Annotated in this window: 50 protein-coding genes (1 of these 50 cut by a window edge); 32 read left to right on the plus strand and 18 right to left on the minus strand. The window is 72.8% G+C overall.

What is annotated here, in order from left to right; all coding sequences use genetic code 11:
* The coding region (locus tag ACWC24_RS04545; RefSeq protein WP_450661337.1) for a hypothetical protein at positions 1-1855 on the plus strand (1855 nt) is incomplete at its 5' end.
* A 97-nt stretch (positions 1856-1952) separates the two neighbouring features.
* Here the strand turns inward: ACWC24_RS04545 and erpA are convergent.
* Entirely contained in the window at positions 1953-2309 is a 357-nt protein-coding gene (gene erpA / locus ACWC24_RS04550; RefSeq protein WP_152886524.1) for an iron-sulfur cluster insertion protein ErpA, read from the minus strand.
* 306 nt (positions 2310-2615) lie between these two features.
* Between erpA and nadA the strand changes: the two genes are divergently transcribed.
* Positions 2616-3800 carry a quinolinate synthase NadA gene (gene nadA / locus ACWC24_RS04555; RefSeq protein WP_450661338.1) on the plus strand — a complete coding sequence of 395 codons (1185 nt, stop codon included), beginning with the start codon at positions 2616-2618 and terminating at the stop codon, positions 3798-3800.
* Positions 3801-3821: 21 nt separating this feature from the next.
* Here nadA and ACWC24_RS04560 read toward each other — a convergent pair whose 3' ends face one another.
* The 6 genes from ACWC24_RS04560 to ACWC24_RS04585 form a co-directional block, all read right to left on the minus strand.
* Positions 3822-6092, minus strand: a complete 2271-nt coding sequence (locus tag ACWC24_RS04560; RefSeq protein ID WP_450661339.1) for a protein kinase domain-containing protein — start codon at positions 6090-6092, stop codon at positions 3822-3824.
* Positions 6093-6179: 87 nt separating this feature from the next.
* Positions 6180-9284 (minus strand): efflux RND transporter permease subunit, encoded by a 3105-nt coding sequence (locus ACWC24_RS04565; RefSeq protein ID WP_450661340.1) that lies wholly within the window; start codon positions 9282-9284, stop codon positions 6180-6182.
* Between the two features lie 165 nt (positions 9285-9449).
* A complete protein-coding gene (locus tag ACWC24_RS04570; RefSeq protein ID WP_450661341.1) occupies positions 9450-10133 on the minus strand; it encodes a response regulator transcription factor in 684 nt (227 codons plus the stop codon).
* Positions 10130-11362, minus strand: coding sequence for a sensor histidine kinase (locus ACWC24_RS04575; RefSeq protein WP_450661342.1), 1233 nt, complete (start codon positions 11360-11362; stop codon positions 10130-10132). Before ACWC24_RS04575 ends, ACWC24_RS04570 begins: the two co-directional genes overlap by 4 nt.
* A gap of 404 nt (positions 11363-11766) precedes the next feature.
* Complete coding sequence (gene pspAA / locus ACWC24_RS04580; RefSeq protein WP_450661427.1) at positions 11767-12045, minus strand: PspA-associated protein PspAA; 279 nt, start codon at positions 12043-12045, stop codon at positions 11767-11769.
* Positions 12046-12085: 40 nt separating this feature from the next.
* Positions 12086-12868 carry a PspA/IM30 family protein gene (locus tag ACWC24_RS04585; RefSeq protein WP_450661343.1) on the minus strand — a complete coding sequence of 261 codons (783 nt, stop codon included), beginning with the start codon at positions 12866-12868 and terminating at the stop codon, positions 12086-12088.
* A 291-nt stretch (positions 12869-13159) separates the two neighbouring features.
* Here ACWC24_RS04585 and ACWC24_RS04590 point away from each other — a divergent pair, with 291 nt between their 5' ends.
* On the plus strand, positions 13160-13786 hold the full coding sequence (locus tag ACWC24_RS04590; protein ID WP_450661344.1) for a DUF3043 domain-containing protein: 627 nt from the start codon (positions 13160-13162) through the stop codon (positions 13784-13786).
* Between the two features lie 83 nt (positions 13787-13869).
* A complete protein-coding gene (locus tag ACWC24_RS04595) occupies positions 13870-14571 on the plus strand; it encodes a class I SAM-dependent methyltransferase (RefSeq protein WP_450661345.1) in 702 nt (233 codons plus the stop codon).
* Between the two features lie 69 nt (positions 14572-14640).
* Here the strand turns inward: ACWC24_RS04595 and ACWC24_RS04600 are convergent, their stop codons facing one another.
* Positions 14641-14853: a hypothetical protein gene (locus ACWC24_RS04600; RefSeq protein ID WP_152886531.1), complete on the minus strand. Its 213-nt coding sequence runs from the start codon at positions 14851-14853 to the stop codon at positions 14641-14643.
* A 245-nt stretch (positions 14854-15098) separates the two neighbouring features.
* On the opposite strand from ACWC24_RS04600, the gene ACWC24_RS04605 reads away from it, so the two are divergent.
* Positions 15099-16316 (plus strand): bifunctional adenosylcobinamide kinase/adenosylcobinamide-phosphate guanylyltransferase, encoded by a 1218-nt coding sequence (locus ACWC24_RS04605; protein WP_450661346.1) that lies wholly within the window; start codon positions 15099-15101, stop codon positions 16314-16316.
* Positions 16317-17030: 714 nt separating this feature from the next.
* On the opposite strand, the gene ACWC24_RS04610 is transcribed toward ACWC24_RS04605, so the two are convergent.
* Positions 17031-18131, minus strand: coding sequence for a class I SAM-dependent methyltransferase (locus ACWC24_RS04610; RefSeq protein ID WP_450661347.1), 1101 nt, complete (start codon positions 18129-18131; stop codon positions 17031-17033).
* 169 nt (positions 18132-18300) lie between these two features.
* On the opposite strand from ACWC24_RS04610, the gene cobT reads away from it, so the two are divergent.
* From cobT to ACWC24_RS04625, 3 genes are all read left to right on the plus strand, one after another.
* Entirely contained in the window at positions 18301-19458 is a 1158-nt protein-coding gene (gene cobT, locus ACWC24_RS04615) for a nicotinate-nucleotide--dimethylbenzimidazole phosphoribosyltransferase (RefSeq protein WP_450661348.1), read from the plus strand.
* Positions 19459-19782: 324 nt separating this feature from the next.
* On the plus strand, positions 19783-21549 hold the full coding sequence (locus ACWC24_RS04620) for a phosphatidylglycerol lysyltransferase domain-containing protein (protein WP_450661349.1): 1767 nt from the start codon (positions 19783-19785) through the stop codon (positions 21547-21549).
* 24 nt (positions 21550-21573) lie between these two features.
* Entirely contained in the window at positions 21574-22284 is a 711-nt protein-coding gene (locus ACWC24_RS04625) for a hypothetical protein (RefSeq protein ID WP_450661350.1), read from the plus strand.
* Between the two features lie 171 nt (positions 22285-22455).
* Here the strand turns inward: ACWC24_RS04625 and ACWC24_RS04630 are convergent, their stop codons facing one another.
* Entirely contained in the window at positions 22456-23226 is a 771-nt protein-coding gene (locus tag ACWC24_RS04630; protein WP_450661351.1) for a hypothetical protein, read from the minus strand.
* A gap of 60 nt (positions 23227-23286) precedes the next feature.
* Between ACWC24_RS04630 and ACWC24_RS04635 the strand changes: the two genes are divergently transcribed.
* The 9 genes from ACWC24_RS04635 (at position 23287) to ACWC24_RS04675 (ending at position 35947) form a co-directional block, all read left to right on the plus strand.
* A complete protein-coding gene (locus ACWC24_RS04635; protein WP_450661352.1) occupies positions 23287-24075 on the plus strand; it encodes an adenosylcobinamide-GDP ribazoletransferase in 789 nt (262 codons plus the stop codon).
* Between the two features lie 102 nt (positions 24076-24177).
* Positions 24178-24798 carry an RDD family protein gene (locus tag ACWC24_RS04640; RefSeq protein ID WP_450661353.1) on the plus strand — a complete coding sequence of 207 codons (621 nt, stop codon included), beginning with the start codon at positions 24178-24180 and terminating at the stop codon, positions 24796-24798.
* Positions 24799-25177: 379 nt separating this feature from the next.
* Positions 25178-26704: a leucyl aminopeptidase gene (locus ACWC24_RS04645; RefSeq protein ID WP_450661354.1), complete on the plus strand. Its 1527-nt coding sequence runs from the start codon at positions 25178-25180 to the stop codon at positions 26702-26704.
* Positions 26705-27043: 339 nt separating this feature from the next.
* Positions 27044-28432, plus strand: a complete 1389-nt coding sequence (lpdA, locus tag ACWC24_RS04650; protein WP_450661355.1) for a dihydrolipoyl dehydrogenase — start codon at positions 27044-27046, stop codon at positions 28430-28432.
* Positions 28433-28490: 58 nt separating this feature from the next.
* Complete coding sequence (gene sucB, locus ACWC24_RS04655) at positions 28491-30317, plus strand: 2-oxoglutarate dehydrogenase, E2 component, dihydrolipoamide succinyltransferase (protein WP_450661356.1); 1827 nt, start codon at positions 28491-28493, stop codon at positions 30315-30317.
* Between the two features lie 239 nt (positions 30318-30556).
* On the plus strand, positions 30557-31180 hold the full coding sequence (locus tag ACWC24_RS04660; RefSeq protein WP_450661357.1) for a GntR family transcriptional regulator: 624 nt from the start codon (positions 30557-30559) through the stop codon (positions 31178-31180).
* A 302-nt stretch (positions 31181-31482) separates the two neighbouring features.
* Positions 31483-34188, plus strand: coding sequence for a pyruvate dehydrogenase (acetyl-transferring), homodimeric type (gene aceE / locus ACWC24_RS04665; protein ID WP_450661358.1), 2706 nt, complete (start codon positions 31483-31485; stop codon positions 34186-34188).
* Between the two features lie 107 nt (positions 34189-34295).
* Positions 34296-35372: a helix-turn-helix transcriptional regulator gene (locus ACWC24_RS04670; RefSeq protein WP_450661359.1), complete on the plus strand. Its 1077-nt coding sequence runs from the start codon at positions 34296-34298 to the stop codon at positions 35370-35372.
* A gap of 56 nt (positions 35373-35428) precedes the next feature.
* Positions 35429-35947 (plus strand): DUF4240 domain-containing protein, encoded by a 519-nt coding sequence (locus tag ACWC24_RS04675; RefSeq protein ID WP_450661428.1) that lies wholly within the window; start codon positions 35429-35431, stop codon positions 35945-35947.
* A gap of 109 nt (positions 35948-36056) precedes the next feature.
* Here the strand turns inward: ACWC24_RS04675 and ACWC24_RS04680 are convergent, their stop codons facing one another.
* Positions 36057-36299: a hypothetical protein gene (locus tag ACWC24_RS04680; RefSeq protein ID WP_450661360.1), complete on the minus strand. Its 243-nt coding sequence runs from the start codon at positions 36297-36299 to the stop codon at positions 36057-36059.
* 50 nt (positions 36300-36349) lie between these two features.
* The gene (locus tag ACWC24_RS04685) at positions 36350-37186 is read right to left on the minus strand and encodes a peptidoglycan recognition protein family protein (protein ID WP_450661361.1); all 837 of its coding nucleotides are present in this window, start codon (positions 37184-37186) and stop codon (positions 36350-36352) included.
* A gap of 238 nt (positions 37187-37424) precedes the next feature.
* Between ACWC24_RS04685 and ACWC24_RS04690 the strand changes: the two genes are divergently transcribed.
* Positions 37425-38609, plus strand: coding sequence for a MarP family serine protease (locus ACWC24_RS04690; RefSeq protein ID WP_450661362.1), 1185 nt, complete (start codon positions 37425-37427; stop codon positions 38607-38609).
* Between the two features lie 94 nt (positions 38610-38703).
* Here ACWC24_RS04690 and ACWC24_RS04695 read toward each other — a convergent pair whose 3' ends face one another.
* Positions 38704-39213 carry an N-acetyltransferase family protein gene (locus tag ACWC24_RS04695; RefSeq protein ID WP_450661363.1) on the minus strand — a complete coding sequence of 170 codons (510 nt, stop codon included), beginning with the start codon at positions 39211-39213 and terminating at the stop codon, positions 38704-38706.
* Positions 39214-39333: 120 nt separating this feature from the next.
* Here ACWC24_RS04695 and ACWC24_RS04700 point away from each other — a divergent pair, with 120 nt between their 5' ends.
* Positions 39334-40227, plus strand: a complete 894-nt coding sequence (locus ACWC24_RS04700; RefSeq protein WP_450661364.1) for a TIGR01777 family oxidoreductase — start codon at positions 39334-39336, stop codon at positions 40225-40227.
* Between the two features lie 161 nt (positions 40228-40388).
* On the plus strand, positions 40389-41789 hold the full coding sequence (locus ACWC24_RS04705) for an NAD(P)/FAD-dependent oxidoreductase (protein WP_450661365.1): 1401 nt from the start codon (positions 40389-40391) through the stop codon (positions 41787-41789).
* 76 nt (positions 41790-41865) lie between these two features.
* Here the strand turns inward: ACWC24_RS04705 and ACWC24_RS04710 are convergent, their stop codons facing one another.
* A complete protein-coding gene (locus tag ACWC24_RS04710) occupies positions 41866-43392 on the minus strand; it encodes a regulator (protein ID WP_450661366.1) in 1527 nt (508 codons plus the stop codon).
* Positions 43393-43635: 243 nt separating this feature from the next.
* Here ACWC24_RS04710 and lipB point away from each other — a divergent pair, with 243 nt between their 5' ends.
* The 4 genes from lipB (at position 43636) to ACWC24_RS04730 (ending at position 46812) form a co-directional block, all read left to right on the plus strand.
* Positions 43636-44433 (plus strand): lipoyl(octanoyl) transferase LipB, encoded by a 798-nt coding sequence (gene lipB / locus ACWC24_RS04715; RefSeq protein WP_450661367.1) that lies wholly within the window; start codon positions 43636-43638, stop codon positions 44431-44433.
* Between the two features lie 125 nt (positions 44434-44558).
* Positions 44559-45524, plus strand: coding sequence for a lipoyl synthase (gene lipA, locus ACWC24_RS04720; RefSeq protein WP_162468769.1), 966 nt, complete (start codon positions 44559-44561; stop codon positions 45522-45524).
* A 300-nt stretch (positions 45525-45824) separates the two neighbouring features.
* Positions 45825-46031: an SCO2195 family GlnR-regulated protein gene (locus tag ACWC24_RS04725; RefSeq protein ID WP_450661368.1), complete on the plus strand. Its 207-nt coding sequence runs from the start codon at positions 45825-45827 to the stop codon at positions 46029-46031.
* Positions 46032-46110: 79 nt separating this feature from the next.
* Entirely contained in the window at positions 46111-46812 is a 702-nt protein-coding gene (locus tag ACWC24_RS04730; protein ID WP_450661369.1) for a DUF4191 domain-containing protein, read from the plus strand.
* A 162-nt stretch (positions 46813-46974) separates the two neighbouring features.
* On the opposite strand, the gene ACWC24_RS04735 is transcribed toward ACWC24_RS04730, so the two are convergent.
* On the minus strand, positions 46975-47445 hold the full coding sequence (locus ACWC24_RS04735) for an RDD family protein (protein WP_392617042.1): 471 nt from the start codon (positions 47443-47445) through the stop codon (positions 46975-46977).
* 209 nt (positions 47446-47654) lie between these two features.
* On the opposite strand from ACWC24_RS04735, the gene glnA reads away from it, so the two are divergent.
* The 4 genes from glnA to pspAB all read left to right on the plus strand — a co-directional run bounded on the left by glnA (position 47655) and on the right by pspAB (position 51142).
* Positions 47655-49064, plus strand: a complete 1410-nt coding sequence (glnA, locus tag ACWC24_RS04740; protein WP_152889348.1) for a type I glutamate--ammonia ligase — start codon at positions 47655-47657, stop codon at positions 49062-49064.
* A 196-nt stretch (positions 49065-49260) separates the two neighbouring features.
* Entirely contained in the window at positions 49261-49518 is a 258-nt protein-coding gene (locus tag ACWC24_RS04745; protein WP_450661370.1) for an SCO2583/SCO2584 N-terminal domain-containing protein, read from the plus strand.
* 107 nt (positions 49519-49625) lie between these two features.
* Positions 49626-50549, plus strand: a complete 924-nt coding sequence (htpX, locus tag ACWC24_RS04750; RefSeq protein ID WP_450661371.1) for a zinc metalloprotease HtpX — start codon at positions 49626-49628, stop codon at positions 50547-50549.
* Positions 50550-50551: 2 nt separating this feature from the next.
* Entirely contained in the window at positions 50552-51142 is a 591-nt protein-coding gene (gene pspAB, locus ACWC24_RS04755) for a PspA-associated protein PspAB (RefSeq protein ID WP_450661372.1), read from the plus strand.
* A gap of 62 nt (positions 51143-51204) precedes the next feature.
* Here the strand turns inward: pspAB and ACWC24_RS04760 are convergent, their stop codons facing one another.
* Positions 51205-51483 (minus strand): hypothetical protein, encoded by a 279-nt coding sequence (locus ACWC24_RS04760; protein WP_450661373.1) that lies wholly within the window; start codon positions 51481-51483, stop codon positions 51205-51207.
* 297 nt (positions 51484-51780) lie between these two features.
* A complete protein-coding gene (locus tag ACWC24_RS04765; protein WP_450661374.1) occupies positions 51781-53115 on the minus strand; it encodes a DUF2252 domain-containing protein in 1335 nt (444 codons plus the stop codon).
* A 255-nt stretch (positions 53116-53370) separates the two neighbouring features.
* Between ACWC24_RS04765 and ACWC24_RS04770 the strand changes: the two genes are divergently transcribed.
* Positions 53371-54558 (plus strand): winged helix DNA-binding domain-containing protein, encoded by a 1188-nt coding sequence (locus ACWC24_RS04770; protein ID WP_450661375.1) that lies wholly within the window; start codon positions 53371-53373, stop codon positions 54556-54558.
* A gap of 116 nt (positions 54559-54674) precedes the next feature.
* On the opposite strand, the gene ACWC24_RS04775 is transcribed toward ACWC24_RS04770, so the two are convergent.
* Complete coding sequence (locus ACWC24_RS04775; RefSeq protein ID WP_450661376.1) at positions 54675-54989, minus strand: hypothetical protein; 315 nt, start codon at positions 54987-54989, stop codon at positions 54675-54677.
* A gap of 174 nt (positions 54990-55163) precedes the next feature.
* Here ACWC24_RS04775 and ACWC24_RS04780 point away from each other — a divergent pair, with 174 nt between their 5' ends.
* From ACWC24_RS04780 to glnII, 3 genes are all read left to right on the plus strand, one after another.
* Positions 55164-55535, plus strand: a complete 372-nt coding sequence (locus tag ACWC24_RS04780; RefSeq protein ID WP_450661377.1) for an ArsC/Spx/MgsR family protein — start codon at positions 55164-55166, stop codon at positions 55533-55535.
* A gap of 134 nt (positions 55536-55669) precedes the next feature.
* On the plus strand, positions 55670-56377 hold the full coding sequence (locus tag ACWC24_RS04785; RefSeq protein ID WP_450661378.1) for a hypothetical protein: 708 nt from the start codon (positions 55670-55672) through the stop codon (positions 56375-56377).
* Positions 56378-57003: 626 nt separating this feature from the next.
* A protein-coding gene (glnII, locus tag ACWC24_RS04790) for a glutamine synthetase (protein WP_450661379.1) crosses the window boundary here: on the plus strand, positions 57004-57671 show its 5' portion. 361 nt of this gene lie beyond the right edge of the window; only the first 668 of its 1029 coding nucleotides appear in the window; its start codon is at positions 57004-57006; its stop codon lies off the right edge, out of view.

Genomic DNA, 57671 nt, shown 5'->3' on the forward strand with positions numbered 1-57671 from the left:
CGCTTCCATCAAGCCCCCCTCCGCCGAGGACACCCCGGTCGAGGCAGCCTCCACCGAGGACACCCCGGTCAAGGCCGCCTCCACCGAGGACACCCCGGTCGAGCCCGCCTCCACCCACGACGCTTCCATCAAGCCCCCCTCCGCCGAGGACACCCCGGTCGAGGCAGCCTCCACCGAGGACAGCCCGGTCAAGGCCGCCCCCGCCGAGGACAGCCCGGTCGAGGCCGCCTCCACCGACGACGCTTCCATCAAGCCCCCCTCCGCCGAGGCCGCCTCCGTCGAGCCCGCCTCCACCGAGGACACCCCCGTCGAGCCCGCCTCCGCCGAAGACGCTTCCGTCGAGGGCGCGGCTTCCCGGGTGGGCGCCGGGCGCGTCCCCGAGCGGGTGTCCGAGGTGGTCCCCGTCTCCGAGGTTCGCTCAGGGACCGAGGACGACGTCGGGGGCCACGAGGACCGCCCGGCCTCCCGGCGGCGCTCGCCCGCGATCGTCGCCTCGGTCGCGGCCGCCGTGCTGCTCGTCGGAGGCGGTGGCGCGTACCTCGCCGCGAGCGCGTCCGGCGGCCGTTCGGGTGCCGGAGCCCCCGCGCCGCTGGCCCTCGACGGCTACTCCACCGCCGGTACGTCCGGCACCGGTGGTGCCGCGAACGGCATCGCGCCGGGTGAGCCGAATCCGTACGGCGTGACGTACCGGGCCGCCGGAGCACTGCCCGACGGCCCCGGCTCGGCGCCGGTGTACTGGGCCACGGGCGAGGTCACCCGGGACGAGGTGGCCCGCCTGGCCGAGGCGTTCGGGATCGACGGGACGCCCGTGGCCCAGGGCACGGTCTGGAAGGTCGGCACGGACAAGGACGGCGCGGGCCCGGTCCTCCGGGTGGACAAGGCGGCGCCGGGCACCTGGACCTTCAGCCGTTACGCGCCCGGCACCGACGACTGCAAGAACCGGACCCTGTGCATACGGGACCCCGCCGGCCCGATCGCCGACCCGGTGAGCGAGGCGGCGGCGAAGAAGGCGGCCGCGCCGGTGCTGAAGGCACTGGGCCAGGACGACGCCAAGGTGGACGCGGGCCAGGTCATGGGCGCCCAGCGGACGGTGAACGCCGATCCGGTGGTCGGCGGGTTGCCCACCTACGGCCTGACCACCGGACTGACCGTCGGTGCGCAGGGCGAGCTGGTCGGCGGCAACGGACAGCTGACGACGCCGCTGAAGGGGGACGTGTACCCCGCGCTGAGCGCGCGGGAGGCACTGGACCTGCTGAACAAGGCACCCGGCACGGATCACCGGATGGGCATCGGCGGCTGCGCGAGCCCCGTACCGCTGAAGGACCGGCTGGAGGAGCCGTGCGGGTCCTCGACCGCCCCGGACGCCGGCGGGCGCACCACGGTCACGGTCGAGGACGCGGTGTTCGGGCTGGCGGTGCACCGGTCGGACGAGCGGCTGGCGCTGGTTCCGTCCTGGCTGTTCGCGACCCGTGGGCAGGGCGCGCAGAACGCCTTCACGGTGACCTATCCGGCGGTGGAGCCGGACTATCTGACCCCGTCCGTGTCGGCCGACCCGAGCGCGACGCCGGAGTCGCACGACGTGCGGGTCGAGGGCTACGGCGCCGACGGCACGGAGCTCACCGTGCGCTACACCGGCGGGGTGTGCGCCGACTACAAGGCGAAGGCGGTCGAGAGCGCGGACCGGGTGACGGTGACGGTGACCGAGAAGCCGTGGCCGAACAAGATCTGCATCAAGATCGCCAAGATCTTCGAGCAGAGCGTCCGGCTGGACCGGCCGCTGGACGACCGGAAGGTCTACGGCTCGGACGGCCGCGAGGTCCCGGCGGTGACGGCCGGGACGAAGCTCCAGCGGTAGGGGAGCGCGCGGACGGACGACGAAAGGCGGCGGCCCCGTCGTAGGGGGCCGCCGCCTTTCGTGTCGTCCGGGTCCGCCCGAGGGCGTCCCGGGCGGCTCAGCTGAAGGAGTCGCCGCAGGCGCAGGAGCCGGTCGCGTTCGGGTTGTCGATCGTGAAGCCCTGCTTCTCGATCGTGTCCACGAAGTCGATCGAGGCGCCGCCCAGGTACGGGGCGCTCATGCGGTCGGTGACGACCTTCACGCCGTCGAAGTCCTTGACGACGTCACCGTCGAGCGAACGCTCGTCGAAGAAGAGCTGGTAGCGCAGGCCGGAGCAGCCGCCGGGCTGAACGGCGACACGCAGGGCGAGGTCCTCGCGGCCTTCCTGGTCGAGCAGGGCCTTGACCTTGGACGCGGCGGCGTCGGTCAGGATGATGCCGTCGGTGACGGTGCTGGTCTCGTCCGATACGGACATCTACATCTCTCCCGGGTTGTACGGAGACTGCTTGCCGACGGTTGCAACCGACGGGGCCGCGGATTCATTCCGGGCCGGGCGCGTGTCTTTTCGGATCCGCCGGCTCGTTCGCCCCTCGGATCCTTCTTCATGCTCGCACATGACAGGGGGAGCGGAAAACGGTCCATCGGGATTCATGTCACACCGACACTATGGCCGTCGTCAAAGTGACGTGAAGCAGTTATGATAGATAGCGTCATTTAGACGAAAACTAGCGTCGGCCCGATGCACGGACCGACGAGCCGCAGAACAGAAAGGGTGCGTGTCGTGACCACCGCCCAGACCCCGGAGCTCGACGTACAGCCGACGCCCCTCGCCCTCCTGCTGCTCGGCCGCGAGGCCGACCCGAAGAGCGAGCGTGGCGTCGAGTGCCCGGGCGACCTCCCCTCGCCGTCCGACCCGGACCTGGTCGAGCGCGCCCGCGCGGCCAAGGAGAAGCTCGGCGACAAGGTCTTCGTGCTCGGCCACCACTACCAGCGCGACGAGGTCATCCAGTTCGCGGACGTCACGGGTGACTCCTTCAAGCTGGCCCGGGACGCGGCCGCCCGCCCGGAGGCCGAGTACATCGTGTTCTGCGGTGTGCACTTCATGGCGGAGTCCGCGGACATCCTGACCGGCGACGACCAGAAGGTCGTCCTCCCGGACCTCGCCGCCGGCTGCTCGATGGCCGACATGGCCACCGCCGAGCAGGTCGCGGAGTGCTGGGACGTGCTGACCGAGGCCGGCATAGCCGAGCAGGTCGTGCCCGTCTCGTACATGAACTCGTCCGCCGACATCAAGGCGTTCACGGGCAAGCACGGGGGCACCATCTGCACCTCGTCCAACGCGAAGAAGGCGCTGGACTGGGCGTTCGAGCAGGGCGAGAAGGTCCTCTTCCTGCCCGACCAGCACCTCGGCCGCAACACCGCGGTGCGGGACATGGGCATGTCCCTCGACGACTGCGTGGTCTACAACCCGCACAAGCCGGGCGGCGGCCTGACCGCCGAGCAGCTCCGCGGCGCGAAGATGATCCTGTGGCGCGGCCACTGCTCGGTCCACGGCCGTTTCTCGCTGGACTCGGTGAACGACGTGCGCGAGCGCATCCCGGGCGTGAACGTCCTGGTGCACCCCGAGTGCAGGCACGAGGTCGTGGCCGCGGCGGACTACGTCGGCTCGACGGAGTACATCATCAAGGCCCTGGAGGCCGCCCCGGCCGGCTCCAAGTGGGCCATCGGCACGGAGCTGAACCTGGTCCGCCGGCTGGCGAATCGCTTCGCGCCCGAGGGCAAGGAGATCGTCTTCCTCGACAAGACGGTCTGCTTCTGCTCGACCATGAACCGCATCGACCTCCCCCACCTGGTGTGGACCCTGGAGTCGCTGGCCGAGGGCAACCTCGTCAACCGCATCGAGGTCGACAAGGAGACCGAGGCGTTCGCGAAGCTGGCGCTGGAGCGGATGCTGGCGCTGCCGTAGCCGGCCCGCCGTGGACCCGGATCACCCCGCCTGCGGCTCCTGGGCGGGGTGCTCCGGGTCCAGCGCGAAGACGGTCCCGTCGGGACTGAGCACCACCAGGGAGCCGCCGTCGGGATAGACCTGCGTCGGGTGGAAGCTCGTCCGGATGACCTGCCCGGCGCGGGCCGGGGACTCCCACAGCAGGTGGCCCGTGGTCGTGTCGAGCGCGGCCACCCGGCCGGTGGCGCCGGCCGTGTAGAGGGTGCGGCCCCGCTTGTCGGAGAAGGGCGGACCGGGCTGCTGGAGGGTGGTCGTGGTCTCCCACAGCTTCTTGCCCGTCGCGGGGTCGTGCGCGGTGACCCGGCCGTTGGAGGAGGCGAAGCAGAGCACGCCGCCCACCAGCGCGGCCTCGCCGTGCGGGCTGCCCGGCAGGCTCTTCCTGCGTACGGTCCCGGTCTTCGGGTCGATCAGCAGGACCTCGGTGTACGCCGAGTCCTCGGTGTACACCAGGTCCTCGACCGATTCGGCCTGGCCGGCGGAGTACAGGAAGGCCAGATCGCCGTCGACGTCGCCGACGTACGTGAGGTTGCCGTCCGGCACGCTCACCTTCCGGGTCGTGCCGTCGGCCGGGGCCAGGGCGTAGAACACGGTGTGCGCCGAGGAGGCCAGGTCGGAGCAGTCGGCGTACGGAAGGCCGCCGATCTCGACGAAGTTGCAGTAGTAGGCCGGGTCGGCGGGCAGGACCGTGGTCCAGCGGGCGGTGCCCTTGCGCGGGTCGCGGGCCGTCACGCGCTTGCCGTCCGGCACCAGCAGCAGATCGCCGACGAGGGCGGGCTGGACGGTGGCGTCGTCCATGGTGCGCGACCAGAGCAGTTCACCGGTGCCGGAGTCGAGGGCCAGGACCTTGGCCGCCCGGGGGCCGCCCGTGCTGCTCACGACCGACTGGCGGACCAGCAGCACGCCGTCGTACTCCCCGAGGACCGTGCTGTCGTAGTACGCCCGATCCACCCCCGAGGGCACGGAGTCCGCGCGCCAGGCGAGCCGGCCCGTCGACCCGTCGACCCGGACGGGGAAGAGACCGGAGCCCCCGCAGTACAGGGCGGCCTCGCCCATCGCGCAGGACAGGGTTTTGCCGGCGTAACCCTGCTCCTCGTTCATCGGCCGGGTCACACCGGAGAGCGCGGCCCCGAAGACCGAGGTCCGCCACGGCTTCCAGCCGGCGGGCAGCGGGGCCCAGCGGGAGGTCGTGGTGGCGGCACCGCGCGACGGGGTGCTCCCCGCCGACGCCGTGCTCCTGCTCCCGTCCGGCCGCTGGAACGGGTCGAACAGGACGTAGCCGGTGACCGCCACGGCCAGGACACCGGTGGCCGCCGCCAGGACGGGCCACCGGCGCAGCCGGGGACGGCGGTCCCGGGGAGGTGCGGTGACGGCCCGGGCGGGCTCGTCGGGTGCCGGGCCGGGGGGCGGCAGACGCAGGGTCACCGTCTCCCGGTCGCCGGCCGTCCGCTCGGGCAGTGCCTCGGCGAACTCCCGTCCCAGTTCCTCCAGTCCGGGCCGGTCGCCGGCCTCCTTGGCCAGGCAGCGGGTCAGCACCGAGCGCAGCGGCTCCGCGACCGCGTCCACCGAGGGCTCCTCGTGCATGACGCGGTACGCCGTCAGGTAGGGGCTGTCGGCGTCGAAGGGGCCGTGGCCGGTCGCGGCGAACACCAGCAGCGCGCCGAGGGAGAAGACGTCCGAGGCGGGCCCGGCCGAACGGGCGTCCGTGAGCTGCTCCGGCGACATGAACGGCGGGGTGCCGATGACATGACCGGTCTCGGTGAGGGTCTGGTTCTCGGCCGCGCGGGAGATGCCGAAGTCGATGACCCGCGGGCCGTCCTCGGCCATCAGGACGTTGGCGGGCTTCAGATCGCGGTGGACCACCCCGGCCCGGTGGATGTCCCGCAGCGCCTCCACCAACCCCAGTGCCAGCAGGCGCAGTTGCGCACCCTTCAGCGGGCCGGTGTCGCGGATCAGGTCGGAGAGCGCCGGGCCGGGCACGAACTGGGTGGCCATCCAGGGCCGGGAGTCCTCCGGGCCGGCGCCCACGACCGGGGCGGTGAAGGCGCCGCTCACCCTGCGGACGGCCTCGATCTCCTGACGGAAGCGGACCCGGAAGACGTCGTCCTGCGCGTACTGCGCGTGGACCACCTTGACCGCGACCTCACGCCCCGACCGGGACCGGCCCAGATAGACGACGCCCATGCCCCCGGACCCGAGGCGGTCGACGATCCGGTATCCGCCGAGCGTCCTCGGATCGTCCTTGTACAGCGGCAACGCCCCGATTCCCTTCCCCCGCAAAGCAGTTCGAGTTCACAGGATATGAAACCCGTGCGGGGGAAGGGACATCGGAGCGGCGAACGGTCAGACTCCGGCGGGCTCCAGGGTCTTCTCGGGCTCCGTGGCCTGCCGCTTCGCCGCGCGCTTGTCCGCGCGGCGCTCCTTGCGCAGCTCCAGCATCGCGTACAGCGTCGGGACCAGCAGCAGCGTCAGCAGCGTGGACGTGATCAGGCCGCCGATCACCACGACCGCCAGCGGCTGGGCGATGAAGCCGCCCTCACCGGTGACGCCCAGCGCCATCGGCAGCAGCGCGAAGATCGTCGCCAGGGCGGTCATCAGGATCGGCCGCAGTCGGTGCCGGCCGCCCTCGACGACCGCCTCGACCACGCCGTGGCCCTGGGCGCGGTACTGGTTGATCAGGTCGATCAGCACGATCGCGTTCGTCACCACGATGCCGATCAGCATCAGCATGCCGATCATCGCGGGAACACCCATCGGGGTGCCGGTGACCACCAGCAGACCGATCGCGCCGGTCGCCGCGAAGGGGATGGAGACCAGCAGGATCAGCGGCTGGGCCAGCGAGCGGAACGTCGCCACCAGCAGCATGAAGACGATCGCGATGGCCGCGAGCATCGCCAGGGCGAGGTTCTTGAACGCGTCGTCCTGGTTCTGCGAGACACCGCCGATCTCCGCCGTCGCGCCCGCCGGGAGCTTCAGGGAGTTCAGCTTCGCGGTGAGGTCGGCGCTCACGGCGCCGGTGTTGTCGCCGGTCGGCCGCGCGGTGACGGTCGCCGCGCGGCGGCCGTCGATGCGGGTCATCGACACCGGGCCGTCGGCCAGCTCCACCGTGGCGATGTCGCCCAGCTTCACCGCGCCCAGCCGCAGGTCACGCAGTTGCGCCAGCGTCTCGGCCGGCTCGGCCGACTTGATGACGACATCGCGCTCGGCGTCGTCGACGATCGCCTTCGCGGCCGTCGTACCGCGCACCGCCTGGGCGACCGCAAGACCCAGCGTCTGGTCGTCGAAGCCCGCGGCGGCGGCCTTGTCGTTCGCCTTGACGGAGATGCGCGGCACGCTCTGGGACAGGTCGCTGGTGACGTCCGTGACGTCGTCGAGGCCGGCGACCGCGTCGCGGACCTCGTCGGCCGCCTTGCGCAGCACGTCCGCGTCGGCCGCCTTGACGACCACGCTGAGGTCCTGGCTGCCGAAGCCGTCACCGGCGGCGACCGTGGTCGTACCGGCGCCCTTCAGCCCGGCCAGGCCCTTCTCGATGCGGCTCTGCACGTCGTCGGCCGACGCCGAGTCCTCCAGCATGACCTGGTACGACGCCTGGTTGGTGTCGGTGCCGCCGCCGAAGGCCGCCATGAAGCCGGAGGAGCCGATGGTGACCTGGTAGTCCTTGACGCCCTTCACCCCGGCGAGCAGCTTCTCGACCTTCTGCGCCTGCTCGTCGGTGGCCGCCAGGCTCGTGCCCGGCGCCAGCTCCTGCTTGACGGTGAGGACTTCCTGCTCGCCCTGGTCGAAGAAGTTGGTCTTCAGCAGCGGCGCCATCCCGAAGGTCCCGAGCAGGACCACCACGGCGATGGCGACGCTGGTCAGCCTGCGGCGGGTCGCGAAGCGCAGGACCGGCACGTAGAAGCGCTGGAGGCGGCTGGCCGCCTCCTTCTCCTCGGCCTCGCGGCGGGCCTGGGCCGCGTCGGCCGGGGTGCCCTTGGGGGCGCGCAGGAACCAGTACGACAGCACCGGGACGACCGTCAGGGAGACCAGCAGGGAGGCCAGCAGGGCCGCGGTCACCGTGATGCTGAACGAGCCGAACAGCGCGCCCACCATGCCGCCGACCAGGCCGATCGGCAGGAAGACGGCGACCGTGGTCAGCGTGGAGGAGGTGACCGCGCCGGCCACCTCGCGGACCGCGTCGAGGATCGCGGCCTGGCGCTCCTCGCCGTAGCCGAGGTGGCGCTTGATGTTCTCCAGGACGACGATCGAGTCGTCGACGACCCGGCCGATCGCGATGGTCAGCGCGCCCAGCGTCAGCATGTTCAGGGAGAGGTCGCGCGTCCACAGCACGATCAGCGCCAGGACCACGGACAGCGGGATGGAGACCGCCGTCACCAGCGTCGAGCGGACCGACGCGAGGAAGACCAGGATCACCAGGACCGCGAAGAGCAGGCCGAGGCCGCCCTCGGTGGTCAGGCCCTCGATGGCCTTCGACACGGCGGGGCCCTGGTCGCTGACGACCGTGATCGTCGTGCCGGAGCCGAGGTCCTTGCGCAGGGCCGGCAGCTTGTCCTCGACGGCCTTGGAGATCGCGACCGCGCTGCCGTCGTGGTCCATGGTGACCATCACGGCGAGGCTCGGCCTGCCGTTCGTGCGGGTGATGGAGTCGGCCGGGGCCTCCTGCTGGCGCACCTCGGCCACGTCACCGAGGCGCACCGGCTTGCCGCCGGGCTGCCCGGTCACCCTCAGGTCCTGGATCTGGGCCACCGAGGTGAAGCCGCCGCCGACCCGGACGGTGCGGTTCTTGCCGTCCTCGTCGAAGGAGCCGGCCGGCATGGTCGCGCCGCCCGCCTGGAGGGCCTGGGCCAGGGCGGCCGTGTTCAGGCCCGCCTTCTTCAGCTTCGCGTCGTCGGGGGTGACGGTGATCTGGAGGTCGCGTACGCCGTTGACCATGACCCGGCCGACGCCGTCGACGTTCTTCAGGGCCGGCACCACCGACCGGTCGATCCGGTCGGCCAGCGCCTGCTGGTCCATCCCCGAGGTGACGGCGAGGACGACGGTCGGCATGTCGTCCGTCGAACCGGCGATGACCTGCGGGTCCACGGAGTCGGGCAGCTGGGCGCGGGCCCGGTTGACGGCGAGCTGGACGTCGGCGACGAGCTGCTTGGTGTCGTTGCCGTAGTCGAAGGACGCCATGATCACGGCGTTGCCCTCGCTGGCCGTCGAGGTGACGCCGGTGATGCCGTCGACGCCGTCGAGGGAGTTCTCGATCGGCTCGACGACCTGCTTCTCGACGACGTCGGGCGACGCGCCCTGGTACGGCGCGAGCACCGACACCATGGGCAGTTCGATGGTCGGCAGGAGCTGCTGCTTGAGCTGCGGGATCGCGATCGCGCCGAACGCGATCGCGATGATGGACATCAGGCCTATCAGGGCCCTTTGCGCGAGGCTGAACCTGGACAGCCAGGACATGGATCGGGGTCTCTCTTCTGGGAGCGGCAGAAGTCACGGAGCGTACACACGGACAGGTGAGCGCCCACGACTACACCCTGGTCCACCACCGGACCGTGATCCGTAGGCCCCAGGTCCATTTCCTCGTCGGACGTATACTCCCGGCGCAGTACGGCCGGGGTGGGGTCACTCCACCCTCGGGCGTACCAGGCCCGACTCGTAGGCGATCACCACGAGCTGGGCCCGGTCGCGGGCGCCCAGCTTGGACATGGACCGGTTGACGTGGGTCTTCACCGTCAGCGGGCTGACCTCCAGCCGCTCGGCGATCTCGTCGTTGGAGTGGCCGCCCGCGACCTGGACGAGGACCTCGCGCTCACGCACGGTGAGGGTGGCGAGGCGCTCGGTGCGGGCCGGGTCCGCCGCGCCCTCGGAGGCGTCGCCCTGGGCGAGGAAGCGGGCGATCAGCCCCTTGGTGGCGGCCGGGGACAGCAGGGCCTCCCCCGCGGCGGCGATCCGGATGGCGGCGAGGAGTTCCTCCGGTTCGCTGCCCTTGCCGAGGAAGCCGGAAGCGCCCGCGCGCAGCGACTGGACGACGTAGTCGTCGACCTCGAAGGTGGTGAGAATGACCACGCGGACCCGGGCCAGGGCCGGGTCGGCGCTGATCAGCCGGGTGGCGGTGAGACCGTCGGTGCCGGGCATCCGGATGTCCATGAGGACCACGTCGGCGCGCTGCTCCCCGGCCAGCCGGACCGCCTCGGCGCCGTCGGCGGCCTCCCCCACCACCTCCATGTCGGGCTCGGAGTCGACGAGGACGCGGAAGGCGCTGCGCAGCAGCGCCTGGTCGTCGGCGAGCAGCACGCGGATGGTCATACGGGCTCCCCCCGCTCCCCCGCTGCGACGGTGCGGGTCTTGACCGGCAGGATCGCATGGACGCGGAAGCCGCCCCCGTAGCGGGGACCGGTGGTGAGGGTGCCGCGCAGCGCGGTGACGCGTTCGCGCATGCCGAGCAGCCCGTGGCCGCCGCCGGTCCCCGGGACGCCGTCCCGGGCCGGGCGGCCGTCGTCGAGCACGGTGACCTCGATGTGGGGTCCCACGCGCACGACGCTGACCTCGGCCTTCGCCGCGGAGCCCGCGTGCTTCTGCACGTTGGTGAGAGCCTCCTGGATGACGCGGTAGGCGGCGAGGTCGACGGCGGCGGGCAGGGCGGTGTCCTGGTCGGCGCGGGCCACCTCGACCTGGAGACCGGCGTTGCGGAAGGTCCCGGCGAGCTCGTCCAGGCGGTCGAGGCCGGGGGCCGGCTCGGTGGGGGCCTCGGGGTCGCCGGACTGGCGCAGCAGCCCGACGGTGGCCCGCAGTTCGTTGAGCGCCGAGCGGCTGGCCTCGCGGACGTGGGCGAGGGCTTCCTTGGCCTGGTCGGGGCGTTTGTCCATGACGTGGGCGGCGACTCCGGCCTGCACGTTGACCAGGGCGATGTGGTGGGCGACGACGTCGTGCAGGTCGCGGGCGATGCGCAGGCGTTCCTCGGCGACCCGGCGGCGGGCCTCCTCCTCGCGGGTGCGTTCGGCACGGTCGGCACGGTCGCGGATGGCCTGGACGACGGCGCGGCGGCTGCGCACGGCGTCCCCCGCGGTGGCGCCGATGCCGGTCCAGGCGAAGATCGCGAGGTTCTCCTGGGCGTACCAGGGCAGCGGGCCGGCGAGCATGGACGCGCCGGTCAGGACGGTCATGGTGAGCAGTCCCACCCGCCAGGTGGTGGGGCGGTCGGTGGTGGCGGCGACGGTGAAGAGGGCTATCACGGCGCACATCGCGACCGGGGCGCGCGGGTCGCCGGTGACGCTCTCGACCAGGGCGAGGCCGCCGGTGACCGCGAGGACGGCCATCGGGGCGCTGCGGCGGAAGACCAGGGCCAGGGCGCCGAGGACGATCAGCAGGAGGCTGAAGAGGTCCGGCGCGCGCAGGATCCAGCTGACGCCGCGTTCCCCGTGCGACTGCACGAAGGAACCGGCCACCATGCACACCAGCGCCCCCGCGGCGAGCGCCGCGTCCAGCGCCAGGGGATGGGCCTGGAGTCGGCATCGGGCGCGTTCGAGGGTGCTCACGGTCGGGACGGTTCCAGGGGGCTCACGGTGGAAACAGTACGGGCAGTCGCCGGTGCCGGAACAGGCCCGGTCATGGGCGCGTGGGGGACGCGGCACGGCGCACGGCGAGGCGGCACGGCGCACACCGCGGCCCCGCCGGGACCCGGCCGCGCGTCACGACGTACGGGCACGCGGCCCTGCGGAGGGCACGCGTCGGCCTGCGGACACACATCACGATGTACGGACTCGCGTCGGCGTACGGAGACACGGCCGGGCGCACGAAGACGCGCCACGGCGACGGGCACGCGGCCCTGCGCACGGACACGCGCCACGGCGTACGGACGCGCGTCACAGCATGCGCGGCGAGCGCCCCGGGCTGCGGCCGGCCCAGGGCTGCGGATGTCGGCCCGGGGCGGCCGGGTGGGTCAGCCCGGGATCAGGCCCTCGTCGCCGAGCAGGTCCCGGACCTCCTCCAGGGTCGCGTCCGCGGCGGGGAGGATGAGCTGGGACGGCTCCAGGGCGTCGTCCGGAAGCGGTTCGCCCAGCTCGTGGACCTTGTCGAGCAGCGCCTCGAGCGTGCGGCGGAAGCCGGGGCCGTCGCCCTTCTCCATCTCGGCGAGAAGTTCGTCGTCGAGCTTGTCGAGCTCGGTGAGGTGGCTGTCGGCCAGCCTCACCTGTCCCTCCCCCATGATCCGTACGATCATGTCGCCCTCCTCGGCGTGGGCCTCGGTCACGGTCCGGTGATCACTGCTTGTCGAAGCGCGGGGTGTCCTGCGGCTGCTGGGACTGCGACTGGCCGGTGCCGCCCTCGATGGCCTGCTGGCCCGAGGAGCTGCCCCCGGCCAGTTCCGCCTTCATGCGCTGGAGCTCCAGCTCCACGTCCGTACCGCCGGAGATCCGGTCCAGCTCGGCCTGGAGGTCGTCCTTGGCCATGCCGGTGGGGTCGTCCAGCGCGCCCGAGGCGAGGAGTTCGTCGAGGGCGCCGGCGCGGGCCTGGAGCTGGGCCGTCTTGTCCTCGGCCCGCTGGATGGCCAGGCCGACGTCGCCCATCTCCTCCGAGATGCCGGAGAAGGCCTCGCCGATCCGGGTCTGGGCCTGGGCCGCCGTGTAGGTCGCCTTGATCGTCTCCTTCTTGGTGCGGAAGGCGTCGACCTTGGCCTGGAGCCGCTGCGCGGCCAGCGTGAGCTTCTCCTCCTCGCCCTGGAGCGTCGCGTGCTGCGTCTCCAGGTCCGTCACCTGCTGCTGGAGCGCGGCACGACGGGAGAGCGCCTCGCGGGCCAGGTCCTCACGGCCCAGCGCGAGCGCCTTGCGGCCCTGGTCCTCCAGCTTGGAGGACTGCTGCTGGAGCTGGTTGAGCTGGAGCTCCAGGCGCTTGCGCGACGTCGCCACGTCGGCGACGCCCCGGCGCACCTTCTGGAGCAGCTCGAGCTGCTTCTGGTACGAGTAGTCGAGGGTCTCGCGCGGGTCCTCGGCCCGGTCAAGGGCCTTGTTCGCCTTCGCGCGGAAGATCATCCCCATACGCTTCATGACACCGCTCATGGGCTTCGCGCGCCCCCTTCTGACGGACTCCGGCTCCAGCCACTGCAACAGAACCCACAGTACGGGCCCTGCATCCATTACCGCACTGTTCGGGGACGGATGCGCTCATCCCCAAGGACGACTGCGGGCCCACCCGCTCCGGCGTGAGGAGTAGGTGTTCCCCGGGGATTGCCCGCGGTGGCCCTCCGGACGGTTCGCCCGGTGAACCGTCCGCGACGTCCTCCCTGCCCCGTACAGACGCCCGGTGTTGCCGGATCGTTCCCGGCCGGGCTGGGGTCCATGCCGCCGCACCCCGTACCCTTGGGTTTTGTGTTCCGTAGCCGTGCCAAGGAAGAGAAGGCCCCCGCCGACAAGGCGCAGGTGACCGACTCCAAGCAGATCCGCCACCCGCAGGCCCCGAAGGGCCGGCCCACGCCCAAGCGCAGTGAGGCCCAGTCCCAGCGCCGCAGCGTCGCCAACACGTCGCTGTCGCGCAAGGACGCCGCCAAGCGTCAGCGCGAGGAGCGGCGCCAGGCCATGGACCGGCAGCGCCAGGCGCTGGCCAGCGGGGACGAGCGGTACCTACCGGTCCGCGACAAGGGACCGGTCCGCAAATACGCCCGCGACTTCGTCGACTCGCGCTTCAACATCGCGGAGTTCTTCCTGCCGATGGCCGTGGTCATCCTCGTGCTGAGCGTGGTGCGGGTGCCGTCGGTGCAGAGCATCGCGCTGATGCTCTGGATGGTCGTGATCGTGCTGATCGTGCTGGACTCCGCCGTGTCCGGCTTCCGGCTGAGGAAGCAGCTCAACGAGCGCTTCCCCGACCAGCGACGCAAGGGCGCGGTCGCCTACGGGCTGATGCGCTCGCTCCAGATGCGCCGGCTCCGGCTGCCCAAGCCGCAGGTCAAGCGCGGAGAGCGGCCCTGAGTACGACGTCGTTCACCGGGGGCGCGGCTGATGCCTGGCTGAGCAAGCTGGGCGGGTTGCGGAATGTCGTACGACAGGAGCTGGTGGCTCGCCAGCTCGACGAGCAGATAGCCGGACGGTTCGCCGTCGGGCAGCGGCTGCGCGTGCTGGACGTCGGGATGGGCCAGGGCACGCAGGCGCTGCGGCTGGCCCGGGCCGGTCACCAGGTGACCGGGCTCGAACGGGACGCGACGATGGCCGCGACGGCGCGGGAGGCACTGGCGTCGGAGCCCGAGGGGATCCGCGACCGGATGCGGATCATCGAGGGCGACGGCCGGGACACCGGGGTGCACTTCCTGCCGGGCAGTTTCGACGTCGTGCTGTGTCACGGCGTCCTCATGTACGTCGAGGAGCCCGACCCGCTGGTTGCGGGGCTCGCGCGGATGCTCGCGCCGGGCGGTCTGCTCTCGCTGCTGGTGCGCAACGCGGACGCGCTGGCGATGCGACCGGGGCTGTCCGGGGACTGGTCCCGGGCGCTGGAGGCCTTCGACAGCACGGCCTACCGCAACCGGCTGGGCCTCGACGTGCGCGCGGACCGGCTCGCCACCCTGACCGCCACGCTGGCCGGTATCGGGGCCCCGCTGCACAGCTGGTACGGGGTGCGGGTCTTCACGGACACCGCGGTGGACGGCGCGCAGCCGCCCGACGACCTCGACACCCTGCTGGCGGCCGAGGAACGGGCCGGCCGGACGGACCCCTACCGGGCCACGGCGGCGCTGCTGCATCTGTGCGGCGTGCGCGGCTGACCTCGGTCACCTCGCCGTCGGGACGCCGGCCGCGGGGCGAGGGCCGGGGCGTCGGCCCTCGCCCGGGGCTCAGGACTCCTCGGCGTGCAGGCTCATCGGCCCGTAGATCTCGGTGGAGTCCTCGAACAGCCGCACCTGGTCGGCGCCTCCTGCGAGCAGGTCCTTCCAGACCTCTCCGATCCAGGACTCGGCGTCCCCCTGCGTCGTGAACTCCTCGGGCTGCACCGCGGGCTGGACTTCCGTCCCGTCGGCCTTCTCGAACCGCCACAGCCATGTCGCCATGTACGCCTCCCAGATGTGAGCACATGTGGAGCGGAAGCCGGATCACCGTCCGGCCCCTGCTCGCAGCCTATGCGCTCGGCCGGGTCGGCCGTGAGCAGGCTGCGGAGGAAGATCGGCCGACGCGGTCGTGCGAACCGGCCCCGCGTCCGCGGCGGGATCCGCCGGACGGCCCCGGGGAGCGGGACACGGGCCCCGCGGAGGTCTTGATCACGCGGGACCGGCCGGGACAGGCGAAAATCGTCGGTGTGGATCTGACTCTGCTCGGCACCGGTGCCCCCGAGGGCCTCCCCCGCCCCGACTGTCCCTGCGCGGCCTGCGCGTGTGCGCTGGCCGCGGACGCGCGGGCGGCCACGTCGCTGCTCGTGGACGGCACCCTGCTGCTGGACCTGACGCCCGGCGCCGCCTTCGCCGCGGCGCGCGCCGGGCGTTCGCTGACCGGCGTACGTCAGGTGCTGCTGTCGCATCCGCACGACGGGCCCGCGCTGGAGGTGCCGGCCGGGCTGCCGCAGCCCGGCCGGGTGCCGGACGGACGGGAGTTGGCGCTGCTGACGGGGCACCGGGTGCGGGCGGTGGCGATGGACGCGCCGGGCACGGGGTACGCGGTGACCGGACCGGACGGCCGGCGGCTGCTGTATCTGCCGCCGGGGTGCGCGCCGGCCGGGCTGGAGGAGGGCAACGGCGCGGCGGCGCCGTACGACATGGTGGTCGCCGATGTGGTGGGGCGGCCGGACGCGCTCGCGAAGCTGCGGGCGGTGGGGGCGGCGGGGCCGACGACGGACGTCGTCGCCGTCCACCTCGATCACGACGTGCCGCCGGGACCCGAACTGCGGCGGCGGCTCGCGGCGGCGGGGGCGCGGACGGTGCCGGACGGGACGACGCTGACGGTGGGGGTGTACGCCGACGTGCCCGACGTGCCCGACGTACCCCGGCGCACGCTGGTGCTCGGCGGTGCCCGCTCGGGCAAGTCGGTGGAGGCCGAACGCCGGCTGGAGTCGTTTCCCGACGTGCTCTACGTCGCCACGGGGGGTACGCGCCGCGGCGACCAGGAGTGGGCCGGGCGGGTCGCGGCCCACCGAGAACGGCGCCCGGGGTCGTGGCGGACGGTGGAGACGTGCGACCTGGTGCCGCTGCTGGCGGAGGACGGGCCGCCGCTGCTGATCGACTGTCTGTCGCTGTGGCTCACCGACGCGATGGACTCCGTCGGCGCGTGGGACGACGCGGTGTGGGCGGACGGGGGCGAGAAGGCGCTGTGCAAGCGGGTGCGGGAGCTGACCGCGGCGGTGCGCGCCGCCCGGCGGACCGTCGTCGCCGTGTCGAACGAGGTGGGGTCGGGGATCGTGCCGGCCACCGCCTCGGGCCGGCGCTACCGGGACGAACTCGGCCGTCTCAACGCCGCGTTCGCCGGGGAGTGCGAGCAGGTGCTGCTGGTGGTGGCGGGCCAGGTGCTGACGCTGCGCGGCTGACCCCGGGCCCGCCGGGCGAAACACCGGCCCGGCCCGGCGCGGCACCCGCCGCCCGCGCCCGCGCCCGCGTCCGCGGTTCGGACCCGCGGTTCGGGCCGGGTGTGGGAAGGGGGTTCCGGCGGGACACGGACGTCGGCACCGGCCGGGTCCGGGAAGGGGGTTCCGGCGGGGCGCGGGCGTCGGCACCGGCCGGGTCCGGGAAGGGGGTTCCGGCGGGGCGCGGGCGTCGGCACCGGCCGGGTCCGGGAAGGGGGTTCCGGCGGGGCGCGGAGATCTGCCCCGGTCGGCCACGGGCAGCGGATCCGGCCGGGCGGCACGCGCCTCGGTTCCGGCCCGACACAGAACTCGGCTCCGACCGGGCACGGAACTCGGTCCCGACCAGACACAGAACTCGGTCCCGACCAGACACAGAACTCGGTCCCGACCGAGCGCGGACATCGGCGCCGGCCGGGCCCCGGAAGCGATTGCGGCGAGGCGCGGAGTCGGCGCCGGCCAGGCCCGGGAAGCGGTACCGGCCGGGCGGCACGCGCCTCGGTTCCGGCCCGACACAGAACTCGGCTCCGACCGGGCACGGAACTCGGTCCCGACCGAGCGCGGACATCGGCGCCGGCCGGGCCCCGGAAGCGATTGCGGCGAGGCGCGGAGTCGGCGCCGGCCAGGCCCGGGAAGCGGTTCCGGCCGGGCGCGGGACCGGGTTCCGACGCGCCGGGGAGGTCAGTCGCGGCGGGCGATGACGCGGTAGGTGTTGGAGAAGCGGGTGCGGCGCAGCAGCGGGGCCAGGACGTGGTCCAGCGTCGCGGCCGCCGCGACGAACGGTGTGCTCGCGCCGAGCAGCGCGGTGCGCAGCCGCCGCGGCAGCGCGCCGGGCGGGGCCGCCCGCCAGGGGGCGTCCGGCGCGGGCAGGGCGCGGGTGACGGCCAGGGACAGGGCGCCGGCCAGGTCGTACGGGACATGGCCCGCCCGGCGGTCGACGGTGACGATCGTGCAGCCCCGGGACTCCAGTTCCGCGCACAGGTTGGGCAGCGGGATCAGCTGGAGGTGGCGGGGCTGGCCGTACGGGAGCCACCACTTGCCGAGCAGGGTCGCGAACGCGCTGCGCGGGTCGCGGAGTTCGAGCAGCAGATGGCCGCCGGGCCGGAGCACCGCGAGGGCGGCGTGGAGTTCCGCGCGGGGGTCGGTCGTGTGTTCCAGGTGTCGGAGCATGCTCACCACGTCGTAGCGGGCGCGCAGCCGGGCGGCGATCTCCGGGGTGGTCAGCAGGCCCACGTGGGCCTCCTCGACCCGCCCGGCCGCGCGGGCACGGGCCACCCGGGGGGTGGGGTCGAGGCCGTCGAAGGAGGTGTAGGCGAACACCTGCTTGGCGCTCTCCGGGAAGTGGGCGTGTCCCGTGCCCACGTCCAGCCAGCTCTCCGGCTCGGGGAACGGCAGCATCGCGCGAGCGGTGGCGTGCAGCCGTCCGCGGCGGGCGCGCGCGCCGAGGGCGCCCGTCGTACGGACGGCGAGCTCGTCGGGGTGCGTCTCGTGCAGGTCCCGCTGGTAGAAGGCGATGCCCTCGGCGGTCAGACGGGGGTTCTGGAAGGCGTGCGCGCAGTCCCGGCACTCGTCGACGACGAAGGTGCCCGGCTTGCCCTGGACCAGGTCGGGGGCGCGCAGCCGGGTGCGCAGCCGGACCGAGCCGCACCAGGGGCAGTCCGTGCGGCGCGGTTCGTGGAAGTGGGCGGTGCCCCGGGCGAGTTCGGCCGCGTAGCGGGCACGGCGCCGTTCGGCGTGGGGAGCGGCGAGGGCGGCGGGGGGCGGGACGGGCTTCGAGGACATGGGCGGCTCCCGGTGGGGCGAGAGGGCGACGGCAGGGCAGGGTCGAGGTCCGACCATTTCGCCGCAAAGTGGAACGTATGGGATCCCGATCTTGGGTGCAACGACGTCGTGCGCGCGGGGTGGCGATGTGGCGCCGACACGCTCGATCGGTGCCGGTACTGTTCGGCGAATGAGCTCGCTTAATCTCGACGACTTCACCGATCTGATCGAGCGTCCCGACGGCGGGGTGCGCCGCGACGCCGAGGCGCGCAGGGAGCGTCAGATCGTGCCGCCCGGATCGCTGGGGCGCCTCGACGACCTGGGTGAGTGGCTGGCCGCGGCACAGTCGGCGGTGCCGGTGCGGCCGGTCGAACGGCCCCGCGTGATCCTCTTCGCCGGGGATCACGGCATCGCCGCACGCGGCGTCTCGGCCCGGCCCGCGGGCAGCGCCGCGGAGCTGGTGCGGGCGGTACTGGAGGGCGGCCGGCCCGTCTCCGTGCTGGCCCGGCGGCTGGGCGTACCGGTGCGGGTCGTGGACATGGCGCTGGACTGCGAGCCGGACGAACTGCCCGCGGACGTCGTACGGCACCGGGTGCGACGCGGCAGCGGGTCCATCGACGTCGAGGACGCGCTGACGCTCGAGGAGGCGGAGGCCGCGTTCCTCGCCGGGGTCGCGGTGGCCGACGAGGAGGCCGACTCCGGTACGGATCTTGTGGTGCTCGGCGATGTGAGCGTGGGCGGGACCACGGCGGCGGGGGTACTGGTCGCCGCGCTGTGCGGGACCGACGCGTCCGTGGTGACCGGGCGCGGCGGGCTCGCGATCGACGACCTGGCGTGGATGCGCAAGTGCGCGGCGATCCGGGACGCGCTGCGCCGGGCCCGGCCGGTGCTCGGCGACCAGTTGCGGCTGCTGGCGGCGGTGGGCGGTGCCGACCTCGCCGCGATGACCGGTTTCCTGCTGCAGAGCGCGGTGCGCAAGCTGCCCGTGGTCCTGGACGGGGTCGTGACGGCGGCGTGCGCGCTGGTCGGCCAGCGGATCGCGTTCCGGGCGCCGGACTGGTGGCTGGCCGGGCATGGCAGCGGCGAGCCGGGGCAGGCCAAGGCGCTGGACCGGATGGCCCTGGAGCCGCTGCTGGAGCAGGGGATGACCGTCGGCGAGGGAGCGGGCGCGCTGCTGGCCCTGCCCCTGGTGCAGGCCGCCGCGGCCCTGGCGGCGGAGCTCCCGGAGCGACCGGAGGTCGAGAAGGCGGAGGAGCCGGACGCCGAGCAGGGCGAACAGGGCGAGCACGCGGACGAGCAGGAGAAGCCTGAGCAGCCCGAGACGCCGGAAGGGCCCGACGGGGTCTGAACGGCACCCGGCCGGGACCGGTCGGCGGGCCGGCGGGTGGCAGGTGGCGGATGACGGGGCGACCACCCGGCCACCCAGCCGTCCGGCCGTCCAGCCGTCCGACGTACCGACGTACCGGCGCACCGGCGCACTGGCGCACCGCCGCACCGGCGGACGCACGACCGCGAGCCGAGACGCACCGCCGTGCGACAGGCCGCGCGGCCATCGGGCACGACGCGTGGTCGTCGGGCACGACGCACAGCCGTCGGGCACGACGCGCGGCTGTCAGACAGGGCGGTGACGAAAGAGCGGTTCACGGTAGGCTCCCCCATATGATCACCCTTCATGGGAGATGTCCGTATCGCGCCTGTCCGGGATCGCCGTAGCACCGGAGCCTCGCGGCGGGCCGCGAGCCTCGCCGTCTGGTATCTGCGGGCGATCGCCTTCGTCAACTTCCTCAGTGCGGTGTGGGTCTCCCTGGGACAGGACGTGCGCCGGCACAACCAGGAGAACCTCTTCACGCCGTACCTGCTGACGGCCGGGTTCGCGTCGGGTGTGTTCACCGCGTTCCTGGCCGTCACCATGCGCCGTCGCAAGCGGGCCGCGTGGATCCTGAATCTCGGGCTGAGCGGCCCGTTCCTGGTGCTGTTCGCCCTCGCGATGGCGTTCCCGGAGGTCCGGCAGTACGCGCAGAACTGGATCTCGCTCGGTCTCACCGCGGTCTTCGTGGGCGCCCTGCTCGTCGGGCGGCGCGAGTTCTACGCCAAGGGCGACCGCGCCAACCCCCGGCTCGCCGCGGTGGTCGCGGCCGGTGGACTGCTGCTGTCCTCGCTGCTGGCCGCGCTGCTGGTGACGGTCACCAACCAGGCCGCGGACGCCGGTCTTTCGACGTTCTCCGAGCGCTGGCGGTACGGGACGCTGCGGCTGGTCTCGGTGGCGGCCGACGAGTCCCGCTACCCGGGCATCTCGACGCCGAACTGGGCCGACGTCGCGGTCAACGTCCTGAGCACGGCGCTGGTGCTGGCCGTGTTCTACGCCGCCTTCCGCTCCCGGCGCGCCGTCGACCCGCTCACCGAGGACGACGAGAAACGACTGCGCGTCCTGCTCGAACAGCAGGGCGAGCGGGACTCGTTGGGGTACTTCGCGCTGCGCAGGGAGAAGAGCGTCGTCTGGTCGCCGACGGGCAAGGCGGCGGTCGCCTACCGGGTCGTCGGCGGGGTGTCGCTGGCCTCCGGGGACCCGATCGGGGACCCGGAGGCCTGGCCGGGGGCGATCGAGCCGTGGCTCGCCGAGGCCCGTGCCCACGGCTGGATCCCGGCCGTGATGGGGGCGGGCGAGGAGGCGGGCACGGTGTACGCGCGGCACGGCCTGGACGCGCTCGAACTCGGCGACGAGGCGATCGTGGAGGTCGCCGAGTTCACCCTGGAGGGGAGGGCCATGCGGACCGTGCGGCAGGCCTGCAACCGGGTGCGCCGGGCGGGCTGCACGGTCCGCATCCGGCGGCACGAGGACATCTCCGCGCAGGAGATGGCGGATCTCGTCGCCCGGGCCGACGACTGGCGCGACGGGGCGACCGAGCGCGGGTTCAGCATGGCGCTGGGGCGGCTCGCCGACCCGGAGGACGGGCGCTGCGTGATGCTCGAATGCCTGGACGGGGAGGGGCGGTTGCGGGCACTGCTGTCCTTCGTGCCGTGGGGGCCGCACGGGCTGTCGCTCGATCTGATGCGGCGTGACCGCGGCTCCGACAACGGGTTGATGGAGTTCATGGTCATCGAACTGCTGCGGCGGGCCCACGAGATCGGGATCACTCAGGTGTCGCTCAACTTCGCGATGTTCCGTTCGGTCTTCGAACGTGGTGCGCGTCTCGGCGCCGGACCGGTGCTGCGGCTGTGGCGTTCGCTGCTCAGCTTCTTCTCGCGCTGGTGGCAGATCGAGTCGCTGTACCGGGCCAACGCCAAGTACCGGCCCATCTGGGAACCGCGGTTCCTGCTCTTCGAGAAGAGCGGGGACCTGCTGCGCATCGGTGTCGCGGCGGCACGGGCGGAGGGGTTCCTGGAGGCGCCGGGGCTGCCCAAGTGGCTGCACCGCAGGCACCTGGACACGCACAGATGAGACCACGGGGATGAGGGACGCCGGATGAACAGGATCGCCCGCTGGGCCCGCGCCGAATGGGGTCTGCTGTACGTCACGGTGCGCGAGCCGCTGCTGAAGCGGCGTCGGCGGGCGGTCCCGATGAGCCTGGGGGCGGTGTGCCTGACCGCGGTGATACAGGTCGTACAGAACCAGCCGTGGGGCTACGGGTTCGTGCAGGGCGTCGGCGCGGTGCGCGCCGAGGACCCGCTGTGGGCCGCCCTGCTGCGTACCCCCCTGTCGCTGTTCGTACCGGCGCTGGACCTGCCGGTGTGGGGCGCGCTCGCCCAGATCCTGTTCGTGTTCGGGATCGCGGAGATCTGTCTGGGCCGGTGGCGGACCCTGCTCGTGGCGTACACCGCCACGCTGGCCGGGACGCTCTACGCCCGGCTGGGCATCGCGCTCGGACCCGGCCGTCCGCTGGGGCTGCCCGCCTCGGACGCCCAGGTCGTGGACACCGGCCCTTCGGCGGCCGTGGTGGGGCTGGCGATCTGCCTCGGCTGGCGCTACGGCGCGTACGCGACCGCGGGCGCGGTGGCCCTGGCGATGGTCGTCGAGGTGCTGCTGAAGGAGAACCTGGCAGGCAAGGAGCATCTGGCGGCGCTCGCGGCGACGGTGGCGCTGTGCGGTGCCACGGCGCTGCGGCACCGGCTGCCGCACCGGGGACCGGCACGACGGTTCGGCACCCCGGTGGACCTGTCGTCCGACCCGCCCTGACGCCGCCCGGGTCCGTCCGCCCGTTCCCCCTCCTGACGCCGCCCGGCTCCGTCCGCCCGTTCCCCCTCCTGACGCCGCCCGGCTCCGCCTGCCCGGACCCGCCCGACCGTTCCCGACCGGCCCGGAGCGGCCCGGCCCGGAGCGGCCCGGCCCGGAGCGGCCCGGCAGGCCCTACCGGCCGTCGGGGCCCGGCAGTCGGGCCGGGGACGGGTCGGGTTTGCCGCCGATCCAGTCCTCCAGGGCGCGGCGGGGTCCGGCCCACCGGCGGTCGTGGCGGTAGGCCCGCAGCCGGGACCGGGCACGGGCGCGCGGGCGGTGGCGGTAGCAGCGTCTGGCCCAGAAGGATCCGGGGCGGGCCAGCCGGATCGCGCCGACCAGGGCGATCACGGGCACGATCACCCCGAAGACCGCGGTCCGCGCCTTGCCCTTGCTCAGCGCGACCAGGGAGAAGAGGAAGTTGACGGCGACGGTCGCGATGACGGTGCCGCGGTCCGCGATCTCGTCCTGGGAGAGGTCGTTGACACCGAACGGGGCGAAGCCGGACAGCAGCAGCCCGACCAGGGCGGCGGTGAGCACCACGGCCTCCACGCTCTTGCGTCCCTCCTCGCTCCAGTAGACGTCGTCGAGGTGCAGGATCAGCGCGAACTCGTCGAGGACCAGGCCCGCGCCGACCCCGAAGACGACCGCGGACAGGCCCGCGGCGAAGCCCTCCCGGCCGCTGGCGACCGCCCCGAAGCCGCCGGCGACGGTGAGCACGACACCCGGGACCACGTGGTGGATGTGCAGGCCGCCGGCCCTGACGTTGCCGAAGGGTCCCCGGCCCGCCCGGATCATGCGGGTGACGACCCGGGTGACCGCGAAGGTGACGACGAAGGACATGAGAGCGAGCAGCAGGGGCAGTTTGCCCGGCTCGACGATGTTCCGGTACAACCAATGTCCCATATGCGCACTTTATCCACGGGGGCCGCTGGAGCCGCCCCGCCCGCCGGGTAATCTGCGCCGATGCCCAAGACCCCCGCCTGGCCGGACGGCCTCCGCTTCGCCTTCGGCACCCTGACCGTGCTCCCGGTGCGGGTGACCCGGTGGGACCGGCAGGCCGCGCGCGCCGGAATGCTGTGCGCTCCGCTGGCCGGACTGACGGTCGGCGCCGGCGCCGCCGCGCTCGGCGTGCTCCTGCTGTTCCTGGGGGCCGGCCCGGCACTCGCCGCCGTCGCCACCGTCGCCGTACCGGCCGCGCTCACCCGCGGGCTGCACCTCGACGGGCTGGCCGACACCGCCGACGGGCTGGGCAGCAACAAGCCCGCCGAGGACGCGTTGCGGATCATGAAGCAGTCGGACATCGGCCCGTTCGGGGTGATCACGCTCGTCCTCGGGCTGCTCGCCCAGACGGCCGCGCTCGCCCAGTTGTACGGCGCCTCCTGGGCCCGCGGGGCGCTCGCCGCCGTCGTCTCGGCGACCGTCGCGCGGCTGGCGCTGACCCTGGCCGCCCGCGGCGGGGTGCCGGCCGCCCGGCCCGAGGGCCTCGGGGCCGCGGTCGCCGGGGTGGTCCCGGCGCGGGCGGCGGCGGGGGCGGCGGGCGTCACGGTGCTCGCCGCGGCCGGCGCCGGCGCGCTCCTCGGGACGTACGACCTCGTCCGCACGGCGTTGTCGGCGCTCGCCGCGCTCGCCGTCGCCGAACTCCTGCTGCGTCACTGCACGCGCCGCTTCGGCGGGGTCACCGGCGACGTGTTCGGCGCCCTGGCCGAGACGGCCGCGACGGCCGCGCTCGTACTGCTGTCCCTCGGTCGCTAGTTCACCGCCGGCCGAGGGACGGCCCCTCGGGCGAGCCGCGGCCGAGGGCGGGCTACTCTGTTGCGCCTCACACGGACGGATGATCACGATCGGGGGACGTTCGTGCCGAAACTGCGCCGCGCCATGGCCTGGTTCATCGATTTCGCGCTGGTGCTCGCGGGGGCGTCGGCGCTGGCGGTGCTCACCTTCCACCGGATCTCCGGGCTCGTCACCGACGTGCCCGGACTCGCCACCCGCGGCGGCCTCGACCTGCTGGCCTCGCGCGGCGACGTCCTCGGCGCCGGGGAGCACTTCGGGCTGTCCCTCTGGAACAAGGCGGTGCTGTACGTCGAGCAGGCCTTCGGCGTGCTGGTCGTCGCCACCTTCCTCTACCAGTGGACCTGTCTCGCCCTGGCCGGACGCACCCTCGGCAAGGGCCTGGTCGGCCTGAAGGTCGACCGCACCGCCCCGCGCCGGGCCGCGCTGCGGGCCGCGGTGACCACCGCCGCGGACGTCGCGGTGTACGCCGTCGCCTGCGTGCTGCTCGTCGAGGGCCGCTTCCTGCTGTCGCTGACGGTGTGGGTGGTGGCGGTCGCCGTCTTCTTCCTCAACGCCCTGCCGGTCCTGCTGCCCGGCCGCCGCTCCCTCGCCGACCGGGTGGCCGGCACGGCGGTGACCGGGTTCGGGCTCGGCCGCGGCGCCGCCGCGCCCGTGCCCGCTCCCGGGGCGACACCGGCTCCGTAGCGAACTCGGCGGCGCCGTAAGGGAGTCGACACGACGGCGGATCGCGGGCCGCGTCCCGGACGACGCCGTGGACGGCGGCGCCTGCGGCAGCCTGCCTGTGGTTCGGTCCAAGCGTTCGCGACCCGCCGGGTGTAGCCCGGGGCGGGGAGTGCGAGGATCGGCAAGTGACGACGACGCCACCGACGGGTGAACGCCCGCAGGAATGAGCGAAAGCCCTTACGCGCGTAGGCTCCTCCCAGACGTCCGCACCGGTCCGCCGCACCGGTGAGGGCACTGGTGGAGACCGCGCCCGCCGGCCGCGCCAGGTCGGCACACGGGCCAGGTCGACCCACACAGCTCGGCCACAGACACTTCTCACCGGAAGCGAGATTCCACCACCGTGACTGCTCTCACTCTCAGCACCGCCGCGGCGCCCGGTCTCCGGGCCGACGCCATCGTGATCGGTGTCGCCAAGGGCTCGAAGGGTCCGGTCGTCGCACCGGGCGCCGAGGCCGTGGACCAGGCTTACGACGGCAGGCTCGCCGGCGTCCTCGAGACCCTCGGTGCCTCCGGTGCCGAGGGCGAGGTGACGAAGCTGCCCGCACCGACGGGCTTCAAGGCCCCCCTCGTGGTGGCGGTCGGCCTGGGCGCGGAGCCCGAGAAGGACGCCGCCTACGACGCCGAGGCACTGCGCAGGGCCGCCGGCGTGGCCGCCCGCACCCTCACCGGGGTCAAGAAGGCCGCCTTCGCGCTGCCCCTCACCGACGCTGCCGCCCTCGGCGCGATCGCCGAGGGCGTGCTGCTCGGCGCGTACGCCTTCACCGCCTACAAGGAGAACGGCAAGGACGCCAAGGCCCGGGCCGGCAAGACCCCGCTGGCCGAGGCCGCGCTGCTCGGCGGCAAGCCCCGCGACAAGGAGCACAAGGCCGCCGTCGAGCGCGCCACCGCCGTCACCGAGGAGCTCAACCGCGCCCGCGACCTGGTCAACATGCCGCCGAACGACCTGGACCCGGCGGCCTTCGCCGCCATCGCCCAGGCCGCGGCCAAGGAGCACGGCCTCAAGGTGCAGGTGCTCGACGAGAAGGCCCTGGAGAAGGGCGGCTACGGCGGCATCCTCGGCGTCGGCAGGGGCTCCGCCTCCGGTCCGCGCCTGGTCAAGCTCTCGTACACCTCCTCGAAGGCGGACAAGCACCTCGCCTTCGTCGGCAAGGGCATCACCTACGACTCGGGCGGCATCTCGCTGAAGCCCGCCGGGCACAACGAGACGATGAAGTGCGACATGAGCGGTGCCGCCGCCGTGTTCGCCGCGGTCGTCGCGGCCGCCCGTCTGGGCCTGGAGGTCAACGTCACCGGCTGGCTGGCGCTGGCCGAGAACATGCCGTCCGGCTCCGCCACCCGTCCGGGTGACGTGCTGCGCATGTACAGCGGCAAGACCGTCGAGGTCCTCAACACCGACGCCGAGGGCCGTCTGGTCCTCGCCGACGCGCTGTGGGCGGCCTCCCAGGAGAAGCCCGACGCCGTCGTGGACGTGGCGACCCTGACCGGCGCGATGGTGCTGGCGCTGGGCAGCCGCACCTTCGGCATCATGGCGAACGACGAATCGTTCCGCAGCGCGCTGCACGAGGCCGCCGAGGAGGTCGGCGAGCCGGCCTGGCCGATGCCGCTGCCGGAGCACCTGCGCAAGGGCATGGACTCCCCCACCGCCGACATCGCCAACATGGGCGAGCGGATGGGCGGCGGCCTGGTCGCGGGTCTCTTCCTGCGCGAGTTCGTCGGCGAGGGCATCACCTGGGCGCACCTCGACATCGCGGGACCGGCCTTCAACGAGGGCGGGCCCTTCGGTTACACGCCCAAGGGCGGCACCGGCAGCGCGGTGCGCACCCTGGTGCGTCTCGCCGAGCTCACGGCGGCCGGCGACCTCGGCTGAGGAGCGCGGTCCGCTCCGGCAGGGGGACTGTGCGTCTGATCACTCGGTCCGCCCCGCGTACCTCCGGGTACGGCGGTGCGGTCGGCCGCGGACCCGCGGCCGAGCCGCTGATCGGCACGGTCCCCCGCCCCTCCGGGGGAGCGCTCCCCCGGTCGCCACGACCGGACGTGGGACGCCTCACACTCAGGCCCCGCGTCTCGTCCACCCTCGACAAGTGCGAAGATGGGGCTCGGCAGGACAGGGCCCCCACCGAAGGGCCGAACGCAAAAGAGCGGCCGGACACCAGCCGCCGACCGGTCACTGGAGACCGGCGTGGCGCACATGCATGGAGGACGTGACGTGGCGAACGACGCCAGCACCGTTTTCGACCTAGTGATCCTCGGCGGTGGCAGCGGTGGTTACGCCGCGGCCCTGCGCGGGGCGCAGCTGGGTCTGGACGTCGCCCTGATCGAGAAGGACAAGGTCGGCGGTACCTGCCTGCACCGGGGTTGCATCCCCACCAAGGCCCTGCTGCACGCGGGCGAGATCGCCGACCAGGCCCGCGAGAGCGCGCAGTTCGGCGTCAAGGCCACCTTCGAGGGCATCGACGTACCGGCCGTCCACAAGTACAAGGACGGCGTCATCTCGGGCCTGTACAAGGGTCTGCAGGGTCTCATCGCGTCCCGCAAGGTGACGTACATCGAGGGTGAGGGCCGGCTGTCCTCCCCCACCTCCGTCGACGTGAACGGCCAGCGCGTCCAGGGCCGCCACGTCCTGCTGGCGACCGGCTCCGTGCCGAAGTCGCTGCCGGGCCTGGAGATCGACGGCGACCGCATCATCTCCTCGGACCACGCCCTCGTCCTGGACCGCGTGCCGCAGTCCGCGATCATCCTGGGCGGCGGCGTCATCGGCGTCGAGTTCGCCTCGGCGTGGAAGTCCTTCGGTGCCGACGTGACCGTCATCGAGGGCCTCAAGCACCTCGTCCCGGTCGAGGACGAGAACTCCTCCAAGCTTCTTGAGCGCGCGTTCCGCAAGCGCGGCATCAAGTTCAACCTGGGCACCTTCTTCTCGAAGGCCGAGTACACCCAGAACGGTGTCAAGGTCACCCTCGCGGACGGCAAGGAGTTCGAGGCCGAGGTCCTCCTCGTCGCCGTCGGCCGCGGCCCGGTCTCGGCCGGCCTCGGCTACGAGGAGCAGGGCGTCGCGATGGACCGCGGCTACGTCCTGGTCGACGAGTACATGCGTACGAACGTCCCCACCATCTCCGCCGTCGGCGACCTGGTCCCGACGCTCCAGCTCGCGCACGTCGGCTTCGCCGAGGGCATGCTGGTCGCCGAGCGCCTGGCCGGCCAGAAGGTCGTCCCGATCGACTACGACGGTGTCCCCCGGGTGACCTACTGCCACCCCGAGGTCGCCTCCGTGGGCATCACCGAGGCCAAGGCCAAGGAGATCTACGGCGCGGACAAGGTCGTCGCGCTCAAGTACAGCCTGGCCGGCAACGGCAAGAGCAAGATCCTGAACACCTCCGGCGAGATCAAGCTCGTCCAGGTGAAGGACGGCGCCGTGGTCGGCGTCCACATGGTCGGCGACCGGATGGGCGAGCAGGTCGGCGAGGCCCAGCTGATCTACAACTGGGAGGCGCTGCCCGCCGAGGTGGCCCAGCTCATCCACGCCCACCCGACGCAGAACGAGGCGCTCGGCGAGGCCCACCTGGCGCTGGCCGGCAAGCCCCTGCACGCGCACGACTGACCCTCGGTCGAAGACGCCACACACAGACTTCCGCAATTCGTTAGGAGCAACCGAAACCATGGCGGTTTCCGTAACCCTTCCGGCGCTCGGCGAGAGCGTCACCGAGGGCACCGTCACCCGCTGGCTGAAGGCCGAGGGTGAGCGCGTCGAGGTCGACGAGCCGTTGCTCGAGGTCTCGACCGACAAGGTCGACACCGAGATCCCCTCCCCCGTCTCCGGTGTGCTGTCCTCCATCAAGGTCGCCGAGGACGAGACCGTCGAGGTCGGCGCCGAGCTCGCCGTCATCGACGACGGCACGGCTGCCGCCGGGGCTCCTGTGGCCGAGGTTCCGGCCGCCGAGCCGGCTCCGGCCGCCGCCCCGGCGCCCGTGGCCGAGGCCCCCGCCCCGGTCGCCGCCCCCGCCCCCGCTGCGGCTCCGGCCGCCGCCCCGGCCGGTGGCGCCTCGGGCACGGACGTGGTCCTGCCCGCGCTCGGCGAGTCCGTCACCGAGGGCACCGTCACCCGCTGGCTGAAGCAGGTCGGCGAGGAGGTCTCGGAGGACGAGCCGCTGCTCGAGGTCTCCACGGACAAGGTCGACACCGAGATCCCGGCGCCCGTCTCCGGCGTGCTGCTGGAGATCGTGGTCGGCGAGGACGAGACCGCCGAGGTCGGCGCCAAGCTCGCCGTCATCGGTTCCCCGGGCGCCGCCCCGGCCGCCGCCCCGGCCCCGGCCGCTCCGGCCCCGGCCCCGGCCCCGGCGGCCCCGGCTCCGGCCCCGGTCGCGGCCGCTCCGGCCCCGGCTCCGGCCCCCGCCGCCCCGGTGGCTCCGGCCGCCCCGGCTCCCGCGCCCGCCCCGGTCGCCGCCCCTGCTCCGGTCGCGGCTCCGGCTCCGGTCGCGGCTCCGGCCGCCGCTCAGGCCCCGGTCGCCGCTCCGGCCGCGCCCGCGCCGGTCGCCCCGGCCGCCCCCGCCGGTGACGACGGCGCCTACGTGACCCCCCTGGTGCGCAAGCTCGCCGCCGAGAACGGTGTCGAGCTGTCCGCCGTCAAGGGCACCGGTGTCGGCGGTCGTATCCGCAAGCAGGACGTCATCGCCGCCGCCGAGGCCGCGAAGGCCGCCGCCGCTGCCCCGGCTCCGGCCGCCGCCGCCCCGGCCGCCAAGAAGGCCCCGGCGCTGGAGGTCTCCCCGCTGCGTGGCCAGACCGTCAAGATGCCCCGCATCCGCAAGGTCATCGGCGACAACATGGTCAAGGCCCTGCACGAGCAGGCGCAGCTGTCCTCGGTCGTCGAGGTCGACATCACCCGTCTGATGAAGCTGCGCGCGCAGGCGAAGGACTCCTTCGTGGCCCGCGAGGGCGTCAAGCTCTCCCCGATGCCGTTCTTCGTGAAGGCGGCGGCCCAGGCGCTGAAGGCCCACCCGGTCATCAACGCCCGGATCAACGAGGCCGAGGGCACGATCACCTACTTCGACTCCGAGAACATCGGTATCGCGGTGGACTCGGAGAAGGGCCTGATGACCCCGGTCATCAAGGGTGCGGGCGACCTGAACATCGCCGGCATCGCCAAGGCCACCGCCGACCTGGCGGGCAAGGTCCGCGCCAACAAGATCACCCCGGACGAGCTGTCCGGCGCGACCTTCACCATCTCCAACACCGGCTCGCGCGGCGCGCTGTTCGACACGATCATCGTGCCGCCGAACCAGGTCGCGATCCTGGGCATCGGTGCCACGGTCAAGCGTCCGGCCGTCATCGAGACGGAGGAGGGCACGGTCATCGGCGTCCGCGACATGACGTACCTGACCCTGTCCTACGACCACCGCCTGGTGGACGGTGCCGACGCCGCGCGTTACCTGACCGCGGTCAAGGCGATCCTGGAGGCCGGCGAGTTCGAGATCGAGCTCGGCCTGTAGTCCTTGCAGGAAGCTTGAGGAGCAGTCCTCGCACAGCGCTCCCACGGTGCCCCCGTCCGGAACCTCCGGCCGGGGGCACCGGCGCATGTCCGGCGGGTCAACGGCCGTGGACAGCGTGTAAGCCTCGTCTCACCTGCGCGAAAGCGCCCCGATGCGCCCCTGCGGGACGTGTCCGCGGCCTTATTGTCTAATGGTCAAACGCCCCCGGGGGCCTGTGGGTCCCTCCCTAAGGAGCTCTCATGACCGCGCCCGTCATCCACTCGCTGCGCGAACAGATCCGCGAGCACATCGTGGAGGGGATCGTCAGCGGGCGCTGGCAGCCGGGCGAGCGGATCGTGGAGCGGCGGATCGCGACCGAGCTGGAGGTCAGCCAGACACCGGTGCGCGAGGCGCTGCGCGAACTGGAGTCGCTGCGGCTGATCGAGTCGGCACCCAACAAGGGCGTACGGGTGCGCAACCTGACCGCGGCCGACCTGGAGGAGAGCTATCCCGTCCGGGCCGGTCTGGAGGCCATCGCGGCGGAGCTGGCGGCGGACCGGCTGGCGGCGGACTGCTCGGCCCTGGAACCGCATGTCGCCGCGCTGTACGAGGCCGACCGCAAGGCGGACGGCACGGCCCAGGTGCGGCACACCGTGGGCTTCCACCGGGAACTGGTGCGGGCGGCCGGCAACTCGGTGCTGCTGCACACCTGGGAGGGGCTCGGCATCGAGGTGTTCACGGCACTGTCGATCCGCTGGCTGGGGACGGTGCAGCAGTCGTACGCCGAGGAGCACGAGGAACTGGTGCAGGCGTTCCTGCGCCGCGACCCGCGCATCGCGGAGCTCGTGAAGGCGCATGTCCTTGGCTGCGCTCCGCGTCCCTGACGCACCCCTGACGCGCCCCTGACACGGCCGGGCGCAGCCGAGCACAGCCGCGCTCACCTGCGGGAATCCGAGCGGAATCAGCGAAAAAGTCGGCACCGCGTGCCTGCCTGGAGGGCACGCGGTGCCGACTTTCTCGTCATCAAGAGATTTTGCCCTCGACTCTTTGATCGATCATCGATCAGGGGGTTAGAGTCACCGACGGGCTTCCACCAGAGAGCCCCATGCCCTGTCCTGCCAAAGACCAAGGGCAACCCCCCGAAATACCTCACAGGGAACCCCCTTCGACTGAGGAAGGCGGCGAAATGACCGACCCCAACGCCATCCAGCCGAGCGCGCTCGACCAGCTCCCGGACCGTGACCCGGAGGAGACCGCCGAATGGCAGGCCTCCCTCGACGCGGTCGCCGAGGCGGCCGGGCCGCACCGTGCGGCGTACCTGATGCGCCGGACGCTGGAGCGTGCCGAGGGCAACGGCATCGCGCTGCCCAAGCTCCTGGAGACGGACTACGTCAACACCATCCCGACCGCCGCCGAGCCGACCGTGCCCGGTGACCCGGAGATGGAAGCCCGCATCACCGCGTGGAACCGCTGGAACGCGGCCGCCATGGTGACCCGCGGCGCGAAGCACGGAGTCGGCGGCCACATTGCCACCTTCGCCTCCGCGGCCTGGCTGTACGAGACCGGCTTCAACCACTTCTTCCGGGGCAAGGAGGCCGACGGCTCGGGCGACCAGCTCTACATCCAGGGCCACGCCTCCCCCGGCATCTACGCCCGCGCCTTCCTCGACGGCCGGCTCACCGAGCAGCACCTGGACAACTTCCGCCAGGAGGCGGCCGGCAACGGCCTGCCCTCCTACCCGCACCCGCGGCGGCTGCCCTGGCTGTGGGAGTTCCCGACGGTGTCGATGGGCCTCGGCCCGCTCTCCGCGATCTACCAGGCGCGCTTCAACCGCTACCTGACCAACCGCGGCATCAAGGACGTCTCCGCGTCCCACGTCTGGGCCTTCCTCGGCGACGGCGAGATGGACGAGCCCGAGTCGACGGCGGCTCTCGCGCTCGCCTCCCGCGAGGGTCTGGACAACCTGACCTTCGTCATCAACTGCAACCTCCAGCGCCTCGACGGCCCGGTGCGCGCCAACTTCAAGATCGTGCAGGAGCTGGAGGCCCAGTTCCGCGGCGCGGGCTGGAACGTCGTCAAGTCGCTCTGGGGCACCGCCTGGGACGAGCTGTTCCAGCTCGACACCACCGGCGCGCTCGTACGCCGGCTGCGCGAGGTACCCGACGCCCAGGTGCAGACGTACCAGACGCGCGGCGCCGCCTACATCCGCGAGGACTTCTTCGGCAAGGACCCGGCGCTCGTCGAGATGGCGAAGCTGCTGAGCGACGACAAGATCCTCGACTGCTTCCACCTCTCCCGCGGCGGCCACGAGTCCCGCAAGGTCTTCGCGGCCTACAAGGCGGCGCTGGAGTTCAAGGGCGCGCCGACCGTCATCCTGGCCCAGACCGTCAAGGGCCACACCCTCGGCGAGGGCTTCGCGTCGAAGAACGCCAACCACCAGATGAAGAAGCTGACGGTGGACGAGTTCAAGACGATGCGCGACCTGCTCGAACTCCCCATCCCGGACAGCGACTTCGCCGACGGCGTGGTCCCCTACGGCCACCCGGGCGCGGACGCCCCCGAGGTGCGCTACCTCCAGGAGCGCCGCGCGGCGCTCGGCGGCCCGGCCCCGGCCCGCCGCACGCACGCGCTCGCCCCGCTGCCGGCCCCCGCCGAGAAGGCGTTCGCCTCCTTCGACAAGGGCTCCGGCTCCCAGAACGTCGCCACCACCATGGCGTTCGTCCGCCTGATCAAGGACCTGGTCCGCGACAAGGAGACGGGCAAGCGCTGGGTGCCGATCGTCCCCGACGAGGCGCGCACCTTCGGCATGGAGTCGCTCTTCCCGTCGCTGGGCATCTACTCGCCCAAGGGCCAGACGTACGAGCCGGTCGACCGCGACCAGCTGATGTACTACAAGGAGGCCAAGAACGGCCAGATCCTCAACGAGGGGATCACCGAGGCCGGTTCGATGGCCGACTTCATCGCCGCGTCCACCGCGTACTCCACGCACGGCGAAGCGATGATCCCGTTCTACATCTTCTACTCGATGTTCGGCTGGCAGCGCACCGCCGACCAGATGTGGCAGCTCGCCGACCAGCTCGGCCGCGGCTTCCTGGTCGGCGCCACGGCCGGCCGCACCACGCTGACCGGTGAGGGCCTCCAGCACGCGGACGGCCACTCCCCCGTCATCGCCGCGACCAACCCGGCGGCCCTGACGTACGACCCGGCCTTCGCCTACGAGGTCGCGACGATCGTCAAGGACGGTCTGCGCCGCATGTACGGCGAGGCCGCCCCGGGCGAGGACCCGAACGTCTTCTACTACCTCACCGTCTACAACGAGCCGATGCCGCAGCCGGCCAAGCCGTCCGGCCTCGGCATCGACGAGGGCATCGTCAAGGGCCTGTACCGCTTCAACACGGCGGAGTCGGCGGGCCTGAACGTGGCCGGGGCCAACCCCCCGCGCATCCAGCTGCTGGGCTCCGGCACGGCGATCCACTGGGCCCTGCAGGCGCAGCGGATGCTCGCCGAGGAGTGGGGCGTGGCCGCGGACGTCTGGTCCGCCACGTCCTGGACCGAGCTGCGCCGCGACGCGCTGGAGGCCGACGCGGCCCTGCTGCGCGGCGAGGAGCGCGTCCCGTACGTCCGTCAGGCGCTGCACGGCGCCGAGGGCCCGGTGCTCGCGGTCTCCGACTACATGCGCCAGGTCCCCGACCAGATCGCGCAGTGGGTCGAGCAGGACTGGTCCTCGCTGGGCGCCGACGGCTTCGGCCTGTCGGACACCCGCGAGGCGGCCCGCCGTCACTTCGGCGTCGACGCCCAGTCGGTCGTCGTCGCGGCGCTGGCGCAGCTCGCCCGGCGCGGTGAGGTCAAGGCGACCGCGGTGAAGGAAGCACGGGACCGGTACGGCCTGTAACACTGGATCCGGTGGAGGGGCACGGTGACCGACCGCCGTGCCCCTCCACTGTCATGTGCGCCCGGACGCGCCCCCTCGCTGTCAGTGGGGCCCGGCATGATGACGGCATGCGCGCTGCCCGGCTGATCAAGATGGTCCTGCTGCTCCAGTCCCGGAGCTCCATGACCGCCGCCGAGCTGGCCGTGGAGCTGGAGGTCTCGGAGCGGACCGTCACCCGGGACGCGCAGGCCCTCTCCGAGGCGGGGGTCCCGGTGTACGCGGAGCGGGGGCGGGCCGGCGGGTACCGGCTGGTCGGCGGATACCGTACGCGGCTGACCGGACTGGCCCGCGGCGAGGCCGAGGCGCTGTTCCTGAGCGGGGTGCCGGGGGCGCTGCGGGAGATGGGGCTGGAGGACGCGGCCTCGGCGGCCCGGCTGAAGGTGTCGGCGGCGCTGCTGCCCTCGCTGCGGGACGCCTCGCGCTCGGCGGCGCAGCGCTTCCATCTCGACGCCCCCAACTGGTTCGCCGAGCCCGCCACGCCCGAGCTGCTGCCCGCCGTGGCGGACGCCGTGTGGGACGACCGGCGGATCACCGCCCGCTACCGGCGTACGGAGCACGGCGGGCGGCCGGAGCCCGGCGGGCGCGCTGAGCGCGACGGACGGCCGGAACCCGGCGCCGGGCGGGAGACCGAGCGGGAGTCCGGGCCGGAGGCCGGGCGCGAGGTCGAGCGGGAGCTGGAGCCGTACGGGCTCGTGCTCAAGGCGGGCGTCTGGTACCTGTGCGCGCGGGTGGCGGACGGCGGCGCCCTGCGGGTCTACCGGATCGACCGGTTCACGGCGGTGGCCGCCGGCGGGGAGCGCTTCACCCGCGACGAGGCGTTCGACCTGCCCGCCTTCTGGCAGGAGCGGGCCGAGCAGTTCGCGTGCTCCCTGCTGCGGGCCGAGGTCGTGGTGCGGCTGTCCGGCGAAGGCATACGCAGGCTGCCGTACGCCGTCGATCCGCGCTCCGCCCGGCAGGCGCTGGCGGCCGCGGGCGCCCCGGACCGGGACGGCTGGGTGACGGCGACCCTGCCGGTGGAGTCCGAGGAGGTCGCCCACGGTCAGCTCACCGGGCTCGGGCCCGAGGTCGAGGTGCTGGCGCCCGCGAGGCTGCGGGAGCGGTTCGCGCGGGACGCGGCCCGGTTCGCCGGGCTGTACCGCTCATAACGATCCGCCGCACTCCACGTGCGTCGTCCCCCGCCAGGCACGATGCTGGACCAGTGATGGACGAGACGGAGTTCTGGGAACTCGTGGACGCCGCCCGCGAGGCCGCCGACGGCGACCCCGAGGAGCAGGCCGACGTGCTGACGGACCGGCTGCTGCGGCTGGACCCGGACTCGGTGCTCGACTTCGCACGCCACTTCGAGTCCCGCTACAACCGCGCCTACACCTGGGACCTGTGGGGGGCCGCCTGGGTGCTGCTCGACGGGGCCAGTGACGACGCGTTCGACTTCTTCAGGTGCTGGCTGATCGGCCAGGGCCGGGACGTCTTCGAGGGCGCGCTGCACGGCCCGGACTCGCTGGCCGACCTGCTGGGCGAGTTCGACGAGGAGATCGACGGCGACGGCGAGGAGCTCGGTTTCGCGGCCGACGAGGCCTACGAGCAGCTCACCGGCACCGTCGCCCCGGACCTGGGCATCCCGGCCGCGCCCGCGGAGCCCGAGGGCGCGCCGATCGACTTCGAGAGCGAGCAGGCACTCGCGGAGCGCTACCCGAGGCTGTGGGACCGCTTCCGGGGATAGGGCCTGTCCGACCTCTCCCGCCCCTTCCTGGCCCCTCCCGCCCCTTCTCGCCCCTTCTCGTCTCTTCTCGCCTCTTCGCGCCCGCCCCGCGACGCCGTGCGCCCCGGGTTCACGCGGACGCGCGGCGGCGGCCCGGGTCCGACGGGAGGTAGGCCTGCGGCTGCTCGGCCGCCGCGTGGTGCAGTGGCGCCCTGTTGGCCTGGTCGAGGGCTGACGCGGTCACCGCGGCCGGCCCCAGGACGACGGTCGCGACCGCGCACAGCACCGCCCACGGGCTGCGCGCGGCCCCCGAGCGGCCGGTGTCCCGTTCCGCGGTGTCCGTGCGGCGGTCGGTCGTACGCCTGCTGCTCATGAGTTCCCCGCCTCCGGTCGGCTGCTGTCGCCACCGACCGTAGGCCGCCGTCATCTGAGGAGCCTGCGCCCCGTCTGTGGCTTCGCTGTGGGTGTCCTGCCCTGGAGCCGCGCCGCCGCCTCCCGGATGGCCGGGAGCTTGGCGATGAGGGCCGCGCCGGGGCAGCTGGTCATGAAGCCGTCCTGGTGCGCCGCCAGGGCGGGCAGCATGGCGGCTTTGCCGGCCGGGTAGCGGCTGAGGCTGTTGCTGGACACGAGGCGCACCCGGATGCGCGGGTCGACGTCGGCCAGGCCCAGCTTCCAGGCGGCCAGCGCCGCGATCGAGTCGGTCATCGCCTTGGGCACGGCTCCGTCCGTGAAGGTGCCCAGGGCGGCGATGCCCGCGGTGCGGTGGTTGAAGCCCTGGGTGTGGGCGCCGGTGACCGCGCGGTCGACACCGCCCGCGCGGCCCTCGTAGATGGTGCCGCAGCGGTCGACGACGAAGTTGTAGCCGATGTCGTCCCAGCTCCGGGCGCCGGTCTGGCCCGAGTACAGGTAGCGGATGATGCGGGGCGCGTCGGCGCACTTGTAGCCGTTGGGCGAGTCGGTGTGGTGGATGAAGACGGCGACGACCTTGTCGTCGTAGCGCGGCGGCGGCTGCGGGTGCGAGGCGGTGGCGTCCAGCCAGGCGGAGCGCGGCAGGATGCGCGGTCTGGCCGCGGTGTGGGCGGAGTGCGGGCTCGCGCTGGCGGCCGGGTGCTCGGGCCGGGCGGCCAGCGAGGCCCTCGCGGCGCCGCCGCCACCGCCCGCGTACAGCGCCAGCGCGACGACGGCGATGAACCCGGGCAGGCAGGCCAGCAGCACCAGCACGGTGCTCGGCACCCGCGGGAAACGCGGTTCTCGTTTCATGCGCACTCTTCGAAAGCCGGGTCGGAAGACACACATGGTCCCACTGTCGGGGCGGACGACATGGACCGCGATGTGTGGCGTGCCACCCGGTGGAACCATCGTCCCGGTCCGCGGCGTTTCTGTGGGTACACGCGTGTGCGGCGGCCTCCGGCCGGTCGGCCGTACGCGGCTGATCACCGGGTCCGTCCCGCGCGTACTAGGAGACGCCCCTTGAGGGGTCCGAGAGAAAGGCGGCTCCGTGGACCTGCTCGACTTGGTGCTGTTGCTGGTGATCCTGGCCTACGCCGGGTCCGGCTACCGGCGTGGGCTGGTGGCCGGCTGCGTCTCGCTCGCCGGGTTCGTGGGCGGCGCGGTGATCGGCGTGTGGATCCTGCCGTGGGTGATGCGCCTGGTGACGCCGGGGACGACGGCGGCGACGATCACCGCGGTACTGACGGTGCTGGTGCCCGCGGCGGTGGGGCACGAACTGGCCGGGCGGCTGGCACTGAAGCTGAGACGCGAGCTGGACCGGGGGCCGCTGCGGGTGGCGGACGGGATCGGCGGGGCCGCGGCGAACACGGTCGCCGTGCTGCTCGTGGCGTGGGTGGCCGCGAGCGTCCTGGGCGCGTCCTCGTCCCCGCTGGTGACGACGGCGATCCGTGACTCGGCGCTGCTCGGCGGGGTGCAGCGGGTGATGCCGGACACCACTCCGGCCTGGTTCTCGAACGCCACGTCCGCGCTGACCCAGGCGGGCTTCCCGCAGGTCTTCAACCCGTTCGAGAACGAGTCGACCTCCCAGGTGGCCGCGCCCTCCGGCGACAACGTCACCCCGCGCGCGACCCGGGCGGCCGAGCGGAGCACGGTGAAGATCGAGGGCTCCTCGGGCGATCAGGGCCGCGAGGGCAGTGGCTTCGTGTACGCGGCGGAGCATGTGATGACCAACGCGCACGTGGTGGCCGGCATCGACCGCCTGGGCGTGCGCGTCGGCGGCGTCGGGCAGTCGTACCGGGCCCGGGTGGTGCTGTTCGACCCGGGCAGGGACGTGGCGGTGCTGTACGTGCCCAATCTGCGCGCCCCCGTGCTGCGCCTGGACGACGAGGCAGGGCGCGGCGAGGCGGCGGTGGTCGCGGGCTATCCGCAGGACGGCGACCTGAACCTCCAGGCGGCGACGGTCGCGAACCGGATGAAGGCGACGGGCCGGGACATCTACAACGACTCCGTCGTCACCCGGGAGATCTACTCGATCCGCTCGACCGTGCGGCCGGGCAACTCGGGCGGTCCGCTGCTGACCACCGACGGGCGGGTGTACGGCGTCGTCTTCGCGCGCTCCACCTCGGACCACGAGACCGGCTATGTGCTGACTGCGGCCGAGGTCTCCTCCGACGCGGAGCGCGCGGCCCGCTCGACGGCCCCCGTGGACACCGGCGAACTGATCACGTCCTAGGCGTCACGGCGGGCACACCGATCACGTCCTGAGCCGCCCGCCCGCCGATCACGTCCTAGGTGTCACTGAGCGACCGCCGGTCACGTCCCGGGTGTCACAGCGGGCGGCCCATCAGTACGTCGTCGACGTACTCCCCGCCCAGGAAGAACTCCTCGGGCTGCACGCCCTCGACGACGAAGCCCTCGGAGGCGTACAGCGCACGGGCGGCCGTGTTGTGCCCGAGGACGCGCAGGCTGATCCGCCGGGCGCCCTGACGGCGGGCCTCCACCACGGCCGCGCGCAGCAGCGCGCGTCCGACGCCCCGCCCGCGGGCCTCCTCGGCGACGGCGAGGCCGCGAATCTGGCGGACGTGCGCGTTCGAGGCGAGCGAGGTGGCCAGGCCCAGGCGGATGTAGCCGACGATCCGGCCGTCGAGTTCGGCGACCAGATGGTCCCGGGGCCCGGTGCGCTCGGTGAAGAACGGCTCGTAGGGCTGCCGCGGCGGCGGGCTGACCGCGTGCAGGTACGACCAGACCGCGCGGTCGAGACGGCCGAGGGCCTCCTCGTCGTCGAGCGTGGCAAGGCGTACGTCGAACAGGGCAGGGCGTATCCGGGGCACCGACATGGAGGGCAGCCTACGACGGGGGGTGCGCGGGCCCGCACGATGTCCGTGACGGACACCCCGGCCGAGAACGGCGGGCCGCCGCACGGGCTTTCGGCGACCCGACCGGTGAGGATGGGCGGCATGGAACGCAAGCGAATCGCGGTGGCGGGTGCCTCCGGTCTGATCGGCGGTGCTCTGGTGCGGTCCCTGACCGCGGACGGGCACGAGGTGGTGCGGCTGGTGCGCCGTGCGGCCCGGGGCGGGCACGAGGTCTGCTGGGACCCCGGGGGACGGTACGTGGACACGGCCGGGCTCGACGGCTGTGACGCCGTGGTCAATCTGGCGGGCGCCGGGGTCGGCGACCGGCGCTGGACGGAGGCGCGCCGCAAGGAGATCCACGACAGCCGGGTGCTGGGCACGGCGGCGCTGGCGGAGGCGGTGGCCGCGCTGGACCGGCCGCCGCGGGTGTTCGTCAACGGCAGCGCGATCGGCTTCTACGGGGAGACCGGGGACCGGATCGTCGACGAGGACGCGCCGGCCGGGCGGGGCTTCCTGGCCGAGCTGTGCGTGGAGTGGGAGGCTGCCGCGGCACCCGCGCGGGAGGCGGGCGTGCGGACGGTGTTCCCGCGGACCGGGCTGGTGGTGGCGCGCGGGGGCGGGGCCTGGCAGCGGATGTTCCCGCTGTTCGGGGCGGGGCTCGGGGGCCGGATGGGCGACGGGCGGCAGTACTGGTCGTACATCTCGCTGCACGACGAGGTGGCCGCGATCCGGCATCTGCTCGCGCGCGAGGACCTGTCGGGGCCGTTCAACCTGACCGCCCCGCAGCCGCTGACGAACCGTGAGATCACCGCGGCGATGGGGCGCGTGCTGAACCGGCCGACCCTCTTCACGGTGCCGCAGGCGGTGCTGCGGGCGGCTCTCGGGGAGCTGGCCGGCGAGGTGCTGGGCAGCCAACGGGTGGTGCCCAAGCGGCTGCTGGAGTCGGGGTTCGCCTTTGCGTTTCCGGGGATCGAGGACGCGATCCGGGCGGCCTGACACCGGCGACGACCGTATGCGACCGCTGTGCGACCGTGCCCTGTCCATGCGCGACTGCCCCTGACCGATCACCGCCCTAACCTCGATCCGAACTCGGGCATCCCGGACGCCCGTTGGGGGCATGACGTCTCCACCGGCCGCGCAACCTCGAGGAGGGGCACGTGCTTGAGCCCGCGTACCAGGCAGACGTCGTCGTCGTGGGAGCCGGCATCGCCGGCCTCACGGCGGCACATCGGCTGACCAGCGCAGGAATCACGACCGCAGTCCTGGAGGCCGCCCCCTGTCCGGGCGGCCGCATGTCGACCGAGAAGGTCGACGGCTTCCGGCTGGACCGGATCGGACAGCTGCTGAACACGGCGTATCCCGAACTGCACCGCACTCCGGGGCTCGACGGGCTCGTCCTGCGCCCCTTCGCCCCGGGCGTCCTGCTGCACAGCGACGGCCGTCGGCGCAGGGCGGGCGCACCGGCGGGCGGAGGGAGCGCAAGGGGCGCACTCCATGCCGTGCGCGCCCTCGCAACCGCCCCCAGGCCGCCCGCCACCCTGCCCAGGCCGCTGCCCCGGCCCCGCGGCGGCCTTCCGCGGGGCGCGTCCGTGCCCCGGGCCCGCGCGGGCGCCCCGCTGGGAACCGCCGTCGACCAGGCCCGGCTCGGCGCCGCGCTCACCCGGATCGCGCACACGCCCCTCGAACGGTTGCTGTCCCGCCCCGAGGCCCCGGCGGGCCTCGCCCTCGCCGCCCGCGGCGTGCCCGCCCGGACGATCGACGGCTTCCTGCGCCCCCTGCTCGCCGCCCTGCTGTGCGACCCGGACCTGACGTCGTCCAGCAGGTGCGCGGACCTGGCGCTGCGCGCCTTCGCCTCGGGCCGGCTGTGCCTGCCCGAGGGCGGCGCCGAGGCGCTGCCCGAACTGCTCGCCCGGGCCCTGCCGCCTGGCACCCTGCAGACCGGGGTGCGGGTCACCTCGGTCGCCACCAACGCGGTGACCACCGCGGAGCACGGGGTGTTCCGCTGCCGTGCCGTCCTGGTGGCCACCGACGCGCGCAGCGCCGCCGAACTGCTGCCCGGTCTGCGCGTACCGGAGTTCCACCCGGTGACGGTCGTCCACCACGCCACCGACGAGCCGCCCGAGACCGGCGCGTCCCTGCTGCTGGACGCCGACCGCGGCGGCCCCGTCGCGCACACCGCGGTGGTCAGCCAGGTCGACCCCAGCCGGGCTCCCGCGGGCCGGGCACTGGTGTCGTCCACGGTGCTGGGACCCCCGCCGGCCGACCTCGACACCGCCGTACGGATCCATCTGGCGCGGCTGTACGGCACCTCCACCGCGCGCTGGGAGACCCTCGCCGTGCACCACGCCGCCGACGCGGTGCCCGCCATGCGCCCGCCGCACGACCTGCGCCGGGCGGTACGGCTGCTGGCGGGGCTGTACGTGTGCGGCGACCACCGCGACACCAGCACCGTGCAGGGTGCGCTGCACTCGGGCCGGCGGGCCTCGACGGCGATCCTGGCGGACCTGGGCGCGGCGGGGCCGATGCACACGGCGGAGCCGCTGCGCACGGCGGCCTGAACCGACCCGCCGCCGCACGCTCGCCCGTACCGGCCGCCGCCCGCCCACCCCGGGACGGCGGCCGGTACGCGCCGGCTCACCCGAGGACGGCGGCCACCTTGTCGCGGTACCCGCGCACCGGCGCCGCGTCCTTGTACGGCTCCAGCCTCCGCTCGAAGTCCCGTACGTACTCCGTGGCCCGCACCGACCGCATCTCCGCCGCCTGTCCGGCGGCCTCGGCACCGAGCTGGCAGGCCTGGTCGAGTTCGCCGAGGCCGAGCCGGGCGGTGGCGAGCACGATCCGGCAGAACACCCGGCTGCGGGCGAAGGAGGGGGCGCGCAGTTGCAGGGAGCGCTCGGCGTGCAGGGCGGCGGCCCGGAACTGCTGGAGGTCCCGGTGGCAGTGCCCGAACTCGTCGGCGAGCTGCGCCTCGTCGAAGAACCGCGCCCAGTACGGCACCTCGTCCCCGGGCCGGGCCGCCTCCAGGGCCCGCTCGGCCCGTACCAGGGAGGCGGTGCAGGCGCGCACCTCGCCCAGCACCCCGTGCGCGCGGGCCTCGACGGAGTGCAGCAGCGCCTGGAGGACCGGCGGGGCGCTGGTGCCCACGCCCTGCTGGGCGACCCGCGCGAGCTGCACCGCCTCGCGCCCGTGCGCCAGGTAGACGGCCTGCCGGCTCATGGTGACCAGGACGTACGAGCCGTACGCCCGGTCCCCGGCCGCCTGGGCCAGCCGCAGCGCCTGCACGAAGTAGCGCTGGGCGAGTCCGTGCGCGGCGATGTCGTACGAGGTCCAGCCGGCCAGCCGGGTCAGGTCGGCGGCCGCGGCGAACAGCCGGCGGCCGGTCTGCTCGCCGTAGACGCCCCGCAGCATCGGCTCGCACTCGTGTTCCAGATAGCGCACCAGGGCCTGGCGGGCGTGGCCGCCGCCGTAGGCGTCGTCGAGGGTGCGGAACAGCTCGCCCACCGAGCGCAGCGCGGCGATGTCGCCGCCGCTGACACGCTGGCCGGGACCGCGTTCGCTCTGGCCGCGCCGCCGGACGGGGGGTCCCTGCTGCTCGGGCGGGAGCGCCGGCCTCGGCACGGCGGCGCGGACCTGGGCCGGCACCTGCCCCGGCAGCAGGGCCGACACCTGGGCCACGGGCTGGGCCGGCACCCGGGCGGGCGGTTCGCCGCGGGCGACCCGTTCGTCGGCCCGGCCGATCAGCCAGTCCCGGCTGGGCACGACGAGCCCCGCCGGGGTGAACGCGATCTTGCGCAGCTCGGCGTGGCTGCCGGAGTCCTTGCGCCACAGCCCGCTGACGATGTCGACGGCCTCCTCGGGCGTGCCCGCGAACTCCAGGCCCGCGTACACCGGGGCGCAGGCGTCCAGGCCGAGTTCCTGGGCGGAGAGCCGGCGCCCCAGCCTGCGGGTGAACACCTCGGCGATCAGGGCGGGGGTGGTCCCCCGGGGCTGCTGTCCGCGCAGCCAGCGGGTCACGGAGGTCTTGTCGTATCTCAGGTCGAGCCCGTGCTCGAGACCGAGCTGGTCCACGCGACGGGCGAGACCTGCGTTGGAGAACCCCGCTTCTGCGATGAGCGCGGCGAGCTGGCGGTTGGGAGTGCGCTGCGCGGGTCGGTCCGTCATCTGCGGTGCGGTCTCCTGCCTTTCGGGCCTCGCTGGGCCCAGCGTTGCCCGGATTGCCTGTGAGCAGCCCATATGGGCTCGTGAACGGCGCGAATGTAGCTGAGCGTAAGCAGTCGATCGCACATCTCGACGTTCATTCATCCGATCGTGTGAGGATTAGCCGTGCGGCTGACGGGATTCGGTCGGACGTACAGTGGCGTAGGCATGTTTCGTGCCTTACGACCTTCTAGGGAGGCGCTTGCCGTGAGTGAGTTGCGGTTCGTCCGTATGGGGTTCGGCGCGGACGCCGTCGAGTACCAGGAGGCGTGGGACGAGCAGCGCCGGGTGCACGCGGCCCGCTTCGCCGACGAGATCCCCGACACCGTGCTGCTCCTGGAGCACCCGCCCGTCTACACGGCCGGACGGCGCACGGCGGACAACGAGCGCCCCCTGGACGGCACCCCGGTGGTCGACGTGGACCGCGGCGGCAAGATCACCTGGCACGGTCCGGGCCAGCTCGTCGGCTACCCCATCCAGAAGCTGCCGCGCCCGGTCGACGTCGTCGCCCATCTGCGCCGGCTGGAGGACGCGATGATCCGCGTCTGCGCCGAGTTCGGCGTCGAGACCAGCCGGGTCGAGGGCCGGGCGGGCGTGTGGGTGCTGGGCGACCCGGTCGAGCAGCGGCCGTCGCTCGGCGGCCTCTCCCTGGACTTCGACCCGCGGCTGACCGACGAGGAGTTCGACCCCCGCCTCGACGGCCCGGAGTACGCGCCCTCGAACGCCGGCCAGCGCCGCGAGGACCGCAAGATCTGCGCCATGGGCATCCGGGTCGCCAAGGGCGTCACCATGCACGGCTTCGCCCTCAACGTGAATCCGGACACCACCAGCTACGACAAGATCATCCCGTGCGGCATCCGCGACGCCGGTGTGACCTCCCTCGCCCACGAACTGGGCCGCGCCCTCACCATCGAGGAGGTGCTGCCGGTGGCCGAACGGCACCTGGCCGACGTTCTCGGCAATGCGGACCTCAGGCCGCGCGAGATCGAGAAGGCCACCACCTGACCGGGAATGCGACCGGAGGCCGAGGGGTTGGCCTCACGGGCGGGCAGAGCCCGGCAAACACGAGGCGTACGCTGGTGTACGCCGAAGATTCGAAGACTACTCAAAGCAATCAGCAGGGAGCCGATGTGTCCGCAGTCGCACCCGACGGACGCAAGATGCTGCGCCTGGAGGTCCGGAACGCCCAGACCCCCATCGAGCGCAAGCCCGAGTGGATCAAGACCCGGGCGAAAATGGGTCCCGAGTACACGAAGATGCAGAACCTCGTGAAGAGCGAGGGCCTGCACACGGTCTGCCAGGAAGCCGGCTGCCCGAACATCTACGAGTGCTGGGAGGACCGCGAGGCGACCTTCCTCATCGGCGGCGACCAGTGCACCCGGCGCTGCGACTTCTGCCAGATCGACACCGGCAAGCCCGAGGCGCTCGACCGTGACGAGCCGCGCCGCGTGGGCGAGTCCGTGGTCACCATGGACCTGAACTACGCCACCATCACCGGCGTCGCCCGCGACGACCTGGAGGACGGCGGCGCCTGGCTGTACGCCGAGACGGTCCGCCAGATCCACGCGCAGACCGCCGGGCGCGAGGCCGGCCGCACCAAGGTCGAGCTGCTCGCCCCCGACTTCAACGCGGTCCCCGAGCAGCTCGCGGAGGTCTTCTCCGCCCGCCCCGAGGTCTTCGCGCACAACGTCGAGACGGTCCCGCGCATCTTCAAGCGGATCCGCCCCGGCTTCCGCTACGAGCGCTCCCTGAAGGTGATCACCGCCGCGCGCGACTACGGCCTGGTCACCAAGTCCAACCTGATCCTCGGCATGGGCGAGACCCGCGAGGAGGTCAGCGAGGCGCTGCGGCAGCTGCACGAGGCCGGCTGCGAGCTGATCACCATCACGCAGTACCTGCGCCCCTCCGTGCGCCACCACCCGGTGGAGCGCTGGGTGAAGCCGCACGAGTTCGTCGAGCTGAAGGACGAGGCCGAGCAGATCGGCTTCTCCGGCGTGATGTCGGGCCCGCTGGTCCGGTCCTCGTACCGGGCCGGACGGCTGTACCAGATGGCCGTCGAGAAGCGCGGAGCATACATCGCCACGCAGGCCGTCTGACGGAACGCCGGCGATCGTGCCCCGAATGGGCGCGAGACAAGCGTGTGAACTCACGCACAAGTTACTACTGGCCAGTAACGGCCGATTTCACGCGGTCCCGACCGTCCTCGCAGATGAGGGCGCCGTCGGGGCCGCGTCGGCCGTCCGGGCTCCCGCATCAAGGCTTCACGGCCGTTTGACCGGTCGGTCATGCCCTGGTAACACCAATCAGTGACGCTGGTGTCACACCAAGTAGACCCGCGATGAACCCGCAGTAGCCCGAACCCGGATCCCGGTGACCTACCGAGGGGACTTTCCACGATGCAGGCCGCGCCCGTAAACGCCACAGCGATCCCGTCCTTCACCAGCGCCCTGCGCGCGGTCGAGTCGTTGCTCATGAGCGGTGGCCAGCGCACCGCCCGCCGCAACGCCTGGACCTCCGTCCTGGAGGACCGCCGCCGCGCCAAGGACCGGTCCGAGACCGAGCGGGTCCTCGAGGAGACGCTGTCCGCGGCCGCGCGTTCCTGACGTCCCCGAACGCCCCCTTCCGCCCGCTCTGCGGGCACTGCCGTCGTGGCCGCCCCGAGGGACACGTAGACTTCGTGGCATGGCGAGGAAGGACAACGCGGCGGACGCCGCGAACCCCGGGCGACTGAAGCAGATCGCTCTGACGTACAAGATGACCCGCAAGGCCGACAAGAAGATCGGTCTTGTACTCGCGGCTGTCGGCATCATCACCTTCGGTGTCTTTCTCGCGATCGGTTTTCTGATCGGTCACCCCATCTATCTCGGCATCCTGGGCCTTCTGCTCGCCATCCTCGCGACGGCGATCGTGTTCGGGCGTCGGGCCGAGCGGGCCGCTTTCGGCCAGATGGAGGGCCAGCCGGGCGCTGCGGCGGCCGTGCTGGACAACATCGGCCGGGGCTGGACCACCACCCCCGCGGTGGCGATGAACCGCAGCCAGGACGTGGTGCACCGGGCGGTCGGCAAGGCCGGCATCGTGCTGGTCGCCGAGGGCAACCCGAACCGGGTGAAGTCCCTGCTGGCCGCCGAGAAGAAGAAGATGAACCGCGTGGTCGCCGACGTGCCGGTGCACGACGTGATCATCGGCAACGGCGAGGGCCAGATCCCGCTGAAGAAGCTGCGCACGACCATGCTGAAGCTTCCGCGCGTGCTGACCGGCCCGCAGGTCACCGCGACCACCGACCGGCTGCGCGCGCTGGGCGACCTGATGAGCAACATGCCGCTGCCCAAGGGTCCGATGCCGAAGGGCATGCGCCTGCCGAGGGGCGGGGCGAACGGCCGCTGAGCCACCGCGTACGGATCCCCGTACGACGACCTCCGACGAAGAAGACGAAGAAGACGAAGAAGGGGCGCCCGGATCACTCCGGGCGCCCCTTCTCGTTCTCGCTCGTCTTGCTGTTCTCGCTCGTCCTGCTGCTCTCGCTCGTCCTCGCCGTTCCGGGAGGCTCTAGATACGCACCTCGACCGTGCGGGCCAGCCGGTCGTGCAGCCCCCGGCCGTCGCGGTCCCAGATCAGGGCCGGGACGGCGACGCACAGCAGCACGGTGCGCAGCAGGGCGCGCAGCGGGTTGACCGTGCCGGTCTCCAGTGTGATCACCCGCAGCCCGAAGAGGCGCTTGCCAGGGGTGGAGCCGACCGTGCCGACCGTCAGCACACCCAGGACGAAGAAGACGAGCAGCGTCCAGTTGCCCGTGGTGCGCGGGTCATAGCCGTCCGTGACCAGGCTGTATGCGATCAAGAAGCACAGGCCCCAGTCCACGGCGATGGCGCCGAGCCGCCGTCCGGGGCGGGCGATCGAGCCGGGCCCCTCCTCCGGCAGGCCGAGCTGCTCGCCCCGGTATCCGAAGTCGCCGCCCGCGTCTTCCATGGCCGCCCGGGGCCCGGAGAGCCACGATCCGATTGCTTGCCTATTGTCCACCCGCCCACGGTACTGCGCCCGGATATGACCGGGGGACGGCGGGGTACTCAGGGGCTACGGTGGAACCGGACCCGGTTAACTTCTGCGAAACAAACGGGTCACGCCGGAGAAATCACCCATCCCTAGTGTCGAGGCCACCGTGTGCCACCGCACTGGCCGCACGAACGAACTACCACCCCGGCAGGACGGTCGGGAGTAGGAGGAGCTGGATGTTCCAGAACGCCGACGAGGCCAAGAAGTTCATCGCGGACGAGGACGTCAAGTTCGTCGACGTCCGTTTCTGCGACCTGCCGGGTGTCATGCAGCACTTCTCGCTGCCCGTCGAGGCGTTCGACCCGGACGAGGAGCTCGCCTTCGACGGCTCGTCGATCCGCGGCTTCCAGGCCATCCACGAGTCCGACATGGCGCTGCGCGCGGACCTGTCGACGGCCCGTGTCGACCCCTTCCGCCGGGACAAGACCCTCAACATCAACTTCTTCATCCACGACCCGATCACGGGCGAGCAGTACTCCCGCGACCCGCGCAACGTGGCGAAGAAGGCCGAGGCCTACCTCGCGTCGACCGGTATCGCGGACACCGCGTACTTCGGCCCCGAGGCCGAGTTCTACGTTTTCGACAGCGTGCGGTTCAAGACCTCGGAGAACGAGTCCTTCTACCACATCGACTCCGAGGCCGGCGCCTGGAACACCGGCGCGCTGGAGGACAACCGCGGCTACAAGGTCCGCTACAAGGGCGGCTACTTCCCGACCCCGCCGGTCGACCACTTCGCCGACCTGCGCGCGGAGATCTCCCTGGAGCTGGCGGCCTCCGGCCTCCAGGTCGAGCGCCAGCACCACGAGGTGGGCACCGCCGGCCAGGCCGAGATCAACTACAAGTTCAACACGCTGCTCGCCGCGGCCGACGACCTCCAGCTCTTCAAGTACATCGTGAAGAACGTCGCCTGGCGCAACGGCAAGACCGCGACCTTCATGCCGAAGCCGATCTTCGGTGACAACGGCTCGGGCATGCACGTCCACCAGTCGCTGTGGAGCGGCGGCTCCCCGCTGTTCTACGACGAGGCCGGTTACGCGGGCCTGTCGGACATGGCCCGCTACTACATCGGCGGCATCCTCAAGCACGCGCCGTCGCTGCTGGCCTTCACCAACCCGACGGTGAACTCGTACCACCGCCTGGTCCCGGGCTTCGAGGCGCCGATCAACCTGGTGTACTCGCAGCGCAACCGCTCCGCGGCCATGCGCATCCCGATCACGGGCTCCAACCCGAAGGCCAAGCGCGTCGAGTTCCGCGCGCCCGACTCCTCCGGCAACCCGTACCTGGCGTTCTCCGCGCTGCTGCTCGCGGGCCTCGACGGCATCAAGAACAAGATCGAGCCGGCCGAGCCGATCGACAAGGACCTGTACGAGCTGGCTCCCGAGGAGCACGCGGGCGTGGCGCAGGTCCCGACCTCGCTCCCGGCCGTCCTCGACTCGCTGGAGCGCGACCACGAGTTCCTGCTCGCGGGCGACGTCTTCACGTCCGACCTGATCGAGACGTGGATCGACTTCAAGCGCACGAACGAGATCGCCCCGCTCCAGCTCCGCCCGCACCCGCACGAGTTCGAGCTGTACTTCGACGTGTGACCGGTCCCGGCCGGGTTCCGGTCGGTGGGTGATTCGTCCGGTGGCGCCCCGTCTCCCGTTTCGTGCGGAAGGCGGGGCGTCGTCGTCCGTGCGGCGTTGCGTACAACCTTTCGGGTCCCGCAGGCTTCCTACAGAGAGGGGGGGATCGTTTCCTCCCGGCGTTTCGGAAGCAGAGGGAAGCGGAGAGGCAACGGGGATGTCCGAGCACGATGACTTCGAGCACGAGTTCGATCACCGATGGGTCGGCGCGGCCGAGCACAAGGAGCCCTCGGCGCGGGCCCGGATGCTCGCGGCGCGCTGGAAGGACAACCCTCCGGAGCCGGTCCCGTTCCGCGCGGACCCCGGGCCGGCCGGACCGCGGCGCTCGTCGTGGAGGTCCACCGCCCTGGTGCTCGGCTGCGTGCTGGCGGTGATCCTGCTGCTGGGGTACGCGAGCCTGCGCTCCCCCTACTGATCCCGGGCAGGTCTTTGCGCCTTCCGGAGCAGTCCGCAACCGCCTCTTGGGCGGGGTCAGGTGCACACTGAAGTCAGGTACGAGTGCCTGACTGCGGGGTGAGGCAGATGCAGAGCCGATTCCGGAGCGACCGGCGGCTGACCGTACGGATGACGGTCACGCTGTTCCTGCTCGGACTGCTGTACGTGGCGTTCGCCGCGGCGCTGATCGTGTTGCTGAAGTCGTGGGTCCTGGTCGTCGTCATCGCCGCTGGCGCGCTCGCCGCCCAGTACTGGTTCTCCGACCGGATCGCGATGTACGCGATGCACGGCCGGGTCGTGGAGCGGGAGGAGTACCCCGAGCTGCACGCCGTGGTCGACCGGCTGTGCGCGATGGCGGACATGCCCAAGCCGGTGGTCGCGGTCTCCGGGCTGGGGATGCCGAACGCGTTCGCGACCGGCCGCAACCCCGACCACGCGGTGATCTGTGTGACCACCGGGCTGCTGCGGCGGCTGGAACCCGCGGAGCTGGAGGGCGTCCTGGCTCACGAGCTGTCGCACGTGGCGCACAAGGACGTCGCCGTGATCACCGTGGCGTCCTTCCTCGGCGTGATCGCGGGCCTGATCGTGCGGTTCGCCTTCTACTCGGAGCTGTTCGGCGGGCGGGGCCGCAAGGACCAGAACACCCTGGTCGTGTTCGGGGTCGTGATGGGGGTGTCGGCGGCGGTGTACGCGCTGAGCTTCCTGCTGATCAGGGCCCTGTCCCGGTACCGCGAGCTGGCCGCCGACCGGTCCGCCGCGCTGCTGACCGGGCGGCCCTCGGCGCTGGCCTCCGCGCTGACGAAGGTCACCGGGGACATCGCCCGGATCCCGACCGAGGACCTGCGTACGGCCCAGGCGTTCAACGCGTTCTACTTCACCCCCGCACTCGGCGCCGGGCCCACCCTGGGCAAGCTGTTCTCCACCCACCCGAGCCTGGAGCAGCGGCTCGAACAGCTGGGGCGGATCTCCGCCGAGCTGGGCGAGGCCGCGGTGCCCGGGAAGGCGGGCTGAACATGGGGCTGCTGGACATCCTGCTCGGCCGCACCAAGGCGGTCGCCCCCGATCTCGACCAGCTGTTCGCGCTGCCGTCGGCGGCGGTGACGCTGGAGGCGGCGGCCGGGTTCACGCCGACCGGGCAGGGGGCGGTGTGCTTCGCCACGGTCGAGGGCGCGGCCTTCGAGCAGACGCACCGCGAGGTGCAGGCCCTGCTCGACGCGGACACCGACCGCACCGGCCCCCCGGTCAGGCTGGCCCAGGACGACTACGGCTACTCCTGGCTGGTCTCCGCCCGCGCCCCCGACGAGCTGCCGCTCCTGGTCAACGACCTGCACGCGGTGAACACGTCGATGGAGGCCAACGGGTTCGGACCGCAGCTGCTGTGCTCGCTGGCGAGCTTCGAGAAGCGCGGCCAGGACCCGGAACGCAAGCTGGCCCTGGTGTACCTGTACAAGCGCGGCACGTTCTATCCGCTGTGCACGCTGCCCGGCCGGCACCGGCGCGACAACGCGCTGGAGCTCCAGACGGCCGCCCTGCTGGAGAACGACCTGCGGGTGGAGAAGGACAAGGCCCGGTGGTTCCCGCTGTGGGACGCACCGGGCCTGTGACCGGGTGCCCCCGGCCGGTGCCGGCCGGGGGCGGTCGACGTGCGTCGTTCTCCGGTCCGGGCTCAGGTGCCCCGGTCCTGGCGGCGGGCCTCGAAGGGACGCTCACGACGGTAGCGGCGCTCCCACTTGGCCTGCTGGTCACGGCGGGCCCTGTACGCCTTGTAGGTGGCGGGCGGCACCGGTGCCGCGGGGGTGCCGGTGCCCGGGGCGGACGCCGAGGTCGAGCTGCGTCCGTACCGCAGGTACAGCAGGAGCAGCGTGGCGGCGGCCAGCCACCAGACGTGGTCGGTGAACCCGAGGACCACCAGGGCGACGGCTCCGGCGATGACGATGGTGCGCATGACGGGCCCCCTCTCCGTGGCCGTGCCCGTACCCCGTGCGGGAGGCGGGCGGGTGGGTCGTCGATCGATCGACGATGACGCACTCAGCGTAGCCACGCGCTCACTCGACGTGCATCTCCTTTTCTCCTCCCCGGAGTTCGCCGAGTCGGCAGGGCGGGGAGGGACCCGGGACGCGGACGGCGAAGGTGGCCGGGCCCGTGCGGACCACCGGCCGGGCCTGCGGCTGCGGGACCACGGACCGGACCGCCGCGCCCTGGTGAGCGCCGTACCGTCCGGCTCCGGCGGAGCGGGTCCCGGTCAGCTCTCCGGCGCGGCCCGCACCACACCGGCCGCCACCGCGGCGACCAGGACGGCGTGATCGGCGGCGGTCCGGTCGGCGTAGCCCATCGCGAAGTCGGCGACGGACCGGTCGAAGGTGTCGGCCGAGCCGAGGTAGGAGGCGATGGCGATCCGGTCGCCGGAGCGGGCGTGGGCACGGGCCAGGGCGGTGCCGCACAGCCGGGCGTACCGGAGGAGGGCGGCCGGACTCGCTCCGGCGACGTTCGCCGGGCCCTTGGTGTCGCGCAGCCGGCGCCAGTAGAAGGCGCGGCCCTGCGGCCCGGTCGTCCAGCCGAGGAAGATGTCCCCGGCGGCCTGGAGCAGCCGCTGTCCCGCGACGACCCGGTGGCCGTGGTGGACGTAGGGCCCGCCGGGCAGGTGCCGTTCCAGTACGGACTCCCTGGCCTCCTTGAGCTGGAGGAACAGCAGGTCGTCGCCGTCCGCTCCGGCGAGCAGCACGAGGAAGCAGCGGGTGCCGATGCTGCCGACGCCGACGACCTTGCGTGCCGCGTCGACGAAGCGGTAGCGGTCCAGGAGCAGCCGGCGTTCCTCCGAGAGGGTGGAGCGGTAGTCGCTGAATATCTTGCGGAGCGCGGCCGCGTCGGGGGCGCCGACGGACTCCAGGAAGGGCGGGTCCCGGACGATGCGCCGCCGGCCGTCGACGACCTCGCTCAGTCTGCCGAGCGCGTGCAGGCTGGTGCGGCGGCGGGCGCGGGTGAGGCTGGAGTCCTGACGGCGGCGGCCGTCCCGGACCAGGGGCAGCAGCCGGTCGGCCTCGATGCGCTCGTACCAGACGGCGAGTTCACCGAGGCGGGCCAGTCGTCGCATGGCGGTGTGGTACCCGGCCACGGCCGCGAGGGCGGCCCGGCGGACCTTCGTCTCGGGGTGCCCGTTCTCCCTGGCGGCGACGGCGACGGAGGCGGCGAGCCGTTTGACGTCCCACTCGAAGGGGCCGGGGAACGTCTCGTCGAAGTCGGCGAGATCGAACAGCAGGGTGCGTTCCGGGGAGACGTACAGGCCGAAGTTGAGCAGGTGGGCGTCGCCGCTCAGCTGGACTGTCAGACCGGTGTGCGGCTGGGCGGCGAGGTCGCCGGCCATGACCGCGGCGGCCCCGCGCAGGAAGGCGAGCGGGGAGGCGCTCATCCGCCCGTACCTGACGGGCAGCAGCTCCGGCAGCCGGTCGCGGCCCTGTCGTTCCAGTACGGCTACGGGGTCGGGCCGTTCGACCGAGGGCAGCCACAGGCCGTGCGCGGAGCGCGCCACGTACTTGCGGGCGGCCTTGCCGCGCTGGGCGCGGTCGGCCGGGGTGGTCATGGCCCGGACCCTCGCCGGTCCGCCCCCGGAGCGGGTGTGGTGCCCGGGAGTGCCGCCGGCGTCCGCCGTGTTCTGCCGTGCAGTCTCATCCGGCCTCCCTGCCGAGCCTCACCCCGTGAGGGCAGTAAAAGCGCTGGGCACGGGGGCCGCATGCCCGGCGGTGCGATCGTGTGACGGGCCGGTCCGGGCCCGGTTGTCAGTGGTGTCGGCGAGGATGTCCGCAGGACGGCGGTGCACGTACGGGCGGAGGCCGGCATGGGCGAAGGACGACGGTACATCGACGGCGCGGAGCGGCGGGCCCGGCTGGCGCTGCGCCATCGGCTGACGGCCTCGGCGCGCGCGGCGGCCCCCGAGGACGTCGCCCGCTCCCTGGTCGCCCTGCACGGCAGCGACCCGGCGTCGGTGTATCTGGCGGTGGGGGCGCGGCTGGCGGATCCGGCGACCACGGTCGACGCGACCGACCGGGCGCTGTACGAGGACCGTGGCCTGGTGCGGATGCACGGGATGCGGCACACGGTGTTCGTCTTCCCCGCCGCGCTGACCGCGGTCGTGCACGCCTCGACCGGTCTCGACGTGGCCGCCCGGGAGCGCGCCACGCTGCTGAAGGACATGGCGAAGGCCGGCGCGCCGGACGCGGCCTGGCTGCAGGAGATCGAGGAGTCGGCGCTGGCCGCGCTGGCCCGGCGAGGTCAGGCGACGGCGACCGAGCTCGCCCGGGAGGAACCCCGGTTGCGGGAGAAGTTCGTGTACGCGCCGGGGAAGAGCTACGAGGGGGTCCACACCGTCTCGACCCGGCTGCTGAGGGTGCTGGGGGTGGAGGGGAAGGTGGTCCGGGGGCGTCCGCTGGGTTCGTGGACGTCCAGCCAGTTCCGCTGGGCCCCGGCTCCCGAGCATCCCGAGCTGGACGCCGCCGGGGCCCGGGCGGACCTGCTGCTGCGCTGGCTGACGGTCTGCGGGCCGGCCACCGAGGCGGACCTGAAGTGGTGGACGGGGTGGCGGGTCACGGACCTCCGGCGGGCGCTGGCCTCGATCGGGGCGCGGGAGGTGGAGCTGGACGAGGGCACGGGGTACGTCGTCGACGGCGACGTCGATCCCGTGGCCGGGCCCGGTGAGCCGTGGGCGGCACTGCTGCCCGCGCTCGACCCGACGGCCATGGGCTGGCAGCAGAGGGACTGGTACCTGCCGCCCGAGCTGCGTCCCCTGCTGTTCGACTACAGCGGGAACATCGGGCCGACCGTGTGGTGGAACGGGCGGGTGGTGGGGGGCTGGGCGCAGCGCCCGGACGGGGAGGTCGTCTGGCGGGTGCCGCCGGGCGGGGACGGGTCGGGCCGGGAGGCCGAGGCGATGATCGCGGCGGAGGCGGAGCGGCTGCGGGGGTGGGTGGGGACGGCCCGGGTGACACCCCGGTTCCGGACACCGATGGAGCGGGAGCTGGCGGGGTAGGCCGGGCGGCAGCCGGAAGGCGGCCTCCGGACGCCGGGCGGACCGGCGGTCCGCCCCGCGGGCCGGTTCGCGGACGGCGCCGGGCGTGGTCGCTGGGACCGGCCCGGCGCCCCCGTTCACCTCGAGTAGCGCATCAGCGCCCGCACCATGTGGCACGTGGTGGCCGACGGCGGGTGGACACCGATCTGTTCGGCCGCGCTCCGTATCGTCTCGTCGGAGGCCTGGTCCGGGACGTAGACGCCGGAGTCGAGCAGGGCGATGGCGAGGCGCATCGCCTTGAGGCGGCGGTTGTGCGTGACGTACCACGCGCGCGGAAGTCCGGCCGGCAACGGCTGCTTGAGGACCGGTTCGTAGGGCAGGTCGAGCAGGACGGGACGCTTCGCGGTGGACTGGGTGGGCAACGGCTTCGGCTTCAGTGCGGCAGCGGGCACAGGCATCCTCCTGTCGCGATCAGGGTGTCCCCTCCGGGGTTCGGCCACCCCGGCGACACCCTCGAACACTGCTTCTATTCTACCGCCCGGCACTGACAAAAGCTCCTGGCCACAAGGGCTTTCGGGGCTTCCGGGGCCCTTGTGGGAGACGAGTTCTCCCGTACCGTGGGGACCATGGAAATCTGGATCAATCCGGCCTGCTCCAAGTGCCGCAGCGCCCTCACCCTGCTCGACGCCGAGGGCGCCGAGTACACCGTCCGCCGCTACCTCGAGGACGTGCCGACCGAGGACGAGATCAGGGCCGTGCTGGACCGCCTCGGCCTCGAACCGTGGGACATCACCCGCACCGAGGAGGCCGCCGCCAAGGAGCTCGGCCTCAAGGAGTGGGCACGTGACGCCGGTGCGCGCGAGCGGTGGATCGCGGCGCTCGCCGGGCATCCGAAGCTCATCCAGCGCCCGATCATCACCGCGGAAGACGGCACGGCCGTGGTGGCCCGTACCGAGGACGCCGTACGGGAGGCGATGTCCCGGACCGGGGAGGAGTGAGCCCGCGGTACCCGTGGACACCCCGAACTGGCGTGTGACACAGGCCACTTCAATGACCTCGGTAACCGTTGAGTAACGCCGTTCGGTATCTCGTACATAGCGACGTAGCACCCCCTACCCCTCAGGAGGCGCGCATGTCGCGCAGGAGAAACCTCGGCCCGAAGAAGACGATCGCGCTGCTCGTCGGTGCCGCGGCCGTGGCGGGAGGCGGCGCCTTCGCCATGGCGAACACCTCGAACGCCGCACAGTCCCCCAAGGCCCTGTCCGCCGGGGACTCGACGGTCTGCCTGGGGCTCGCCACCGCCATCGGCAACAACCAGGCGTTCATCGCCGGCCAGCGGGCCAACCCGGACGCGCAGTCCGCGGCCCGCATCGCCAACCGCGAGGCCGTCATCGCCCAGATCCAGGTGCAGCAGAAGGCGTCCGGATGCACGGTCGGGGAGTCGGCTCAGGGCTCCCAGCCTGCTCAGACCGCCCCCGCGCAGACGGCCCCCGCGCAGACCGCCCCCGCGGGCAACGCGGGTGCCGCCGGAAACACCGGGAACGCGGGCAACGCCGGGAACGCGGGCAACGCCGGCGGCGGTGCCGCCGCCGGTCAGCAGGTCTGCAACGGCTCCACCGTCACCCTCTCGGGCGAGGGCGGCGCTCCGGCGGCGTCCAGCAACCAGTTCCCCTCGGGCACGAAGCTGAAGGTCACCAACCTGGACAACAACAAGTCCACCACGGTGACGGTCACCTCGGTCTCCGGAAGCTGCGTCCTGCTCAACAACGCCGCTTTCGAGCAGGTCCGCGAGCCCGGCAAGTTCCTGATCCGCCGGGCCGTGATCCAGAAGGTGGGGTGAGGCTCGAAGCGGGAGCAATTCCGTGAGTCGGCACCCCAATTGAGGGGGCACGGCATGCGGCGGCGGGCGGCGGGAGAGACCTGACAGGGCTCCCGTACCGACCAGCGGCGGCAGCGCCGGCCCGGGCCGCCGCCTCGTACGTGTCACCGGTCCTGCTGTTCCCCGCCAGGAGCAGCAGGATCGGCATGTCCGGGCCCGCCGCGCGTCCGGCAGGGGGCACGGGCCGGTCACCGGCCCCGTGGGCGGGAAGGCCGGCGACCGTGCGGGAGTGACGGTCGGCGGCCCTGCGGGGCTGACGGTCGGCGACCCTACAGAAGTAACGGCCTGCGGGACTGCCGGGCGGCGCCCGGGACGGCCGCCGCCCGGCTCACACCCATCGCATACGAGACGGAGCCCCGGGCCCGCTCCAGGGCGCCGGAGGGGCGCGAACCGCGGACCGCCACGCCCCTGACCCCTCACCGAGTGAATCGCGCCACAACATGGCCAGGTAACACGGGGTTCACAATCGAGCAATGATCGGGAAATCGGCCGTTGGCAGTCTGCGAGGCAACAGGTGCGGCGCCCCAGTGCCGCAGCGCCGCAGCACCCGCAGTGCGCCCAAAGACCCACCCCGAAGGATGTGGCCCGTGAGCTTCAAGGCTGAGTACATCTGGATCGACGGCACCCAGCCGACGGCCAAGCTCCGTTCCAAGACGAAGATCCTGGCCGACGACGCCAAGGGCGCCGAGCTGCCGCTCTGGGGCTTCGACGGGTCCTCCACGAACCAGGCCAAGGGCCACGCCTCCGACCGCGTGCTCCGTCCGGTCTTCACCTGCCCGGACCCGATCCGCGGCGGCGACGACGTCCTCGTGCTGTGCGAGGTCCTCGACATCGACATGACGCCGCACGAGACCAACACGCGTGCCGCGCTGGCCGAGGTGGCCGAGAAGTTCGCCGCCCAGGCGCCGATCTTCGGCATCGAGCAGGAGTACACCTTCTTCGACGGCCCGCGTCCGCTGGGCTTCCCCGAGGGCGGCTTCCCGGCCCCCCAGGGCGGCTACTACTGCGGTGTCGGCGCGGACGAGATCTTCGGCCGTGACATCGTCGAGGCGCACCTGGAGAACTGCCTCAAGGCGGGCCTGGGCATCTCCGGCATCAACGCCGAGGTCATGCCCGGCCAGTGGGAGTTCCAGGTCGGCCCGCTGGCCCCGCTGGAGGTCTCCGACCAGCTGTGGGTGGCCCGCTGGCTGCTCTACCGCACCGCCGAGGACTTCGGCATCTCCGCGACCCTCGACCCCAAGCCGGTCAAGGGCGA

The sequence above is a fragment of the Streptomyces sp. NPDC001443 genome, assembly GCF_053597355.1.

Coding starts and splice junctions, on each gene's coding strand:
- erpA (WP_152886524.1), bottom strand. CDS start 2,309: ATGTCCGTATCGGACGAGACCAGCACCGTCACCGACGGCATCATCCTG.
- ACWC24_RS04565 (WP_450661340.1), bottom strand. CDS start 9,284: ATGTCCTGGCTGTCCAGGTTCAGCCTCGCGCAAAGGGCCCTGATAGGC.
- ACWC24_RS04570 (WP_450661341.1), bottom strand. CDS start 10,133: ATGACCATCCGCGTGCTGCTCGCCGACGACCAGGCGCTGCTGCGCAGC.
- pspAA (WP_450661427.1), bottom strand. CDS start 12,045: ATGATCGTACGGATCATGGGGGAGGGACAGGTGAGGCTGGCCGACAGC.
- ACWC24_RS04585 (WP_450661343.1), bottom strand. CDS start 12,868: ATGAAGCGTATGGGGATGATCTTCCGCGCGAAGGCGAACAAGGCCCTT.
- ACWC24_RS04590 (WP_450661344.1), top strand. CDS start 13,160: ATGCCGCCGCACCCCGTACCCTTGGGTTTTGTGTTCCGTAGCCGTGCC.
- ACWC24_RS04600 (WP_152886531.1), bottom strand. CDS start 14,853: ATGGCGACATGGCTGTGGCGGTTCGAGAAGGCCGACGGGACGGAAGTC.
- ACWC24_RS04610 (WP_450661347.1), bottom strand. CDS start 18,131: ATGTCCTCGAAGCCCGTCCCGCCCCCCGCCGCCCTCGCCGCTCCCCAC.
- cobT (WP_450661348.1), top strand. CDS start 18,301: ATGAGCTCGCTTAATCTCGACGACTTCACCGATCTGATCGAGCGTCCC.
- ACWC24_RS04620 (WP_450661349.1), top strand. CDS start 19,783: ATGGGAGATGTCCGTATCGCGCCTGTCCGGGATCGCCGTAGCACCGGA.
- ACWC24_RS04625 (WP_450661350.1), top strand. CDS start 21,574: ATGAACAGGATCGCCCGCTGGGCCCGCGCCGAATGGGGTCTGCTGTAC.
- ACWC24_RS04630 (WP_450661351.1), bottom strand. CDS start 23,226: ATGGGACATTGGTTGTACCGGAACATCGTCGAGCCGGGCAAACTGCCC.
- ACWC24_RS04635 (WP_450661352.1), top strand. CDS start 23,287: ATGCCCAAGACCCCCGCCTGGCCGGACGGCCTCCGCTTCGCCTTCGGC.
- sucB (WP_450661356.1), top strand. CDS start 28,491: ATGGCGGTTTCCGTAACCCTTCCGGCGCTCGGCGAGAGCGTCACCGAG.
- ACWC24_RS04660 (WP_450661357.1), top strand. CDS start 30,557: ATGACCGCGCCCGTCATCCACTCGCTGCGCGAACAGATCCGCGAGCAC.
- aceE (WP_450661358.1), top strand. CDS start 31,483: ATGACCGACCCCAACGCCATCCAGCCGAGCGCGCTCGACCAGCTCCCG.
- ACWC24_RS04670 (WP_450661359.1), top strand. CDS start 34,296: ATGCGCGCTGCCCGGCTGATCAAGATGGTCCTGCTGCTCCAGTCCCGG.
- ACWC24_RS04675 (WP_450661428.1), top strand. CDS start 35,429: ATGGACGAGACGGAGTTCTGGGAACTCGTGGACGCCGCCCGCGAGGCC.
- ACWC24_RS04680 (WP_450661360.1), bottom strand. CDS start 36,299: ATGAGCAGCAGGCGTACGACCGACCGCCGCACGGACACCGCGGAACGG.
- ACWC24_RS04685 (WP_450661361.1), bottom strand. CDS start 37,186: ATGAAACGAGAACCGCGTTTCCCGCGGGTGCCGAGCACCGTGCTGGTG.
- ACWC24_RS04695 (WP_450661363.1), bottom strand. CDS start 39,213: ATGTCGGTGCCCCGGATACGCCCTGCCCTGTTCGACGTACGCCTTGCC.
- ACWC24_RS04700 (WP_450661364.1), top strand. CDS start 39,334: ATGGAACGCAAGCGAATCGCGGTGGCGGGTGCCTCCGGTCTGATCGGC.
- ACWC24_RS04710 (WP_450661366.1), bottom strand. CDS start 43,392: ATGACGGACCGACCCGCGCAGCGCACTCCCAACCGCCAGCTCGCCGCG.
- ACWC24_RS04725 (WP_450661368.1), top strand. CDS start 45,825: ATGCAGGCCGCGCCCGTAAACGCCACAGCGATCCCGTCCTTCACCAGC.
- ACWC24_RS04730 (WP_450661369.1), top strand. CDS start 46,111: ATGGCGAGGAAGGACAACGCGGCGGACGCCGCGAACCCCGGGCGACTG.
- glnA (WP_152889348.1), top strand. CDS start 47,655: ATGTTCCAGAACGCCGACGAGGCCAAGAAGTTCATCGCGGACGAGGAC.
- ACWC24_RS04745 (WP_450661370.1), top strand. CDS start 49,261: ATGTCCGAGCACGATGACTTCGAGCACGAGTTCGATCACCGATGGGTC.
- htpX (WP_450661371.1), top strand. CDS start 49,626: ATGCAGAGCCGATTCCGGAGCGACCGGCGGCTGACCGTACGGATGACG.
- pspAB (WP_450661372.1), top strand. CDS start 50,552: ATGGGGCTGCTGGACATCCTGCTCGGCCGCACCAAGGCGGTCGCCCCC.
- ACWC24_RS04760 (WP_450661373.1), bottom strand. CDS start 51,483: ATGCGCACCATCGTCATCGCCGGAGCCGTCGCCCTGGTGGTCCTCGGG.
- ACWC24_RS04765 (WP_450661374.1), bottom strand. CDS start 53,115: ATGACCACCCCGGCCGACCGCGCCCAGCGCGGCAAGGCCGCCCGCAAG.
- ACWC24_RS04770 (WP_450661375.1), top strand. CDS start 53,371: ATGGGCGAAGGACGACGGTACATCGACGGCGCGGAGCGGCGGGCCCGG.
- ACWC24_RS04780 (WP_450661377.1), top strand. CDS start 55,164: ATGGAAATCTGGATCAATCCGGCCTGCTCCAAGTGCCGCAGCGCCCTC.
- ACWC24_RS04785 (WP_450661378.1), top strand. CDS start 55,670: ATGTCGCGCAGGAGAAACCTCGGCCCGAAGAAGACGATCGCGCTGCTC.